The sequence below is a fragment of the Desulforhabdus sp. TSK genome, from assembly GCF_022836495.1.
In the GTDB taxonomy this organism is placed as follows: Bacteria; Desulfobacterota; Syntrophobacteria; order Syntrophobacterales; family Syntrophobacteraceae; genus Desulforhabdus.
In genome coordinates this window covers 57,672-113,746 of record NZ_BQXM01000013.1, presented here as the reverse complement: position 1 = coordinate 113,746, position 56,075 = coordinate 57,672, and the positions used below count along the sequence as shown (strand labels likewise).

The 56,075-nt window shown below is 58.3% G+C and carries 55 protein-coding genes, 1 pseudogene and 1 riboswitch (2 of these 57 cut by a window edge); of the genes and pseudogenes, 23 read left to right on the top strand and 33 right to left on the bottom strand.

What is annotated here, in order from left to right; all coding sequences use genetic code 11:
* The 3 genes from MWC30_RS09935 to MWC30_RS09925 form a co-directional block, all read right to left on the bottom strand.
* On the bottom strand, positions 1-91 hold the 5' end (the start) of the coding sequence (locus tag MWC30_RS09935; RefSeq protein ID WP_244084017.1) for a cobyric acid synthase. The gene continues 1,460 nt to the left of window position 1, outside the view; only the first 91 of its 1,551 coding nucleotides appear in the window; the start codon lies at positions 89-91; the stop codon falls past the left edge of the window.
* A gap of 81 nt (positions 92-172) precedes the next feature.
* Positions 173-1,687 (bottom strand): cobyrinate a,c-diamide synthase, encoded by a 1,515-nt coding sequence (locus MWC30_RS09930; protein ID WP_244084016.1) that lies wholly within the window; start codon positions 1,685-1,687, stop codon positions 173-175.
* Positions 1,688-1,716: 29 nt separating this feature from the next.
* Positions 1,717-5,358, bottom strand: a complete 3,642-nt coding sequence (locus MWC30_RS09925; RefSeq protein ID WP_244084015.1) for an exodeoxyribonuclease V subunit beta — start codon at positions 5,356-5,358, stop codon at positions 1,717-1,719.
* Between the two features lie 293 nt (positions 5,359-5,651).
* On the opposite strand from MWC30_RS09925, the gene MWC30_RS09920 reads away from it, so the two are divergent.
* Both MWC30_RS09920 and MWC30_RS09915 read left to right on the top strand, forming a co-directional pair.
* The gene (locus MWC30_RS09920; RefSeq protein ID WP_244084014.1) at positions 5,652-6,110 is read left to right on the top strand and encodes an Hsp20/alpha crystallin family protein; all 459 of its coding nucleotides are present in this window, start codon (positions 5,652-5,654) and stop codon (positions 6,108-6,110) included.
* Between the two features lie 70 nt (positions 6,111-6,180).
* Positions 6,181-6,582 (top strand): Hsp20/alpha crystallin family protein, encoded by a 402-nt coding sequence (locus MWC30_RS09915; protein ID WP_244084013.1) that lies wholly within the window; start codon positions 6,181-6,183, stop codon positions 6,580-6,582.
* A gap of 153 nt (positions 6,583-6,735) precedes the next feature.
* Here the strand turns inward: MWC30_RS09915 and MWC30_RS09910 are convergent, their stop codons facing one another.
* Positions 6,736-7,059 (bottom strand): recombinase family protein, encoded by a 324-nt coding sequence (locus MWC30_RS09910; RefSeq protein ID WP_244084012.1) that lies wholly within the window; start codon positions 7,057-7,059, stop codon positions 6,736-6,738.
* A gap of 217 nt (positions 7,060-7,276) precedes the next feature.
* Here MWC30_RS09910 and MWC30_RS09905 point away from each other — a divergent pair, with 217 nt between their 5' ends.
* On the top strand, positions 7,277-8,416 hold the full coding sequence (locus MWC30_RS09905; RefSeq protein WP_244084011.1) for a radical SAM protein: 1,140 nt from the start codon (positions 7,277-7,279) through the stop codon (positions 8,414-8,416).
* 110 nt (positions 8,417-8,526) lie between these two features.
* Here the strand turns inward: MWC30_RS09905 and MWC30_RS09900 are convergent, their stop codons facing one another.
* The 3 genes from MWC30_RS09900 to MWC30_RS09890 form a co-directional block, all read right to left on the bottom strand.
* Positions 8,527-9,093, bottom strand: coding sequence for a Uma2 family endonuclease (locus MWC30_RS09900; protein WP_244084010.1), 567 nt, complete (start codon positions 9,091-9,093; stop codon positions 8,527-8,529).
* Between the two features lie 33 nt (positions 9,094-9,126).
* Positions 9,127-10,461, bottom strand: a complete 1,335-nt coding sequence (locus MWC30_RS09895; RefSeq protein ID WP_244084009.1) for a CaiB/BaiF CoA-transferase family protein — start codon at positions 10,459-10,461, stop codon at positions 9,127-9,129.
* 118 nt (positions 10,462-10,579) lie between these two features.
* On the bottom strand, positions 10,580-10,819 hold the full coding sequence (locus tag MWC30_RS09890; protein ID WP_244084008.1) for a hypothetical protein: 240 nt from the start codon (positions 10,817-10,819) through the stop codon (positions 10,580-10,582).
* Positions 10,820-11,543: 724 nt separating this feature from the next.
* Between MWC30_RS09890 and MWC30_RS09885 the strand changes: the two genes are divergently transcribed.
* The 3 genes from MWC30_RS09885 to meaB all read left to right on the top strand — a co-directional run bounded on the left by MWC30_RS09885 (position 11,544) and on the right by meaB (position 15,183).
* Entirely contained in the window at positions 11,544-13,241 is a 1,698-nt protein-coding gene (locus MWC30_RS09885) for a methylmalonyl-CoA mutase (RefSeq protein ID WP_244084007.1), read from the top strand.
* Between the two features lie 288 nt (positions 13,242-13,529).
* The gene (locus tag MWC30_RS09880; protein WP_244084006.1) at positions 13,530-13,949 is read left to right on the top strand and encodes a cobalamin B12-binding domain-containing protein; all 420 of its coding nucleotides are present in this window, start codon (positions 13,530-13,532) and stop codon (positions 13,947-13,949) included.
* A gap of 277 nt (positions 13,950-14,226) precedes the next feature.
* Entirely contained in the window at positions 14,227-15,183 is a 957-nt protein-coding gene (gene meaB / locus MWC30_RS09875) for a methylmalonyl Co-A mutase-associated GTPase MeaB (protein ID WP_244084005.1), read from the top strand.
* Positions 15,184-15,259: 76 nt separating this feature from the next.
* On the opposite strand, the gene MWC30_RS09870 is transcribed toward meaB, so the two are convergent.
* Complete coding sequence (locus MWC30_RS09870) at positions 15,260-16,270, bottom strand: J domain-containing protein (protein WP_244084004.1); 1,011 nt, start codon at positions 16,268-16,270, stop codon at positions 15,260-15,262.
* A gap of 470 nt (positions 16,271-16,740) precedes the next feature.
* Positions 16,741-18,144, bottom strand: a complete 1,404-nt coding sequence (locus tag MWC30_RS09865) for a hypothetical protein (RefSeq protein ID WP_244084003.1) — start codon at positions 18,142-18,144, stop codon at positions 16,741-16,743.
* A 342-nt stretch (positions 18,145-18,486) separates the two neighbouring features.
* On the opposite strand from MWC30_RS09865, the gene MWC30_RS09860 reads away from it, so the two are divergent.
* Entirely contained in the window at positions 18,487-20,223 is a 1,737-nt protein-coding gene (locus MWC30_RS09860) for an FG-GAP-like repeat-containing protein (RefSeq protein WP_244084002.1), read from the top strand.
* Positions 20,224-20,381: 158 nt separating this feature from the next.
* Here MWC30_RS09860 and MWC30_RS09855 read toward each other — a convergent pair whose 3' ends face one another.
* Positions 20,382-20,792 (bottom strand): hypothetical protein, encoded by a 411-nt coding sequence (locus tag MWC30_RS09855; RefSeq protein ID WP_244084001.1) that lies wholly within the window; start codon positions 20,790-20,792, stop codon positions 20,382-20,384.
* 292 nt (positions 20,793-21,084) lie between these two features.
* Here MWC30_RS09855 and MWC30_RS09850 point away from each other — a divergent pair, with 292 nt between their 5' ends.
* From MWC30_RS09850 to MWC30_RS09840, 3 genes are read left to right on the top strand one after another with little or no spacing between them, the layout of a single operon-like run.
* A complete protein-coding gene (locus MWC30_RS09850) occupies positions 21,085-21,633 on the top strand; it encodes a biotin transporter BioY (RefSeq protein ID WP_244084000.1) in 549 nt (182 codons plus the stop codon).
* Entirely contained in the window at positions 21,630-22,376 is a 747-nt protein-coding gene (locus MWC30_RS09845) for an energy-coupling factor ABC transporter ATP-binding protein (RefSeq protein ID WP_244083999.1), read from the top strand. Before MWC30_RS09850 ends, MWC30_RS09845 begins: the two co-directional genes overlap by 4 nt.
* Complete coding sequence (locus MWC30_RS09840; protein WP_244083998.1) at positions 22,361-23,152, top strand: energy-coupling factor transporter transmembrane protein EcfT; 792 nt, start codon at positions 22,361-22,363, stop codon at positions 23,150-23,152. The genes MWC30_RS09845 and MWC30_RS09840 overlap by 16 nt, the downstream gene beginning before the upstream one ends.
* Here MWC30_RS09840 and thiE read toward each other — a convergent pair.
* From thiE to MWC30_RS09765, 15 genes and pseudogenes are all read right to left on the bottom strand, one after another.
* On the bottom strand, positions 23,149-23,805 hold the full coding sequence (gene thiE / locus MWC30_RS09835) for a thiamine phosphate synthase (RefSeq protein ID WP_244083997.1): 657 nt from the start codon (positions 23,803-23,805) through the stop codon (positions 23,149-23,151). The genes MWC30_RS09840 and thiE overlap by 4 nt on opposite strands.
* Positions 23,806-24,009, bottom strand: a complete 204-nt coding sequence (gene thiS / locus MWC30_RS09830) for a sulfur carrier protein ThiS (RefSeq protein ID WP_244083996.1) — start codon at positions 24,007-24,009, stop codon at positions 23,806-23,808. It abuts the gene before it with no gap.
* A 29-nt stretch (positions 24,010-24,038) separates the two neighbouring features.
* Positions 24,039-25,193: a 2-iminoacetate synthase ThiH gene (thiH, locus tag MWC30_RS09825; RefSeq protein WP_244083995.1), complete on the bottom strand. Its 1,155-nt coding sequence runs from the start codon at positions 25,191-25,193 to the stop codon at positions 24,039-24,041.
* 7 nt (positions 25,194-25,200) lie between these two features.
* Positions 25,201-25,971, bottom strand: a complete 771-nt coding sequence (locus MWC30_RS09820) for a thiazole synthase (protein ID WP_244084025.1) — start codon at positions 25,969-25,971, stop codon at positions 25,201-25,203.
* A 174-nt stretch (positions 25,972-26,145) separates the two neighbouring features.
* A riboswitch (TPP riboswitch) is annotated at positions 26,146-26,240 on the bottom strand.
* 74 nt (positions 26,241-26,314) lie between these two features.
* The gene (locus MWC30_RS09815; protein WP_244083994.1) at positions 26,315-27,691 is read right to left on the bottom strand and encodes a DUF4340 domain-containing protein; all 1,377 of its coding nucleotides are present in this window, start codon (positions 27,689-27,691) and stop codon (positions 26,315-26,317) included.
* Complete coding sequence (locus MWC30_RS09810) at positions 27,688-29,142, bottom strand: GldG family protein (protein WP_244083993.1); 1,455 nt, start codon at positions 29,140-29,142, stop codon at positions 27,688-27,690. Before MWC30_RS09810 ends, MWC30_RS09815 begins: the two co-directional genes overlap by 4 nt.
* Positions 29,143-29,164: 22 nt before the next feature.
* Positions 29,165-29,935, bottom strand: coding sequence for an ABC transporter permease subunit (locus tag MWC30_RS09805; protein ID WP_244083992.1), 771 nt, complete (start codon positions 29,933-29,935; stop codon positions 29,165-29,167).
* Positions 29,932-30,882, bottom strand: a complete 951-nt coding sequence (locus tag MWC30_RS09800; protein WP_244083991.1) for an ABC transporter ATP-binding protein — start codon at positions 30,880-30,882, stop codon at positions 29,932-29,934. Before MWC30_RS09800 ends, MWC30_RS09805 begins: the two co-directional genes overlap by 4 nt.
* A gap of 63 nt (positions 30,883-30,945) precedes the next feature.
* The gene (locus tag MWC30_RS09795) at positions 30,946-31,158 is read right to left on the bottom strand and encodes a hypothetical protein (protein WP_244083990.1); all 213 of its coding nucleotides are present in this window, start codon (positions 31,156-31,158) and stop codon (positions 30,946-30,948) included.
* A gap of 49 nt (positions 31,159-31,207) precedes the next feature.
* Positions 31,208-32,368 (bottom strand): molecular chaperone DnaJ, encoded by a 1,161-nt coding sequence (gene dnaJ, locus MWC30_RS09790; RefSeq protein ID WP_244083989.1) that lies wholly within the window; start codon positions 32,366-32,368, stop codon positions 31,208-31,210.
* Positions 32,369-32,559: 191 nt separating this feature from the next.
* Positions 32,560-32,919, bottom strand: a complete 360-nt coding sequence (locus MWC30_RS09785) for a hypothetical protein (protein WP_244083988.1) — start codon at positions 32,917-32,919, stop codon at positions 32,560-32,562.
* Between the two features lie 245 nt (positions 32,920-33,164).
* Positions 33,165-33,341: pseudogene (rpoZ, locus tag MWC30_RS22930) on the bottom strand (DNA-directed RNA polymerase subunit omega); the annotation flags it as partial.
* Positions 33,342-33,528: 187 nt separating this feature from the next.
* Positions 33,529-34,047, bottom strand: a complete 519-nt coding sequence (locus MWC30_RS09775; protein WP_244083986.1) for a cob(I)yrinic acid a,c-diamide adenosyltransferase — start codon at positions 34,045-34,047, stop codon at positions 33,529-33,531.
* Between the two features lie 63 nt (positions 34,048-34,110).
* Positions 34,111-34,407: a hypothetical protein gene (locus tag MWC30_RS09770; RefSeq protein ID WP_244083985.1), complete on the bottom strand. Its 297-nt coding sequence runs from the start codon at positions 34,405-34,407 to the stop codon at positions 34,111-34,113.
* Between the two features lie 23 nt (positions 34,408-34,430).
* Complete coding sequence (locus tag MWC30_RS09765) at positions 34,431-35,096, bottom strand: zinc-ribbon domain-containing protein (protein WP_256461237.1); 666 nt, start codon at positions 35,094-35,096, stop codon at positions 34,431-34,433.
* A 178-nt stretch (positions 35,097-35,274) separates the two neighbouring features.
* On the opposite strand from MWC30_RS09765, the gene MWC30_RS09760 reads away from it, so the two are divergent.
* Complete coding sequence (locus MWC30_RS09760) at positions 35,275-36,258, top strand: aldo/keto reductase (RefSeq protein WP_244083983.1); 984 nt, start codon at positions 35,275-35,277, stop codon at positions 36,256-36,258.
* A 124-nt stretch (positions 36,259-36,382) separates the two neighbouring features.
* Here MWC30_RS09760 and MWC30_RS09755 read toward each other — a convergent pair whose 3' ends face one another.
* A complete protein-coding gene (locus MWC30_RS09755) occupies positions 36,383-37,618 on the bottom strand; it encodes a class I SAM-dependent RNA methyltransferase (RefSeq protein ID WP_244083982.1) in 1,236 nt (411 codons plus the stop codon).
* 318 nt (positions 37,619-37,936) lie between these two features.
* Between MWC30_RS09755 and MWC30_RS09750 the strand changes: the two genes are divergently transcribed.
* The 3 genes from MWC30_RS09750 (at position 37,937) to MWC30_RS09740 (ending at position 40,617) form a co-directional block, all read left to right on the top strand.
* On the top strand, positions 37,937-38,791 hold the full coding sequence (locus tag MWC30_RS09750) for a polysaccharide deacetylase family protein (protein WP_244083981.1): 855 nt from the start codon (positions 37,937-37,939) through the stop codon (positions 38,789-38,791).
* A complete protein-coding gene (locus tag MWC30_RS09745; protein WP_244083980.1) occupies positions 38,781-40,067 on the top strand; it encodes a radical SAM protein in 1,287 nt (428 codons plus the stop codon). Before MWC30_RS09750 ends, MWC30_RS09745 begins: the two co-directional genes overlap by 11 nt.
* Before the next feature lie 127 nt (positions 40,068-40,194).
* Positions 40,195-40,617: a hypothetical protein gene (locus MWC30_RS09740; protein WP_244083979.1), complete on the top strand. Its 423-nt coding sequence runs from the start codon at positions 40,195-40,197 to the stop codon at positions 40,615-40,617.
* 3 nt (positions 40,618-40,620) lie between these two features.
* Here MWC30_RS09740 and MWC30_RS09735 read toward each other — a convergent pair whose 3' ends face one another.
* Both MWC30_RS09735 and MWC30_RS09730 read right to left on the bottom strand, forming a co-directional pair.
* Complete coding sequence (locus tag MWC30_RS09735) at positions 40,621-41,718, bottom strand: M42 family metallopeptidase (protein WP_244083978.1); 1,098 nt, start codon at positions 41,716-41,718, stop codon at positions 40,621-40,623.
* A 110-nt stretch (positions 41,719-41,828) separates the two neighbouring features.
* Positions 41,829-42,794, bottom strand: a complete 966-nt coding sequence (locus tag MWC30_RS09730; RefSeq protein WP_244083977.1) for a nucleoside recognition domain-containing protein — start codon at positions 42,792-42,794, stop codon at positions 41,829-41,831.
* Positions 42,795-43,076: 282 nt separating this feature from the next.
* Here MWC30_RS09730 and MWC30_RS09725 point away from each other — a divergent pair, with 282 nt between their 5' ends.
* Positions 43,077-43,601 carry a thioredoxin family protein gene (locus MWC30_RS09725; RefSeq protein WP_244083976.1) on the top strand — a complete coding sequence of 175 codons (525 nt, stop codon included), beginning with the start codon at positions 43,077-43,079 and terminating at the stop codon, positions 43,599-43,601.
* A gap of 95 nt (positions 43,602-43,696) precedes the next feature.
* On the opposite strand, the gene wrbA is transcribed toward MWC30_RS09725, so the two are convergent.
* Positions 43,697-44,308: an NAD(P)H:quinone oxidoreductase gene (gene wrbA / locus MWC30_RS09720; RefSeq protein ID WP_244083975.1), complete on the bottom strand. Its 612-nt coding sequence runs from the start codon at positions 44,306-44,308 to the stop codon at positions 43,697-43,699.
* A 130-nt stretch (positions 44,309-44,438) separates the two neighbouring features.
* On the opposite strand from wrbA, the gene MWC30_RS09715 reads away from it, so the two are divergent.
* Positions 44,439-45,341: a carbohydrate kinase family protein gene (locus MWC30_RS09715; protein WP_244083974.1), complete on the top strand. Its 903-nt coding sequence runs from the start codon at positions 44,439-44,441 to the stop codon at positions 45,339-45,341.
* Between the two features lie 27 nt (positions 45,342-45,368).
* Positions 45,369-47,012 (top strand): SagB/ThcOx family dehydrogenase, encoded by a 1,644-nt coding sequence (locus tag MWC30_RS09710; RefSeq protein WP_244083973.1) that lies wholly within the window; start codon positions 45,369-45,371, stop codon positions 47,010-47,012.
* Positions 47,013-47,022: 10 nt separating this feature from the next.
* Here the strand turns inward: MWC30_RS09710 and MWC30_RS09705 are convergent, their stop codons facing one another.
* Entirely contained in the window at positions 47,023-47,472 is a 450-nt protein-coding gene (locus MWC30_RS09705) for a MarR family winged helix-turn-helix transcriptional regulator (protein ID WP_244083972.1), read from the bottom strand.
* 198 nt (positions 47,473-47,670) lie between these two features.
* On the opposite strand from MWC30_RS09705, the gene MWC30_RS09700 reads away from it, so the two are divergent.
* The 3 genes from MWC30_RS09700 (at position 47,671) to MWC30_RS09690 (ending at position 50,301) form a co-directional block, all read left to right on the top strand.
* A complete protein-coding gene (locus MWC30_RS09700) occupies positions 47,671-48,513 on the top strand; it encodes an ankyrin repeat domain-containing protein (RefSeq protein ID WP_244083971.1) in 843 nt (280 codons plus the stop codon).
* Between the two features lie 30 nt (positions 48,514-48,543).
* Positions 48,544-49,212 (top strand): HAD family hydrolase, encoded by a 669-nt coding sequence (locus MWC30_RS09695; RefSeq protein ID WP_244083970.1) that lies wholly within the window; start codon positions 48,544-48,546, stop codon positions 49,210-49,212.
* Positions 49,213-49,290: 78 nt separating this feature from the next.
* Entirely contained in the window at positions 49,291-50,301 is a 1,011-nt protein-coding gene (locus tag MWC30_RS09690; protein WP_244083969.1) for an RluA family pseudouridine synthase, read from the top strand.
* 7 nt (positions 50,302-50,308) lie between these two features.
* Here the strand turns inward: MWC30_RS09690 and MWC30_RS09685 are convergent, their stop codons facing one another.
* From MWC30_RS09685 to MWC30_RS09675, 3 genes are read right to left on the bottom strand one after another with little or no spacing between them, the layout of a single operon-like run.
* Positions 50,309-51,352: an efflux RND transporter permease subunit gene (locus MWC30_RS09685; RefSeq protein ID WP_244084024.1), complete on the bottom strand. Its 1,044-nt coding sequence runs from the start codon at positions 51,350-51,352 to the stop codon at positions 50,309-50,311.
* Positions 51,300-52,289: an efflux RND transporter permease subunit gene (locus MWC30_RS09680; RefSeq protein WP_244083968.1), complete on the bottom strand. Its 990-nt coding sequence runs from the start codon at positions 52,287-52,289 to the stop codon at positions 51,300-51,302. The genes MWC30_RS09685 and MWC30_RS09680 overlap by 53 nt, the downstream gene beginning before the upstream one ends.
* Complete coding sequence (locus MWC30_RS09675; protein WP_244083967.1) at positions 52,231-52,665, bottom strand: TolC family protein; 435 nt, start codon at positions 52,663-52,665, stop codon at positions 52,231-52,233. Before MWC30_RS09675 ends, MWC30_RS09680 begins: the two co-directional genes overlap by 59 nt.
* Positions 52,666-52,879: 214 nt before the next feature.
* Here MWC30_RS09675 and MWC30_RS09670 point away from each other — a divergent pair, with 214 nt between their 5' ends.
* From MWC30_RS09670 to MWC30_RS09660, 3 genes are all read left to right on the top strand, one after another.
* Positions 52,880-54,403, top strand: a complete 1,524-nt coding sequence (locus MWC30_RS09670) for an SDR family oxidoreductase (protein ID WP_244083966.1) — start codon at positions 52,880-52,882, stop codon at positions 54,401-54,403.
* A gap of 212 nt (positions 54,404-54,615) precedes the next feature.
* On the top strand, positions 54,616-55,002 hold the full coding sequence (locus MWC30_RS09665; RefSeq protein WP_244083965.1) for a pyridoxamine 5'-phosphate oxidase family protein: 387 nt from the start codon (positions 54,616-54,618) through the stop codon (positions 55,000-55,002).
* A 76-nt stretch (positions 55,003-55,078) separates the two neighbouring features.
* Positions 55,079-56,075 carry the 5' portion of a diphosphate--fructose-6-phosphate 1-phosphotransferase gene (locus MWC30_RS09660; protein ID WP_244083964.1) on the top strand. The gene runs 827 nt beyond the window's last position, so the window shows 997 of its 1,824 coding nt (coding positions 1-997); it begins with the start codon at positions 55,079-55,081; the stop codon falls past the right edge of the window.

The following is a 56,075-nucleotide window of genomic DNA, read 5'->3' as shown; positions in this document are numbered from 1 at the left end:
TGAAGATGCGGCAGAAAGCGGCCGCCAGGACACTCTTGCCCACATCGGAGCCGGTTCCCAGGAACATGAGGGACTTGGCTTTATTTTTCATGAAGAAGCATTCCTTCAAAAAGGGCTGGGACGCTGAAGAACGCTGGCTGAAGCGCGCTGACTTTCGCTGACAGGGGCTTAATCAGCGGGTGTCGGCCCTGTGTCGCTCACGGCCTTTGGCATACTCTCGGCAATGCATGACGAAGGACCTGGCTGCTTCCGGGGCACTGCCCCAGTGGAGGTGGATGTAGCTGGCCAACACTGAGCCCACCTGGTAACCCTCCGGTCGGGCTTCGGAGTATTTTCGGCGGCGCAGCTCGTAAACGCACGGCACCGCAGCATTCTCCTCTTCCACGATTTCCGAATAATGGAACTCGTGCCCCCGGACCGTCAGCCCCGGCTCGCCCAGGAGACAGGGCTCGCCCAGGACCACTTCCGTGTAGCCCAGGGCCTTCCTGCGGCTCAGCATGCGCGTCCCGAAGGGGAAAATACCCGCCATGGCGAACTGTTTGCCTTCGAGGGTTTTGATGAATCGACCCAAAACCATCAGCCCTCCACATTCGGCGTAAATGGGCATTCCCCCAACGGCCGCCCCTCGTATGGATTCCAGGAAATCCGTCCTTTCCGAGAGGTCTTGGGCAAAGAGCTCGGGATATCCACCCCCCAGGTAGAGGCCGTCCGCCTCCCGGGGAACCGTCTCCCCCGCCAGGGGAGAGAAAAACTGAAGCTGCGCTCCGGCCTCTCCCAGCAGTTCGAAATTGTCCACGTAATAAAAACAGAAAGCGGCATCGCGGGCAACCGCAATGACGGGACGAGCAGCCTGCCGTGAAAACTCGTGGAGATTGCCTCCCGAGGAGATGGGCTGCTGGGTGGCCATGGATGGGGGCGAGACACCCCGGAGATCAAGAGCGGCTTCCAGGAGCCGACCTCCGGCCCCTGTCTCCCGCGGCGTCACCCCCGGCGGGTAGACCGAGCGCTCCAGGAGAAGATCCAGGTCCACGTAACGCTCCATCAGTTCCACGAGCTTTTCTTTTCGCTCAGGGTGAAGGGGCGTTTCATCGGCGGTAACAAGTCCCAGGTGCCTTTCGGGAATGCCGATGAGGTCCTCCCGTGGAATTCCTCCCAGCACGGGAATTTCCGGAAGGTTCGCAGCCATGGCTTCCTTTAGATATTCCAGGTGTCCCGGCCCTCCCAGGCGGTTGAAGAGGACCCCCGCCACTCTGAGCCCAGGATCGAAACGACTGAAGCCGTACACGAGAGCTGCGGCGCTGCGGGCCATGCTCCGGGCGTCCACCACCAGCACGACGGGAAGCCCCAGCCATTTGGCCATTTCCGCCGTGCTCCCCGATTCGCTGGTACCGTCGTACCCATCGAATAGCCCCATCACCCCTTCCACGACCCCCAGGTCTGCACGGGCCAGGCGGCTCTGGAAAAGCCCCTGGTTATACTCCCGGGAGAGCATCCAGCCGTCCAGGTTCCGCGAGGACAGCCCCGCCATCTGAGCGTGGAGGCCTGGGTCGATGAAATCCGGCCCGACCTTGAAGGGCTGAACCGTCAGGCCGCGCGCCCTGTAGGCCGCCAGAATCGCCAGCGTCAGGGTTGTCTTTCCGCACCCACTCTGGGTACCGCCAACAATGAAAGCATGCTTACCATCCATGGACCGTTTCTCCGAGAATCGAACCGCGCTCATTCCACATCATCCCAACGCCGCCGCGCGGTCCAATAAAGGATGGGCCGAACCGAGGCGGGCTCCACCCCTTTGCACCCGCACCACATCTCGCGATAGGCCAGGAGTTGATGCCTGTATTTTTCAATCTCCTCTGCGTAAAAGGCGTTGGAGGCTTCCTCCCCTCCATCCTTCAGAAGAGGCCTGGATGTCTTGAAATCCACCAGCCACCAGGCCCCGTCCAACCGCACCGCAAGATCCACGACTCCCACATAGAGTGTTCGAGCGTCGTGAACGCCTTCCAGTGCGTATTCCACCCATCGCTCCTCGGCGGGCAGATCGTAAAACCGCCCAAGCCAGGGGTCCCGAAGACATTCCCGCACCTCTTCCAGCACCGCTTCTCCCATACGGCAGGCGGCTTCTTCCGGGATCCCTTCCCTCCTCAGATGGCTGCAAATGCCCTCCAGAGGCGGCAAGGTCTTTTCCCTGCCGTACCGTTCCAACAGGCGGTGCGTCACGATTCCCCAGAGACGCGGGTGGTAGAATGACGCCGGCTCCTGCCCGGGGAGAGGAAGTGATCCTAGGGGGTCCTTTTCATCCTCTCCCTCCACGAGGGCAGAAGGATTGACCACCCTGAAAAGCGGTCTCTCCCGTTCGAAGGGAGCCGGACGAACCTCCACGGGCTCGGTGCTGACAGACCGCGCGGCCACGGCTGCGGGAACCCGCGGCTCCAACACCATGAGGAAATCTCCCGACGGGCTCTCCTTCCGGATCTCCTCGGGGACAGAATCCCCAGGGGGAGCAGCGACGGCGCCCTCGGAGGGGGCCGTGTCGCAGCCGGATGCAGGGAACAGGTCACTCAGTCCGTAATGCTCGTTCAGCCAGTGCAAGGGGGTCTTGGTGGGAAAGGTGACCGCACCGCTCCCGCTTTTGCAGGAAACGACGCCGCTCATGAGCAGCCGGCTCCGCGCGCGCGTCACGGCCACATAGAAAAGCCGTTTCGCCTCTCCCCAGCGCCTTCCCAGGTGAGTGTCCAGGAGCACTTGATAGAGCGGATCGGGCGCGCTACGCCTCCGATCGGGCCGCACCGCCACCAGGTGGCGATCGCTCCGCCCCGGTACACGCTCGAGCAGGTACGGCGGTTGATGACTCTGTTCCCTCAGGATGGGGTTCCAGTCCAGGAAGGGAAGGTACACTGTGTCGAATTCAAGCCCCTTGGCTTTATGCACCGTCATGACGGAGACACGCGAACGGGCCGTTTCAGGGTCCACCGGCTCGTAGGCGTTTTCCAGAAGCCGTTCCGCCCCCTCGAGGGTCTGGACGGGCTCATGGACTTCGGCCTGCCTCAGCATATCCAGGTACCTGCGGCAGGAGGCGATCCCCCGGCTGCCCCAGCGATGTGCCACCGCCTCAACGCCTCCCAGGGCAATCCAGGCCGATTCCAGCACTTCCGCCAGCGGGTCGTGTCCCAGGTGCTGTCGCGCGCCACGCAGCCGCTCCCAGAATTCGGCAACCCATGGGTCCCTGGCGGCGTAAGCCCGGATTTTTTCCACCCAGGGTTCCGGCTCTTCCCCAAAGACGGCGTAAATTTCATCGTAGGTCAGGGAGAGCCAGGGGCTGTAAAGCTGGGAAGCCCAGGCCAGATGGTCCTGAGGCAGCACCAGGGCCCGGCAGAGCTGATGAAGGTACCCCACCTCCGGCCGTTCCAGGAGCTTGAGCCCCTCCGCCACCTGGACGGCAACCCCCTGCTGGTGCAGGGCCTCAAGGTAAACGGGCAGATGCGTGCGGGCAAACAACAATATCCCCATCGTGCCGTCGCCGCCCTCAAATTCCAGCTCCTCCGCGACACGATGGGCCAGCCACGCAGCCTCTCGCCTGCGGGCGGCCGAAGGATCCAGGGATGCAACGAAAAGGGCCAATTCCGGAGGATCGGGAACGACAAGGGGGGGGGCAGCGGCTGCGTCTTCAACGGGAGGCGCAGGAGCAGCCCCATCCTCCCCAGGTGGCTCTCCGCACCCCCTTTCCCTCCGGAGGGTCTCGGGAGAGGGCGCAGCGGCGGTGAATGCCACTTCATCCTTTTCCACGAGAGGGTTCCGCATGACCGTTCGACTGAAGAGATCGTTGCACCAGGCGATGAGGTGAGAACGGGACCGAAAATTGGTGTGCAGCACCAGGGGAACCATGGGAAGCGCCTGGTGGGAATCTGTCGGTACACCCTTTTTGGCCTCTTGAAAAAGGCGGACTTCGGCCTTGCGAAACCCGTAAATGGACTGTTTGGGGTCCCCCACGACAAAGAGAGTCCGCCCGTCGCCCGGTGTCCACCCCGCACAGAGCCGCCTCAGGAGATTCCACTGCTGGTAGTTGGTGTCCTGGAATTCGTCGATGAGCACATGACGGATCTGCTGATCCAGAAGGAGCTGCAGGTCCGAAGGGACCGCCGTGTCGAAGAGCCGAAGGGCCGCCGTTTCCAGGGCCGAAAAGTCCAGGAGGCGCTGCCGGCGACAGCGTGCATCGTAGGCGCGCACCAGTTCATGCAGAATCAGCATGAGGTCCAGGAGGGTTTCCGTGTCGGGAGGCGAGGAATCGGGTAAGGGAAGCCGGCGCACCTCGTGCAGTCTTTCCGCCAGAGCGCTGCTCATATTTTGAATGCGGTCGGCCCACTCTGTCTTGGCGAATCCCGAATAGTAGCCCGTGGCGGGGCCGAACCGCTTCCTGGGCTGTCCATTCTGAGTGAGGAGGCCGGCCGAAATGGTTTGCCAGCCGCTGAGAGCTTCCCATGCCGACCCCGGAACGTCCGGAGGCAACTGAAAACCCGCCTCCGCCCCGCGGCCCATGAGGTCCCCCACCAATCCCGACCAGGATCGTCCCAGCTCCGACGCTTCAAATTGCCCACGGAGGGCGGCAAGCTCGTCTTCGGCCAGGTGCCGCATCCCGTCGAGAATATATGCGCTCGCCTGATCACGGCTCAAAACGCCGATGAGGTCCCCAAGGGTTTCCCGCCGTTGCATGAGCTCTTCCAGTTCCCGGGCCAAAAGCGGCCAGGAATTGTTGAGATAGAGCAGCCGGTTTTCCACGGCACACCGCGCCGGGTCTTGGGCGGGACGTTCCAGAAGCTCCTGCAGGGTCTCATCGATGACTTCCCGCAGAAAAAAAACCTGGTCCGGTTCCACGAGCAGTTCAGCCCCGGGCACCACCCCGGCTTCCAAAGGCGCCTGGCTGACAAGGGAATAGCAGAAGGAATGGAAGGTCTGGATGCGGAGAATCTCGCCTCCCAGCAGGAGGTCCACCTGGCGGGCATGCCGCCGGAGGGCTTTCCCGGCCATCTCCAGGAGCTCGGCATCCAGGGCGTTGGAAGGCGCATCCCCATGCATCGCACGGACGAGATACCTGCCCACCCGCTCCAGCATTTCCCCCGCCGCCTTGTTGGTGAAGGTCACCGCCAGGATGTGCCGGGGGTGATCCACAAGGCTCAAGAGGCACAAAAATCGGGCTGTCAGAAGGAAGGTTTTGCCGGAGCCCGCGGGAGCCTCCAGGTGAAAGCTGGCAGAGGGGTCGAGGGCCCGGCGCCGCTGCTCCTCATCCGCCAGGAGAGGACGACACTCGTTTGAATCCTGCGGGAAACCCTCCCGGGCACGCGGGCGGGAAGCGTGAAGATCATTCATAAGCTCAAAATTGCCGTTCCGTAATGGACATTTCAAGGCAGCCGTTCACAGGCTTCATCCCCGTCCCCGTAGAGAGAAGGCGCTCGGTTTCCATCCCCTTCATCCTGCATGGAGACGCCCGTCCATCTTTAGACGCCCCCCCGGCAAAAGTCAATCGGGCAGAAGCGCCATCGAGAAAGGCGCCACCACGTCGTGCCTCACCTGCTTGACAGCCTCGGGGAATGTGCTTAATTTCCTGCTCGTGTAAATGGCAAAATAAATCAATCAAAACAACTAGAAAGGAGAAAAGGCTCATGGCGCTCATTCGTTGGTACGAACATCCCGAAGTGGCGCGTCCAGGCTGGGAGCTGGACCGATTGCAGAAGGAAATGAACCGGTTGTTTTCCGATTTCTGGGGCAGGGGAATGTCCCCGTTTCGAGTGGGTGTTTATCCTGCCGTAAACGTGAGTGAAGACACGAAGAACATTTATGTACGGGCTGAGCTGCCCGGAATGAAGCCCGACGACCTTGAAATCTCGGTGGAGGGTGACACCTTGACCCTGCGCGGTGAAAGAAAGCTGGCCCAGGCGGGTGAAACCGTGAATTATCATCGGCGCGAACGTGAAGGCGGTCGCTTCCGTCGCGTGTTGACACTTCCCACGAAAATCGACCCCGGCGCTGTGGATGCCTTCTTCAAGGACGGTGTTTTGAAGATCGTACTTCCGAAGGCTCCCGAGGTTATGCCTAAGCAGATCCAGGTAAAGACCTCCTGACGCTGAAGGCGTGCCGGAGGTATAGTTCTTGAATTGGATATGACACTAAGCGAAGAGGAGGGTTGTTGAAATGGCCGAAAAAGAAATGCAGGCGCGTGAAAAAATGGAAATGAAATCCCCCGCCGAGGGTACGCGGGACGTTCCCATGTATATTCCCGCAGTCGACATTTACGAATCGGAAGATGCTCTCGTGCTGGTAGCCGATATGCCCGGCGTTGGATCGGACAATGTCTCCATCGAAATTCGAGACAACCAGCTGACCCTGCGAGGCACCATTCAGCTGGAACCGGGGGACAAAGAGCGTTTACTGCTCCAGGAATACGGAGTCGGTGATTACTTCCGAGAATTCGCCCTGGGGAGGACCATCGACCAGGCTAAAATTGAAGCCAGCATGAAAGACGGTGTTCTGACACTCACAATGCCCAAGGCAGATATCGTCAAGCCTCGGAAAATAACGGTGAAGGAAGGCTGATCCGTCATCATTTCAGCACAGGTCCATAGACCGGGCGGTCCTCTGCCGGTTGATCGGTTCAACCGGCAGAGGACCGCCCGCCCACATTGTCCGCAGCAGCATTCCCTCACCGCAATGACACCGGCATTAGACCTGCCCGCACACGGTGGAATTTTAAGGAACCACGGTCAGAAGCTCAACCTTGCGCAATTCCAGTTCATAGAGAATGCCGTCGACCTCATCCTTCCCGGTTCCCAGTCGGTCCCGGCTGTAGACCAGCAGACGGTTGACCTTCTCCCGCTCGATGTCGGTGAGAAGCTCTCGTCGTTTCGTATACATCTGCACCTCGCCCTCGATCTCGCCTCCGTCCCTCTCCTTGAGATAGCTCAAGCAGGCTTCCTTTTGTTCCGCCAGAGGCCGTTCGTAGCTCCCCCCATCTTCGGGCTTCAGTTCCTCCAGGCGCACCATCAGATAAACCGCCGTCTTTTTACTTGCCATGAGCCTTTCACTCCTGATTCATTTTCCGTGACCATGCAGCAGACCCTGTCGAATTCCCCTCATATACCGGAGACGCACCCTAAAAACAAATGGCTTGATTCTTGACCGCAAAGCTCCTTATTGGTTACATGTCACCTGTAAACGTTCAAGTCAAAAGGATCGAAGGAGAACTATGGACTGCGGAAAAGATGGAAAAGCAAAAGGAAACGGACAGCCGATGGTGTTTGAACAAGGCCCCATCCGTCCTCCCAGCGAGGCGAGCAGTCTTCTGCTGCGCTTCACGCGAAACTGCCCATGGAACCAATGTACCTTCTGCGGGGTTTACAAAAAGCGACCGTTCAGCCGGAGGTCCCTGGAAGAGATCTGCAGGGACATCGATGCGGTGCACGCCATTCTCGAAGAACTGAAAACCCTTTCCCATTCCATGGGGCAGGGAGGAGCTTTGACCCGCCCGGTCCTGAACGCAGTCTTCACCAGCGGAAGCTATTCCGATCTTTTTCGACACGTGGCCGTATGGGCTTACACAGGAAACGGAACGGTCTTCATCCAGGACGCCAACAGCCTGGTCCTTTCAGCGGATGTCTTTGCCCGGGCATTGCGGTACCTCAAGGAGCGGGTGCCCGGAATCCGGCGCATCACCAGCTATGGCCGAAGCAGCACCATCGCGAGAAAGAGCCTCGATGAATTGAAGGAAATCCGTGCGGCGGGGCTGGACCAGATTCACATCGGGCTCGAAAGCGGATCGGACGAGGTCTTGAAACGGATCAAGAAGGGCACGACCGGTGCGGAGCACATCGAGGCGGGACGCAAGGTCGTCGAAGCCGGCATGAGCCTTTCGGAATACGTCATGCCCGGCCTGGGTGGCCAGGAGCTTTCCCGGGAGCACGCATTGGAAACGGCGAGGGTGCTCAACGCCATCGACCCGCATTTCATCCGGCTCCGCAGCCTGCGGGTCCCGCCGCGCACGCCCCTTTACCAGGAAAAGGTTGCCGGAAAATTCACACTCCTTTCCGACGACGATACTGTCCGGGAGATCCGTCTTTTCATTGCATCCCTGGATGGAATCCGCAGCACGGTGGCTTCAGACCATTTCATGAATCTGCTGCCGCAAGTGGACGGGAAGCTCCCCCAGGACAAAGAGGCAATGCTGGCCGTCATCGACCGGTACCTGGACCTCCCTCCGGAGGAGAGGCAACTGTACCGCCTCGGCCGGCGGGGTGGGGCCATCCAGGGCATGGACGATCTCCGGAACCCCTCCCTGCGGGCCCGCCTGGAACAGGCGCGCCGTGATTTGCAGGCTCAGACGGGCTCCAGCCTGGAAGAGGTCATCACCCAACTGGGGGACCAATACGTTTGACGGGTTTTGGGTGGCATGGGAAGTGGTGGACCGGCGCCGCAGGTAACGGGAAGCTCTTCTCATCCAGTGGGGCTATCAGGAGTGAAAAACGGCGAAATACAATCGCCCTTCTATGGTCTCAACCAAAGATCGCTCAGGGCGATCTCGATTTCTCCAAAGGGTTCCGCCTGCATGCGATCGTTTTCCGCAAAGACCCCCAGCAGCAGCCATCTACCGGATTCCAGTCTAAAAACCTCGACCATCTCGGCCACGGGGTCGAGCAACCAGATATGACCGACCCCATGCTGAGCATAGACGGCCATTTTTTTGGTTCGATCCAGGCGAAAGGTATTCGGGGAGAGCACCTCGCAGACCCAGTCCGGGGGAACCGAAATCCAGTTGGTTTCCTCTGAATAGGGGAACCGCTCCTTTTTCCAGCCGGCGAGGTCGGGAACAAAGATATCGCCTCTCAAGGAAATTTCCGGCTCGACAATAATGATCCACCCTCCGGGACCGCCACCACGTCCCATTTGATAGGGTGGACCGATTTCCTTGTCGAGAGCCGAGCATGTAAAGGTGTGCTGTCGTGAGGGCCTTGGAGTCACAACGAGCTCGCCGTCGACGATCTCCCCTCTCGCATTCTCGGGAATGGAGTACAGGTCTTCGTAATCCGCCCTTTTCTTCGCCGCGTCGCTCATGGGTGGTGTATCCTCCGGATCTGGAAAGCCGCTTCAGACCACACCTTTGCGTTTCATCTCCTCCAGTTGATGCGGGCCCCAGCCGAGCTTCAGATTGTAAATGTACTCATTGTCGGCTCCTACGGGACGGCAGATCCATTTGACGCGGGGCGGGGTTTCAGTCATTTTCCACGGCTGGTTGGCAAGGGTCACGCGTTGGTAATGCGGGTCTTCCAACTTTTCGAAAACCCTTCGCACCCAGAAATTCTCCATGTCCATGGCTTCCATGGCGGATGAAATCCTCCCGGGAGCCACAATCCCTTCCCCGATGTTTCTGTTGTAATCCATGACCGCACTGTAAATCTGATCGTAGGTGCGCGTCTCCGTCCATTTCTCGATCTCCCGGTACATGATCGTCATGTTGTCGATATTCAAGCGATCGGAGATGGTCGGGAACTGCTTCTGGAGGTCCGGGCGTTCCAGGATCGTACAGAGTGCCTTCCAATTGACGTCGGAAAAACCCGAAAGGAAGACATATCCGTCCAGGCATTTGAAATAGGTGTACGGGAAGACCCCGACGTCATAATTGCCCACACGGGGAATGGTTTCCTGAAAGGCGTGGTAGTAGGTAAGATTATAATTGATGCAGCGGCCCAGGGCTTCGGCCGGGGAAACGTCGATGAACTGTCCCTTCCCTGCAAATTTGCGAAAATGCAGGGCAGCCATGACAGCAACGGCGGCCCAAGCCCCGCCGGCATACCATGCCATCCAGTTCCCCTGCCGGGTGGGTATCTCCCAGGGTGCGGGATGCTCGGGATCGCCCGCCGGCTCTCCCGTCACACTCGTGACACCCGAGTAGGCCTGATCCACGAGATCCAGGTCGGCCTTGCCGCAGCCGGCTTTGGGACCGAACTGACCGTACGTGTGGAGCGCACAGTAAATGAGGCCGGGATGGTCCTGGCTCAGCTGACGGTATCCCAGCCCCCACGCATCCATGACGCCCGGCTGGAAGGTTTCCACCACGATATCTGCCTGCCGGGCCAGCTTGCGGAATATCTCCCGTCCTTCCTCGGTCTCGAAGTTCAACGAAATGTGGAATTTGTTGCGGCCTTCGTTCAGATACCCCAGCCCCGTCCCCATGTGCTGGTATCCATGAGGAGAAAAGCTGCGGGCAGGATCGCCTCCGGGCGGCTCCACCTGGATGACTTCCGCGCCCAGTTCCCCGAGGATGGACGTGCAAAAGCAGCCCGAAAGATTGGCATGGCTGCAGTCCAGAACCTTCAGGTGCTCCAGCGCCTCGGGCTTGCCTGCGACCCGTGCCGGATCGTTGGCTTCACGGATCCACTCGCCCCAGCTCTTCTCCCGTTCTCCGTCGTCACCACCCACCATGAACCTCCGTTGACTCCTCGTCATTATCCGCAGATTCCGCAGATTCCGCAGTTTTTCGCAGGCTTGAAAAACAGCGGATTTTGCTCCCTCTGCGTCGGTCAGCGCCCCTCAGCGTTTTTCAGCGTCCTTCCCCCGCAGCTCCATCGCCGCCGTCACATGCTCGCCGTCCAGCCAGGATGCGCCCGCGTTCTCCATCCCAGTCGGGAGGGGGAGTCCTGCCGGGAGGGCCTTCCACCCATTTGCCGATGGCCTTGCATCGGGTCAGGGTCCGAATCTCCTCAGCAGGCGCGCTCCATGCGTGTAGAGAAATGATACCGGTCAGGGGTTGCCCCCAGCGTGCTCGAAGTTCACCCGCCATAAGATCCTCCTCTTCTCTTGAATTTCAGCCACAATTTCGAACCAATGCGCCGGCCACAATGTTCCGCGTATGAATCACTGAAAATCTGCACCTCCTTTCCACTTTCCAAAGCCGTCTGTATGGATGCACGCAACCATTTTTTCCACAAGCCCCACATTTGAAGCCTGCTGGAAGGACGAATGGATAGCCGGAATAGATACCTATTTCTTGCCTGACGCCTCGAAACCGCGCAGACTACCGCTTTTCAGTTTCCTAAAAAGTATTACCAGCCAAACAGGGCTTAAGGAGGGGTTGGATCGGCATGCAAGTCGACCGACACGGCAGAGAACGGAAAAAGTCACTCTATGCGAGCATAAGTCAGTCTGTTCTTTTCCCTTTCCACAAAGCAAGTGCTCAGTCAGTTTCCTAGTACCGCATGAGCCATGATGCGGTCAATAAAAATTTGTTTGACAATATATAACCCTCTGCTTTAAGAAATAGCTTCGCTTCATGGACACTTACATATTCCCACCCGGATGGGCAGGATTTCTGTCGGACAAGGTTTTCTTTCTCGCTTTTCTGCAAATCCTGCCATGAATGATCGTCTTTGTTTTACAGAGACGAGTCGGCCTGAACCTGAGTTTCCATTTCTTTCAATCCTCCCTTCGGGAGGACCTCACAGTGGACGCGTTTTGATCTCCATGAACGCACGGTCTTGAGCGAAAAGTTGAGGAGGTTCCACACGATGGCACACAAGATGACTGAAGCTGAACTGGATCGCACGGAAAAAGAATTCAAGGAATGGCAGGCAGAATACGACAAGGCGCTGAAAAAAATGCCTCAACGCCTGGAACGATTCTCCACCATTTCCGACCTCGAGGTCAAGCCCCTCTATACCCCTCTCGACATCAAAGACAACGATTACTTCGAAGACATCGGCCTGCCGGGGATGTACCCTTACACCCGTGGGGTGCAGAGCACCATGTACCGCGCCCGCCTCTGGACCATGCGCATGTTTGCCGGGCTTGGAACGGCGGAGGATACCAACAAGCGGTTTCACTATCTCATCAATCACGGTGAAACGGGACTCAGCACCGCCTTCGATTTCCCCACCCTCATGGGCTACGATACGGATTCCCCACTGGCTCGGGGGGAATGCGGCAAGTGCGGAGTAGCCATCGATACCATCGAGGATATGCAGAGGCTTTTCGCCAACATCAACCTGGAGGAAGTGACTACCTCCATGACCATCAATCCTCCCGCATCCATCATCTGGGCCATGTACATTGCCAATGCGGAGAATGAAGGGTACAGCCGCAAAAAGCTTGGGGGCACCATCCAGAACGATTGCCTGAAAGAGTTTATCGCACAGAAGACCCTCATGCTCCCGCCCGAGCCCAGCCTCCGCCTTGTGACCGACACGATGGAGTTTGGCGCACGGGAGGTTCCCCGCTGGAACACCATCAGCATCAGCGGGTATCATATCCGGGAAGCCGGCTCCACAGCCGTTCAGGAACTGGCTTTTACCATCTACGACGGCATCACCTACGTGGAAGAAGGAATCAAGCGCGGCATGAACGTGGATGACTTTGCCGGGCGCCTTTCTTTCTTCTGGAATTCCCACATCGACTTTTTTGAAGAAATCGCCAAAATGCGCGCCTCCCGCCGCATTTGGGCACGCCTCATGAAAGAGCGTTTCCATGCCAAGAACCCTCGGTCCATGCTGCTGCGCTTCCACACCCAGACGGCCGGATGCTCACTCACCTCTCAGGAACCTTACAACAACATCATCCGGACGACTACGGAAGCCCTGGCGGGCATCCTCGGCGGGACACAGTCTCTCCACACCAACTCGCTGGACGAAGTGTACATGATCCCCAGCGAACAAGCCGTCCTCATCGCTCTCAGAACCCAGCAGATCCTTGCCGAAGAAGTGGGCGTGGCCAATGTCATCGATCCTCTTGCCGGCTCTTATTTTGTGGAAGCGCTGACGGACAAGATGGAAGAAGAGGCCAATGCCTATATCCGCAAGCTGGATGAGATGGGCGGTATGGTGGCCGCTATCGAGCGAGACTATCCCCAGATGGAAATTTCCGACGCATCTTACCATTTCCAGCAACAGGTGGAGCGTGGTGAAAAAGTCATTATCGGCGTGAACAAGTATCCCTCGGATCGGCCCGAGCTGGAATTTGTTCTGAAGATCGACGATGAACTGGAAAAGGGACAGATCGACCGGCTCCATCAGTTCAAGGAAAGACGCGACAAGGTGAAGTTCCAAAAGGCCATGGACGAGCTTCGCCGCCGCTGTGAAGGCCCCCCCTGCTGGGAAAACAACGTCATGCCCGCTCTCATCGATGCCGTTCGGGCCGGGGCCACCGAGCAGGAATGCTGTGATCTGTACCGGGATGTCTTCGGGACCTACAGCGACCCGGGGTCATTCTAAGTACAACTCAACACATCAGAGTGTCCGCCACTCGATTCGTCATTCCGGCAATCCTTTAGCCGGAATCCACTGAAGACACTGGATGCCGGCTAAAAAACTGCCGGCATGACGAGGGGCGAAATGGACACCTTATTCTGTGCACGTGTACTAAGTTCACGCAGCAGTAACGCGCAGCCCCACGACGAGCAGGCTTGCAGGCTTACATCCCTTTGCAGGGCGAATGTGGGGCGGACCAGTTGCTTGCGATTAAAAATACTTTATTTACATAAACTTAGGAGGAATGTTTCCATGAGCGAAGAGAGGAAACTGCGTATATTGATTGCCAAACCTGGCTTGGACGGACATGATCGAGGCGCGCGAGTCATCGCCCGCGCCTTTCGCGATGCAGGCTTCGAAGTCGTTTACACCGGCTGCCACCAGACTCCCGAACAGATCGTGCACACCGCACTGCAGGAGGACGTGGACATCATCGGACTCAGCATTCTTTCCGGGGCACATACGTATTCATTTCCCCGCGTCATGGAGTTGCTCAAGGAAAACAAGGCCGAGGACATCACCGTTATCGGCGGAGGGATTTTCCCGCTGGAGGATATTCCGAAACTGAAGGCCGTGGGAATCAAGGAAATCTTCGAACCTGGAGCCAAGCTGGAGGAAATCATCAACTGGGTGAGAACCTCCGTCAAGCCGAGACAGGCATTGCAGGCCTGATCGATTCCTTTCAGGTCGTGGAGAATCGGGCTTCTCGCAGTGGGAAGCCCAATCTTCAGTATATCCCCTCCAGCAGATTGAGGGTTGAAAACTTCTTTTCTGTAGGAGCGGCATCCTGCCGCGACCGACGTACTGTCGCGGCAGGATGCCGCTCCTACAAAAAACAGGGAGCCATCGAATCGAAAGTTTTATACTTCATCGAGTGTATATTGGGTTCGAAACACCTCACGCGGGCAAAACAAGAGCAGCTCTGAGATATTGCTCAAAAAGGTAAGCCATGAGCATCATAGATCAAATTATAGCAGGAGATGTGCGGGCCACGGCCCGTTTGCTGAGAGACATCGACGACCAGGTACCGTCGATATACCCTCTTCTCAAAGAGCTCTACCCGCATACGGGCAAGGCTTATGTCATCGGCCTTACCGGTTCTCCAGGTGTCGGTAAGAGTACCCTCGTCGACCAGCTGGCCACCCGCTTCCGCCAGGAAGGCCTTACGGTGGGCATTCTCGCTGTGGACCCCACCAGTCCTTTCAGCGGGGGCGCCATTCTCGGGGACCGCATCCGTATGCAGCGTCATTTCCTGGACCCTGGAGTGTTCATTCGGAGTCTGGCCACGCGCGGACACTTCGGCGGACTCACGCGATCCACCAACGACATGATCAATGTCATGGACGCCATGGGGAAGGACATCATTCTTGTCGAAACCGTCGGCGTGGGCCAGGACGAGGTGGAAGTGGCCAACAGTGCCCACACAACTCTCCTCGTGACCATTCCGGGCATGGGAGACGAAGTCCAGGCCATCAAGGCCGGTATCATGGAGATCGGAAGCATTTTTGTCGTGAACAAGGCCGATCGCGAGGGTTCCCGCAAGACGGTCCGTGAGCTCCGCAACCTCATCGAGCTGGGACTCCGGAGGAAGGAAGACACCACCTGGGAGCCCCTCATCGTGCAGACTGAGGCCCTCAAGGGCGTCGGCATTGAAGACCTTTACCAGGCCATCATGAAGCACCGGGCCTATCTCTTCGACAATGAGAACGGTCAGCTGGACAGCATCCTGATGAAGCGCGCCCGCAGCCAGCTCATTGAAATTCTGAGGGACGAAGCCCTCAAGGCCATCCTGGGGCGGATGGAAGCCCAGGGAATGTCTCTTGAAGACCTCAGCCGGCGCATCAGGAACAAGGAATCCGATCCCTACACCATCGTACACGAGGTGCTCGAAAGAGAATTGAAATAATCCCTTTCCCTGGAAAGAGCGCCCGCGTGGCGAATAATGCATCCTTTTTTCCAAGGTGGATTGGGGGGGGTGTGCATCACTTTTTCGCCAGGAGACACTCATAGGCGTCCGACATCCGGACAAAGGCATCGTGGTCCCCGCCCTTGTCCGGATGCGCCTTTTTGGCGCATTGCCTGTAATGGCGGATCAATTCCCGGCGCGTCATGGCTTTGAATTCATCGTCCGTAATCCCCAGGATCTTGCAGGCTTCCACGGTGGACTGCGGTTCCGTGCTGCTGCGAGGCCGGAAAAACTGGCGTCTCCGAATGAATTCCTTCAGATAGTTGTCCAGAGAGCCCCCGAAGAATTCGTGATCGAAATACATGACGGCATACCGGACCAGGTAGGGATGGAGGACTCCGTCTTCAATCCTGTCGATCCCCATGAAATAATGACGATCCCTGTTCAGTCGGCACAGTTCGTCGAGAAAGTAGGAGTCTACCGTTTCCTGATCCAGCCCTATGGGATGATTTTTAAGGAGGTGCGCCGGGAAAAATGACTGCACGTGCATCGCAGTGTAAAGGTAAAGCTTCGTTTCATGGGGTCGAAGGATTTTTTCCATCTCCTCGATGGTGTGCTCGATTTCATCCCGGCTTTTATCCAGGAGCACGTTGAGAAATTTCCAGGGCCTGCCCTCCAGTTCTCCCATATCCACGCGGCCCATGCGGAGGAAATGCATCCGGCGCCGATCGAAAGAATGCAGTACCTCTTGATGCCTCAGCAGTTCTTCGGGGGAGCAATCCGTCCATTTGGAGCGTATCGCCTGATGATGGCTGAATTTTTCCAGGACCTGACGCACATGGCGATCGATGAACGGAAGAAAGGCGTTTTCGAGATCCATCGGAGTGTATTCCACCCCACATTCCTCCAGGGTTTCCTCTATCACGGGGTCGAAGTAGAATCCGCTGCCACCTGGATACTCGATGAAACGGGCGGGATCGTCCCCCAGGTCCATCAGGTCCCTGTGCCGCAGGCAGCCGTTGTCCCTGTAGCTTTCGCGGAGCACGTAGTGATAGCTTTCCTTCTTGCGCACCCGTCTTAAATACAAGGCCCTTCTCCTCTAAATATCGGTAGCTCAAAGACTTTTTCCAGGACAATTCGTTTCGGTTTGCCCTCGCCTTGCCAGGAAATCCTTCAGATGGTGGAAGATATTTTTGTGCAATGATAACCCATTGTAAGGAACAGGCTACCCTTTATTTTATTGCCAGAGGCGATTTAAAGGGAAAGGGGGATGAGGAAGGTACTGCAGGAATGTCGGGAGAATTCGACATTCAAGCCAACAGATTTGGGGGTATGCTCACACGGCATGCAATCTTCGTTCGCTAGGAGCGGCTTCCAGCCGCGACTGCATGCTTCGCGGCTGGAAGCCGCTCCTACAAATCTCGAGCATGAGAGCATGCTCCCCTGCAAACGCAAGGATCTAACCATCATGCACCGGCATCTTGGAACGAAAAGAAAAAAAAGCCCGGGCGGCTTATGGCCACCCAGGCTCAGGTTCAGCCTCTAATCAGGGTATGATTAGAAATTCCACTGCAGGCGTGCGCCGACTTCATAGACATCGTCAACGCTCTCAGCTGCGGTGTAAGCATCGTCGGCGAACAGGTAAGCGCCGACCAGATCCAGGGTCAGACCGTCTACGATACCCTGGGTCAAGTAGAGGTCGATTTCATGACCGATGGAGTTGTCCGTGCCATCGAAGCTTTCGACGTCTTCCGCAGTCCCAAAGTACCAGTAGGAGGCGGAAAGCTTCGTCTTTTCCAGAGCCTGCCAGGAAGCGCCGGCCGTGACGGTCCAGAGGTTCGAGGGCTGACCGTAGCCGGTCCACTGGAGGTCATTCTTGCCGTTCACATCGGTATGACTGATTGAAAACTTGTCCAGAATACCGCCACCGATGATTTCAGAGAAGTACTTGGTGGTGGAGAGGGGATAGGCGAAACCGTCGATATCGTTGCTGTCGTCATCCAGCTCCTGACCGGAGGTGTAGAAGCCGCCCAAGTTGAAGGTGAAAGGACCGCAGAAAAAGTTGGCGCCCGCATCCACCATCCAGCCTTTGTAATCCGCGGAACCGCCGTCGATGAAATCAACGGAGCCGAGGTTCTTCACGAAACTCACATAAGCGGCCATCCAGTCCATCTTGTAGCCCAGATTGACACCAATATCGAAGAGGTCATTGGAATCGACTTCAGGTGCTCCAATCGGATAAAAGGGACTACCCACCGGAAAAAGGAAATTCCCAGCCTGGGTAGCCGGGTTGTTCACGGTATAATAACCGCTTGCAGGATCGGTGCTGACGATGGTGTTGTTGCCGTTCTGATAGTAGCCGATCAAGGTACCGGTCAGCTTACCGGGGCCCACGTCGCCGGCATAGTCAATGCTCAGGTAGTAGGAGTCGATGTTGTCATTCGTATCGGTAACGTCCGTGTTCTGAGCCGCGATGTAGCCCGCCTGCACCCTGATGGAGTCGAACTTGGCCTTCAAAACCGCCGCGGAAAAATCGTCGTCGATGATCCAGGAATCCATAAGGTTAATGCCCTGGATACCCACGGAAGCCGTCAGAGGCGTCTCGGGAATATTGAACTCGACATAGGCGTTCTTGGTTTCGATGTTCACAGAGTCCGCACCCACATTGCCGCCGGTGCCCGGTCCGGTCCTTAACTTGTCATCGCCCCAAATCGTGTCGCCGATTTCAAACTTGGTCACCAAACGCAGGTTCTCGCTGGCCACAAAGTTAAAATACAGTCTCAAGCGCTGATCGATGAAGTTCTTGTTGTCATCGGCATCATCGGTTCCGTCCTGGTTGTCCTGGGTGTGCCAACGCGCGCGGAACTGTCCACCGTATTTGAGCTCTACAGCCGCAAAAACGGGCATGGCGAAGCTCAAAGCCACCAGCAAGGCAACCAACATCATCAGATGTTTTTTCATCTCTTCTTCTCCTCAAAAAGCTAACATCACTCTTTCCATGAAATGACAAAAATCAGCCCCAAAATACTCGAATTGTCTAGTGTTGCTCTGCCCTCCTTTCTCGTGAAGTGCTCTTCAGGTAGGTAATGTGCAGACCTAGCCCCTTTACAGTTTGAGACAACGTGTACCGTAAATAGCAATAAAATGTCAAGATAAAAAGAAAGGAATATTGCCGTTTTCAAAGGTGAAGGAATCGAGTATGCTGCCCACGTCCCGATACGGGCAAAAACATTTTGTTTCGGACCCTCCATGTATCTCTTGCCGCAGGATCCGACAGAAGACAAGCTCAAAGGAGAAATTCAAATGTCATTCAAGGTTTTCTTTCGTACATTTTGCATCCTGGCTTTGCTGGTATCCGTTCCATCCGCCCTGTGGGCGGCTGAAGGCGCTGAGGCCCCTGTCAAAGTGGCCGTCCTTCCTTTCACCATGCATGCCCCCGGTGACATGGCGTATCTTCAGGACGGCATCCGAGACATGCTGACCTCGCGGATCGCCTGGCAGGGTAAAGTCCAGGTGGTGGACCGCGCCGCTACAACTCAGGCTTTCCAAGGCTCCAAGGGTGATCTCTCCCAGGCTGAAGCCGTCAGAATCGGCAGCAACCTCAAGGCCGACTATGTGCTTTTCGGCAGCGTCACGGCCATGGGGCAATCCGTCAGCATCGACGCCAAGATGGTCCCTGTCACGGGAACGGGCGAGCCTCTGCCCCTCTACGCTCAAACGAAGAGCCACGACGAGGTGATTCCCCAGGTCAACATGTTCGCGCAGCAGATCAATCAGAAAATCTTCAAAAGAGCGACGGACATGCCTCAGACTGCCGCAGCCGACAACGAAGGCCTGGGCAATCAGAATCCCGAGATCCTCGTCCCCGATGCCATGCAGAGTGGGGACAGGATTTCGTACCTGAACCCCAACTTCATCGAGGTGACTTCAGAAAGCTCCCTCCGACAGTCCGGCGTCTGGAGAAGCCAGACCTTCAGCGGGGGCATCGTGGGAATGGATGTGGGAGACCTGGACGGAGACGGGCAGGTGGAGGCCGTTACCGTCACCAGGGATGAGGTGACCGTTTACCGCAGACAGGCCCAGGGCATGAAGACCATCGCCAAGTTCACCGGAGAGAAGGTGGACCGGTTCCTCTCGGTCTCCCTCGTGGATACGGATCGCGACGGCAGAGCTGAAATTTACGTCACCAACCTCCGGAGGCTCAACAAAGTCAACCCGGCTGGATCAGAAAACATTTACGGAGCCGGCTACACTGATGAACTGGCTTCCATGGGTTTTCAGTTTGTCGGCGGCAAACTCCAGCAAATCTTTAAAAACGCCCCCTACTTCCTGAACGGCGTGGATCTTCCCAAGCGGGGGAAGGTGCTCCTCGGACAGGCGAAAGGCAGCATAAAGGATGGAGCCTTCAAGGGAGACATCTATGAGATGCAGCTGCGAGGAGGCAGCCTCTCGCCATCCGTGCCCGCCAACCTCCCCAGCCGCTGCAATGTCTATAATTTTGCCCGGGCTGACATCAACGGGGATCATGCGGAGGAAACCATTCTCATCGACTCCTCCAATGAAATGCTCATTCTGAGCGCCACGGGCGACCAGATCTGGAAGGGGGACAGACTTTTCGCCGCCACCACCAACACCTTCGAAGCGAAGGTGGAAGACCGGCGCTACAATTCGGTGGACGTTTACGCAATACCCTCTCCCATCGTCATCACGGACCTCAACAACGACGGGATCCCGGAAATCGTCGTGAACCGCAGCGCTGATTCGGTGGCCAGATTTTTACCCAATTCTCTAAAGTATTTCGACAAGAGCGAAATCGTCTCCCTCTCGTGGGACCAGTTGGGCCTCGTGGAAAACTGGAAAACCCGGGACATCAGCGGCATGGTGACCGCCATACGGCTGGGCGACCTGGACAACAACGGAAGTACGGAACTGGTGGGCAGCCTTGTACTGGCCAAGGACTTTTTGAAATTGTGGGATTCCAAGAGCACGATTTTCAGCTATGACCTGAATGTCTCCAAACAGGCTCCGGCCAGACAGTAAGTAGCGAGGGCCTGCATCACCTTTAGGGACTTGCGAAGTTACCAGGATACCATTTTTCGTCATTCCGGCATGTTTTAAGCCGGAATGACGAGCGCAATCCTTCCCCTTCCAACGGAGGTGAAGGTGGGCAAACGGTATTTCAGCAACGACGGAGTCCCTTACAGCTTGTAATCGCCTTCCAGCTCCATGATGTACTCGCGCTCTTTGTCGCCCGCCCTCACCGTAAACGTGCCGTTGCCCGTAATGGTCGACAGTTTTCCCATGCCTTTGTAAACTTCCCAGGTTCCCCGGGTGAGGCCGGTCGCAGCATCCCGCCGCCCCAGGAACGAACTGCAGATGGCTCCCTCCTGAAACTGGGTGATGGCGTACCCACGCATTTCCCCTGTGCCGCGGATTCGGTCGTGGAAGGTCACGCTGCGCCTGGAAACAAATTCGCCCGCTATCCCCACCTGATATTCAATGGGCTCACCCTCCATTTCCACCAGCATCAAGGTGTGATCGAATTCATCGTGAACATAGAGCATCTCTCTGCGGGTGACCATCAGCCGATATGTGGCTTTGCGCTTCATACCCCTCTTCTCCTTTTCTCTTTAGGCTCAAAATCGTTCCGTTTCAACGATGGAGACAACCCCTCCGGGCCGTCGATCAATCGGATATGCCCTCAAGATATCTTCTTCTCCCCCCGAATTCCAGAGAATCATGTGAAAGAAAGCCCATTTTATGCACCCATGCGTGCTGCATCATCTCTCGGTTCTTGACACGGTCACCCCATTTCGTTAACCTCCATCACGCCTGAAGGTTGACAATGAGCACGGCACAACCAGTGCGACCCTGTATCGTTCCCTTTCACAAGGATGCGTAATGCCCATCAAGCAGCTGCAATACATCGTTTACGCTTCACTCCTGGCCGCACTCACCGCAGTGGGGGCTTTCATTCCCATCCCTATCGGCCCGGTCCCCATCATTCTCCAGAATCTCTTTGTGCTCCTGGCGGGTCTTCTCCTGGGGAGCCGCTGGGGCTTCACCAGCATGGCCGTCTACCTCCTGGTGGGTGCCGTGGGAATGCCCGTCTTCACAGGGGGCAAGGGAGGAATCGCTCATTTCATGGGACCCACGGGCGGGTACCTCATCGGCTTCGCCGTGTGCGCCTTCGTGACGGGCTGGATCGCTGAACGGTCGTCGGGACGGACCGGTTGGGACATTGCGGCAGTCATCGCGGGATCCCTGCTCGTTTATGCCTGCGGAGTCCCCTGGCTCAAGGCCGTCACGGCCATGACCTGGACAAAGGCGGTCATGGTGGGGATGCTTCCATTTCTCATGGGAGACGCGATCAAGGCCGTCATGGCCGTCATGCTGGCCCGTGCCGTACGCCCCATGCTGCAGCGGCAGTTGCAGACCGTTTCCGCATGATTTGTATCCGCGACCTCCGGTACCGCTACCCCGATGGAACCGAGGCCCTGAAAGGAATCAGCCTGACGGTTCCCGACGGCGAGTTTCTGCTGATCTGCGGTCCCAACGGCAGCGGCAAGACGACTCTCATCCGCCACCTGAACGGACTCCTGAAGCCCTCGTCGGGAAGCGTTGAAGTGGACGGTTTTGGAACGGTGGACTCTCCTCGGGACGTACTGCAGCGGGTGGGAATGGTCTTTCAGGATGCCGACAGCCAGATTGTGGGAGAAACGGTGCGGGAGGACGTGGCTTTCGGGCCTGAAAACATGGGATTGTCCGCCGCCGAGGTTGAAAACCGGGTGGAGGAAGCCCTGGAGCTGGTGGGCATGACGGCCCTGGCCGAAAAGCCGTGCCACCTCCTCTCCGGAGGAGAAAAGAGACGGGTGGCCATCGCGGGAGTCCTCGCCATGCGCTCCCGCATCCTGGTTTTCGATGAACCCTTCGTGAACCTGGATTACAGGGGGGTTCAGCAGGTGCTTCGCCAGATCGTGCAGCTCCACCGGGAGGGGCACACCATCCTCCTCACGACCCACGACGTGGAAAAGGTCATCGCCCATGTGGACCGCATTGCCATCGTGTACAAGGGCGAGCTGAAGGCCTCCGGGAACCCTGATGCCATCATTCCCGAGCTTGAACAGTACCAGGTCCGCCCCCCCTGCACCAGCTTACCAGCACAGCGAGCCCTTTCGTGGCTGCCCGACTAGCATTCCACTACTTTCCCGGGAATTCCCCCCTGCACCGATGGGACGCCCGCTGCAAGTTCCCGGCGCTGCTCGCCCTGACGGTCGGGTTCCTCCATATGACCGGGCCGGCCCTGGCGCTCTTTTCCGCCCTTTTTCTCGTCCTGCTGGGGATAGGAAGGCTCCCGGGGCGGGCACTCCTGAGGGACCTCAGGGGCTGGGTTTTCTTTCTCGGTATCATTTTTCTCCTGCAGGCCCTGTCCTTTGAAGAGAACACCCCCCGTCTCCTGCCCTGGCTGCCCGTGACGCACGCCGGATTGTCTTTTGCCACTCTCACCTGCTGGAGGCTGCTCCTCATCCTCTGCTACGCCACGATTTTCACCTTCGTGACGCGCCCCCGCCAGCTCCAGGACGGCATTGTATGGCTCCTCAAGCCCTTCCCCTTTTTGCCCGCCCGCCGCATCGCCCTCATGATGACACTCACCCTGAAGTTTCTTCCCCTCATCCTGGACCAGGCGGACGAGGTGGGCATGGCCGGACGGTCTCGCCTGGCCCATCGGCGCAGGAATCCCTTCACGCGGGCAAAATATTTCGTGCTGCCCCTCTTCCGACGCTCTCTCATCCGCGCCCATGAGCTCGCCCTCGCCCTGGCCGCGCGCGGCTACCGCGAAGACCTTCCCCTCCGCCTCCCCGGGGTCCCCTCGGAGGATTGGATCGCGCTGATTCTCGTCGTTTTGGCTGTGTTGCTCTGCGGGCTGGGACTGGAGGACATTCTCACGGTCGTTCGCGCATGGCTTTAGACGGCAGACCAGCCTCGGATTTTTTTCCTAAGGGAGCCCACCGTTTCCGCGATGTCGGGAGCTGCGGTGATCTCCGTCACCATGGCGATGCGGCGGGCACCCTTTTGCAGGACCTGGTCCATGTTGCCCGCCTTGATTCCCCCCATCACCGTGAAGGGAAGGAGAACCCGGCTGCTGATCTCGGGGATGGCCTCGGGACCCAGAAACGAATGGATCCCTTCCTTGGTCCTGGTGGGAAAAATGGGCCCAATGTTGATGTAATCCGCCCCCTCATCCCAGGCCTGGAGCGCCTCGGCCACTGAGTGCGTCGAAGCTCCGATGAGGAGCTCGGGAGCAAGTTTTCGCGCGGCTTCCACGGGCAAGTCGTCCTGGCCCAGGTGGACCCCGTCGGCATCCACCGCCAGGGCGATATCCACGTGGTTGTTGATGATGAGGAGGACCCCGGCTTCCGCCGTCTTTTTTCGGAGCTCCAGGGCCAGGCGGTAGATCTCCCGCGCGGAAATTTCCTTCTCGCGCAGTTGGACGATGCGGGCACCTCCGCGTATGATCCCGTCCACGACTTCCAGGTCCGTTCTCCCTGCCGAAAGACGCTGGCACGTGACGGGATAAATGTCCACCTGCTCAAACAGGGCCTTCCGTTCCTGCCTGTCCATTCACCCTCCTCCCACCATCCGAATGATTTCAAGGGAATCCCCGTTTTCCACGGGCTCCTCGTCAAAGGCCTCACGGGGCACAATCTGGAGATTCCTTTCCACGGCTACCGCGCGCGGATGCATTCCCAGCTCCCGCAGGAGCCTGCCCACGGTGAGCGGTTCCTGACAGGTTTTCATTTGACCGTTCACACGAATTTGCACCATCGCCACCTCCCTCCCGCCTCCAGGTCCCGTCACCGGGAGCATGCCCCCGCGCAGGCAGCGCCTTCCTCGTCTCCGACCAGGAAAGCCGCATCCCAATCTTTCCACACAGGATCGTAACCCTTGCTGCGAATTACCTCGGCAACCTCAGACGGCGAACGCTCATCGGAGATCTGGAACTGAGCCTCCGCCGCATCGGCATGGGTATACCCGCCCGGGTCGGTCCGCGACCCGGCGCTCATGCTCGTGACCCCGAGAGAGATCAGGTGGTCCCGAAAAAAAGGCGACTCGCGGGTGGAAAGGACGAGACCCGCATCGGGCAGGAAGAGGCGCAGGGCCGTCAGCATCTGGACCATGTTCCTGTCCGAGACGGGAAAATCGGGCTGAAAGCCGCCTGCGGCAGGCCTCAGCCGGGGAAAGGAAATGCTGACATGGGATTTCCAGAAACGCCGCAGCAGGTGGCAGGCATGCAGCGCCAGGAAAAGGGTCTCGGTGCGCCAGTCGGCCAGGCCCAGGAGGGTTCCCAGGCCGATGCGCCGAAAACCGGCCTCCCCCCCACGCTCGGGCGTTTCCAGTCGCCAGCGGTAGTCCCGTTTGCGCCCCCCGCAATGCACCCTGCCGTACAGATCACGGCGGTAGGTTTCCTGAAAAACCACCAGTCCATCCACGCCGTTGTCGATGAGGGTCCGGTAATCCTCGACAGCCATGGGATAAATCTCCACGGAAATGGACGAAAAGAGGGGCCGCAGGCGGTGGGCGACCTCCGCAAAATATTCGACGGGCACAAGCTGCGGCGCCTCTCCCGAAACCAGGAGGACGTTGCGGAATCCAAGGCCGTGAATCGCACGGGCCTCCTCCTCCACCTGATCCAGCGTCAGGGTCAGGCGCTCGACGGCATTCCCCGCATTGAACCCGCAGTAGGCGCACCGATTCGTGCAGACATTGGATACATACAAGGGAGCAAACATGTTGATGGTTTTGCCGAACCTCTGCTCCGTCAGCCGGTGGGAGCGCTGGGCGATCTCCTCCAGAAACGGCTCCGCGGCCGGCGAGAGCAGGTTCATGAGGTCCTCTTCCCTCAAAATGTCAGCAGCGAGGGACCGTTCCACCTCTGCTTCGGTGCGGCTGTAGATCTCAGCACGAACCTCTTCCCAGGAGTAACCCTCAATGACATCGTAAAAGCTCATGGCTGTCTCACCTCAAAAACCCGGTCAATGGACTGGAAGCCTCGGCGCGCTTACGAACGCCCCCCAACCCGGCAAGGTAGGCTTCCCGGCCCGCTTCCACACCCTTTTTGAAGGCGCGCGCCATGCCCTCGGGATCGCCTGCCACGGCAATGGCCGTATTGACGAGCACCGCATCCGCCCCCATCTCCATGGCCTCCGCTGCATGGGAGGGGGCTCCCAGCCCCGCATCCACCACCACGGGAACGTTGGCCTTTTCAATGATGATCTCGATGGAATCCCGGGTGCGAATCCCGCGATTGGAACCGATGGGTGAGCCCAGGGGCATGACGGTGGCCGTACCGACGTCTTCCAGGCGTTTGGCCAGGACGGGATCCGCGTGGATATACGGCATGACGACGAACCCTTCCTTCACCAGGATTTCAGCTGCCTTGAGCGTTTCCACCGGATCGGGGAGCAGGTAATGGGGATCGGGAGTCACCTCCAGCTTGATCCAGGGCTCGCAGCCCGCCGCGCGAGCCAGCCGCGCCAACCGCACAGCCTCCTGAGCGTCCCGGGCTCCCGACGTGTTGGGAAGGAGCAGGTACCGCGCGGGGTCTACGGCACTCAAAATGCTGTCCCGGGGATTTTCCAGCTCCACCCGTCGCAGGGCAACGGTCACCACTTGGGTCCCCGAAGCCTCCATGGCCCTTTTCATCACTTCCGGCGAAGAAAATTTTCCTGTTCCCATCAGCAGTCGTGAGCCAAACCCACGTCCCGCAATGGTCAAAGGCTTGTCCATCATGGCCCCACCTTTCCCTTCCGTTTGAATGGCTTCATTCCGCCCATGGCCGGCGGGCGAAGCCGTATATTGAAAAAAATTTTTCGGATCCGCACAACGGCAGGCGCACCGAGGCATGAAAAAAGCCGTTTCCCCAGATGGGGAAACGGCTTAATGAGCGAGCTCAAGATAGATCTCTACCCACAACCATTTCCCTACGCTGGTATTATCCAGATCAGGTAGAAAGGGTTTTTCTCAGCCCGGAATTCCGAGCACCCCTAACGGTTGTTCAATTTATTGAGTCGAACTATGACATATGAGAGCAGAATTTTCAATCCGCTTTTGTGTTGAAGCGGCCTCGCCGTCATGGCACGCTCTGCGCCGACGCCACCGGAATGGCCTCCAGCTCGCGCTGCAGGGTCGCCATACGCCCAGCCTTCACACGGACGGCCATCATCGCTCCATCTTTTTCCAGCCAGACGCGAACCGGTACAGTATTCGCTTCATCGGGCTTTTCCCAGGTCAGCGTCGTCCGCCTCCTGTCCTTGTCCCAAAAGGCCGCCCTGCCGTAAGGGCTCTCGGGCAGGGAAGGCATGGGAGAAACCTTTTCCAGGTATTCCGAATCGTTGAGCTCCCACAGTACGGCCTGAACCCGCCAGGACTCCTTCAGATTTTCGCCTTCCGCGCCGTCACTTTTGAATTTCCATTGATCCTTTTCAGCGGCAGCCACATGTCCGCGACGCTCTCCGATGCTCCACTCCACCTGCCGCACTTCATCCCGCCGCATCCCCAGCAAGGAACGATCTTCCAGTGCGGCAAAATTTGCGGGAAGATCCTGGAGAATGGAAGACGGCAGCTCTACAATCCCACGCATCTGTGAACCGGCCGCCGCAACACGATCGGAATTTTTACCTTGAAGGTCGCTCAAGAGGAGCTCTACAACCTGGTCATTTTCCAGCTGGAGGCGGACCGTCACCCGGGGAGGCTGAAGGCCGTGGGAGGCGAGCCCGACGGTTTCGTTTTCCAGAAATGTATCCGCCCGCAGCCACTGGATTTGTTCCAGAACATTTCGGACCTTGCCCGCCTTGACCCTGACGTCCTCGTGCCCTTTGATTTTCCAGTCCTGGCTCCCCGCCGGCCGCTCCACCGTCACTGTTTCCCCGGTCCTCCAGGAGACCTCGAGCTTTCGAACTTCCTCGGGCTTGAAGGCAAACAGGCTCTTTTTCCTCAGATCGTCCAACCCCTTGTTCAGGCTGTCGCCGCTTCCCTCATTCACAAGAAAGATCTGGGGGCGCCCTTCGACCCTGGCGTAATAAGCATCCTGGAGAGGGTTCCGGTCCCCCAGCAAAAGGTCGGTCCAGCCGTCACCCGTTTTGAAGCGCACTCTCACGGAAGGCTCCAGCAGCCCGTAGGGCGCGAGATCCTCGGCCGTCTCCGCAATCGTTCTTTCCTTCGTCAAACCGACCAGGGTTTCAAGCACTCCTTCCAGCACGAGATCGTCCACGTCCGCCGGGATCGGCTCGGCGATCTTCCAGTGGGCTTCTTTGCTCAGCGTCACGGGCGGCCGGTTCCTGGCGTGAATCTCCATGGCCTGGATGGCGTCGCTTTTCAGCTGAAAGACCTTTTCGGCCTGTTGGACTGCGGCCTCTTTTTCCCGCTTCTTCAGAACTTCGAAATAGTAGAAGTACCCACCCGCCAGCAGCAGCACGACCAGGTAGACGATGGAATGACGCCACTTCATCGCTGGGACCTCCGCACGCGATAGACCAGGAGACCGCACAGGATCACCACCACCGGGACCATCCCCAGAACCCACATGAGAGAGAGGGACTGGCTCCGGGTCAACAACAGGGGGCGGCCTTCCTTCTCCCGGCGTTCAATGGTGATGAGGGTCTCATCCCCGGCCAGGAAGTTGACCATGTTCAGGAAAAAATCGGCATTGCCCGAAAGGCCGAAATAGGCATTGGAGACAAAATCAGAATCGCCGCCCACCAGGAGAATTCCCTGCCGACGGTCCGCGGCAGGGTCTTTCTTTTCGTTTCCTGAGCCCTTGGAAGCACCTCTCCCCTCAGAAGATTTTGCCGCAGGATCGTTGGCGGGCTTGGAGTTGTTGACCTCCACAAGCACCACCAGGGGAACCGGCCCGGCCAGGTCCTCCTTGAGGTCAAGCCCGGCCTTTTGCTCTTTCTCCAGCAACTTCAAGTTGGTTTCCGCCCACGACTTTTCACTGGTGGAAGCGAGCGCCTGGGCCTGGATACCCGGCGGCAGAGGGTTCATGATCTCGACCGATCGCGCTTCGGGATAGAATGTGACGAGCTGGAAATTCTCCGTGATCTTGTGCGCGCCGTACTCGGCCGCCAGCGGCATGAGGTAGTTGCCCCCGAAGATCCCGACGGATTCATCGATGATGATGTCGTCCCTCAGTTCGATGCCCCGGGCCTTCAAAAAATCCTTCAGTCCCCCATCCTGGAAGGGATCCAGCAGGACGATGAGCCTTCCCCCACCGTCCAGGTACTTGCCCAGCCGCTCCATTTCCTCCGGAAAGAGGGACTTTTCAGGCCCCCCCACGATGACCATGGCCGCATCGGCGGGGACCTCACCTTTCTGCATGAGGTTCAATTCCTCCAGCAGGTAGTTTTCTTTCTCCAACGCCGAACGCACGCTGGAGTATCCTGTCTTTTCCGTCGAAGCCGAGGAGCGCTCTCCGTGGCCCGTGAGAAAATAGACCTTCTTCTGTTCCCTGCTGATCAGTTTGAGGAGCCCGTTGGTGATGTTCTGCTCATCGACGAAGGAAACGGGCTGCTTCTTTCCATAGCCCTCCAGGACCAGCGTGCCGTAGTTGCGGATTTCATAGCGGCGGGCCACATCGGGCTGTCGATCAGGATCGATGAAGGTGTAGCTGAGCTTGGGGCTGTAGTAGCGGTAGGTATCCAGGAGATCTTTCGCTTTCAGCTCTTCGGCGGAGGACGTGGGGAAAAACCCTTTGATCTCCACGGGCTGCTCCAGAGATTTCAGGAGATTCCGCGTCTGCTCGGTCAGAGTGTACGTTCCCGATTCCGTGAAGTCCTGTCGCCACGGATGCTGCTGAGCGATCATGGCGATGATAATCAGAATTCCCACAAAAAACAGTGTCGAAACCACCGAACTGGAGCCATAGCTCCACATTCGACTTCGTTTGTTTTTATCCGGCATGGCTGAGGTCACCTCCGTCATCCTAGCCTCTCCAGCGATAGGACTCCATCTGTCTCAGAGTGAGAAACAAAAACAGGAGCACAAACAGCAGGTAATAGACAAGGTCCCGTGAATCCAGAACCCCCTTGGTAAAGCTGTCAAAATGATTGGTTACGGACAGGTAGTCCACGAAACCGGCCAGTCCCGGATCGATGAACGACTTGATCCAGCCGATGATCCAGAACATGAGCAGCGCCCCGAAGGAAAGCACCGCCGCAATGATTTGATTCTGGGTGAGGGAAGAGGTGAAGGTTCCCAGCGAGAGGAACGCTCCCCCCAGGAGGAGCATTCCCAGGTAGCAGCTGAAAACGGCTTTCCAGTTGAGAGAGGAAAAGTTCCCCAGCAGCACGATTCCCGGGAGGGTACCCGCCAGAATGGCCACGAACGCCGTCATCACGGCGGCGAACTTGGCAAGGACCATGGCGCGGTCGGTGATGGGATAAGTGAAGAGCAGATCCAGCGTGCCGATCTTGCGCTCTTCGGCATAGAGGCGCATGGTCAGCAGGGGGGAAATGAGCAGCAGCACAACGCTCACATTGAGAAAAAACGGCCTCAGGACCATCTCCGAAAGGTTCAGCTGCCTGGCCATGAGAGGGTCCTGGCTCGCCTGGAAGCTCACCAGGTTGTAATACCCGATATTGCTGTAGAAAAAGTAACCTGAAATGAGCAGAAACGTAAAGGCGACGACATAAAAGATGGGAGAGGCGAAAAGGCTGTAAAGCTCTTTGCGATAGACAGCGCCAAATCCATTCATGATGGGGCACCCTCCTGGGACGTTTCTTCCGTCACCAATTGCATGAAAATGTCTTCGAGACTCATATCCATCAGTTTGAGCTCCAGGAGATCCGCCCCCTGATCCACCACGACACGGGCAATCTCCGGGCGCAAGTCCCGGGAGCGGTCCGATTCCACCAGGAGGCGGCCGGGCCGGGCCGCATCGCCGGTCACCTTCTCGACACCGTCCAGGCCCTCCAGGTGAGGAATGACGGCAGACGGGTCTCCCTTCACCGTCAGGGAAACATGGGCGGACTTCTGCAATTGGCTGGTGAGGTTGGAAGGGGTGTCCGTCGCCACGATCTGCCCCTTGTTGATGATGAGCACGCGCTGGCAGATCTGCGCCACCTCCGGAAGGATATGGCTGCTCAAAAGAATGGTGTGCTCGTCCCTCAACGCCCCGATGAGGCGGCGAATTTCGATGATCTGTGTCGGGTCGAGCCCGATGCTCGGCTCATCGAGGATCAGGACCGAGGGGTTGTTCAACAGGGCCTGGGCCAGCCCGACCCTCTGACGGTACCCCTTGGAGAGATGCCCGATGATACGATGGGCGTTCTTTTCCAAACGGCAAATTCCCATGACACGCCTTATTTCTCCCTCGATCTTCCTGGCCTCAACGCCCTTGGCACTCGCCGCAAAACGCAGAAACCGCTTCACCGGCAGGTCCAGGTAGAGGGGAACATTCTCGGGAAGATATCCCACTTTCTGGCGCACAGCGAGGGACTGCTCCAGGCAATCCAGGCCGTCTATCCGCGCCACCCCGGCAGTGGGAGGCATGCAACAGGTCAGAATACGCATGGTGGTCGATTTCCCCGCCCCATTGGGCCCCAGAAATCCCACCACTTCGCCGACCTTCACTTGAAAGCTCACATCCCGTATGGCCGGTAGAGAGCCATAGAACTTGCTCAGTCCTTCCGCTTCAATCATACCGCTCGTCCTCGGAATTTATAAAAGTTGGATTTTAATACAGATGAAATTCTTCAGGTTATATCAAGGCATGTAGATCGTTCGCGGGCGGTTCTCGCGAACGGTCTTGGTCCCCAGTGAAGAGGCGCACCGCATACAGAGGTATTCGTGCAGCTCTCCATCGGGCAGAACCAGCAAGAGTCGACTCCGTACGGGCATGGCCCGCTTGCAGCGGGGGCAGTAGAGCTCCGATGCGTTGAAATCCTTGTACTGCCCGGATGGTCCCGTGCGCACCACGATTCAACCTCCTGCAGATGGGTTGGATGATTTCAATTGGAAAACGATCTCAGGAACGTGCCTCGCGGGAGGCTTCAGCCGCGCCATTCTTTTTGCGACCCTTACGCCCATGAAACAACCAGCTCTTCACCTTGCTTCCGGACTTATTCTTTTCAAGGGCGGTGAATTCTTTCAACAGCTCTTCCTGCCTCGGCGTAATACGCGTGGGAATTTTCACCTCCACCTCGATGAAAAGATCCCCGTTCCCGTATCCCCGCAGGCGACGCACCCCTTCACCCGGGAAGCGCAGAACTGTCCCCGGCTGGGTTCCGGGCTCGATCTTCACGCTCTTTTCCCCTCCCCCGAGCACCGGCACCATGATCTCATCCCCCACAATGGCCTGCACAAAGGAGACGGGAACCTTTGCAAAGAGATTGTCTCCGTCTCTTTCATAGAATTCATGGGGCTCCACTTCAAGGCGGACATAGAGATCCCCCGTCTGGCCACCCCGGTATCCGCTTTCGCCTTCGCCGCGGAGGCGCAGTCGCGTCCCGGAATCCACCCCGGCGGGAACCTTGACGTGCACGGTTTTCTCGCATTTCAGACGTCCCTGCCCCTGGCAGGCCTGACAGGGGGATACCAGAACCCGCCCGGTTCCCTGACATCGGGCACAGGCCGTGCTGATGCGGAAAAACCCCTGGCTCTGCACCACCTGTCCGCTCCCGTTGCACGCGGGACAGACGGTTTCCTTCGTGCCCGGTTCAGCGCCGCTGCCCAGGCAGGTCTCGCAGGCGGTCATGATATGGATGCGTATATCCTTCTCCGTGCCAAAAACGGCTTCTTCGAAAGAAAGCTTCAAATCGTAAAGGAGATCGTCGCCCGGTCGAGCGGATGTACGGGGCCGCGACTGCCCCCCGAAATTGAAGGAAAAGAAATCCTGGAAAACATCCCCGAAGCGGGAGAAGATGTCGTCGAATCCACCACTGAAGCCATTGAATCCAGACCCCCTGAGCCCTTCATGACCGTAGGTGTCATAGATCTGTCTTTTTTGAGCGTCCCGCAGCACCTCATAGGCTTCGGCGCATTCCTTGAACTGCTCTTCAGCCTCTTTGTCCCCGGGATTCCGGTCAGGATGGCACTTCAGAGCCAGCTTCCGATAGGCTTTCTTGAGCTCTTCGCCATCAGCCTGTCGAGATACACCCAAGACTTCGTAATAATCTTTTTTCCCCATTTCGTACCCATCCCTCTTGTAATCCCTTGACACACTTGCATGAAAACAGGTAGGCCCCCGCTCAGGCCACTTAATTCGTAAACACACACCCGGGCATTGTCAAGTCTCGAGGGATGACGGGGAGCCATCACCCCTGCCGGCTCGTTCCAGATCCGCCGGCACAGGAGATTCGACACTCCTCACCCAGGGTTTCATTTTCCCTTTGAATCACCAGGGGGATTGGCCTTGAGAAGAGCTTGAGCCGCAAAAGCTTGTTTTCCCGCCTCTCCCGCCTGCCTCGCCACCTCCATCCACTCCTGGGGCGTTGGATCGAGACCGAGTATGCGGCTCACTCGACCGAAGAGGAAAAAGTCTCCCTCCCTGAGGACATTTTCCCTCAACCGTTCCAGGGCGCTGGTCGCCTTGGCTTTTTCGTAAAAATCCACGGCGTCACTGAGAAGGCCGGCTTCTTCGTAGCGTTCTCCCCAGGTCCGCATGCTCTCCACGGAAACCGCGGACTGGTTCAGAAGATCGCGCTTCTCCATACAACCCATCAGCTTTTTATCCGCCATTGCTGCCTTCCCGGTCTACCCCACAGGTCAATGGAGCATCAATCCTCATCTTCAGCGGCTTCCGGTCCCAGTTCCTCATCGTCCAAACGCGCCGACTCTTCATATTCCAGAGAGGCATCGAACTGAGTCGCTGATTCCAGGATTTCCTTCAACTCGGTGCGCGCCGCATCGTCGATTTCAAGAGCCGGCGTCTGAGGCAGCGGTGCCATTTCCTTCACCTCGTCGAATTGACGGATGTTGTCCATCGAGATTTTTCCCCCTGCTATTTCTCTCAGGGCCACAACCACCTCTTTGTTCTTGGGAGCCTTCACCAGCGGAGCCGCGCCGCTGCGCAGCTGCAGGACTCTCCGTACCGCCAGGTGCACCAATTGAAAGCGACTCTCGACGTTTTCCAAACAATCTTCAACGGTCACTCGGGCCATATGGGCTCCTCCTCAGGGCATTTTCGACATTCCGCAAAAAAAACAGATGGGAACCCCATCTGTTTTTGGTCATCGAATCTCGTCCGGCATCGCTGCACGTTCGGGAACCGGACTGGGTTTTATAAACCGACTTCGGAACATAAGGCAACGGAAAAATAAGAGCCGCCCGGGGCCGTTCGTAGAACGTCTACCCTCTTTCTTCAGCATACCGCGCGAGAGTAAAGAGGAAATCCGCCAGGCGATTCAAATAGGCATGCACCTCAGGGCTGTCGAACAGGCCGGCTTCCCGCATTTCCACAGCCCGGCGCTCGGCACGGCGAATGATGGTGCGGGACAGATCCAGGGAAGCACTGGCGGCATTGGCTCCCGGAAAGACAAACCTGCGGGGCAGGGGCACCTCCTCCTGGAGCTTCCTGATCCAGCCTTCCAGCCGCACTGTCAGCTCCATTCCGATATTGAAATCCGTTTTGGTCGGATCGTCGTTGGAAAGCTGGGCTCCCAGGAGCAGCAGATCCTCCTGGACCGTGAGGATCATCGACCGGATCGACTCATTTTGCGTGAAAACCTTGGCCATCCCCATGGCAGAACTGGCTTCGTCCAAAGTCCCGTAAGTCTCAGGACGCAGACTCGCTTTGGACACTCTCGTCCCGGTCAGCAGGCTCGTTTCGCCCTGATCTCCCTTCTTGGAAAAAGTAAAAACATCCACTCTCAGACTCCTCTTGCCATTCTATCCACTCACTTATTCACTCACTTATCCACTCAAACAGACCTAATGTGTCGATCCCTCCCGGGGCCACAAGGACCATTCCTCACCCTGCGACATGCGAATTTCCGCCAACAACTGGTTGGTAGCCTCCTCGATACGATCGATGTCCCCCTCGTCCACGGACTCATCCGTCATGGTCTTGAGAGATTCCTTCAACCGCTCAAATTGCTTGATGATCTCAGGCCTGATCTTCCCTTCCCCCAGACGCTCGTTCAAATCCAGAATCGTGTCGACACAGTTCTCCACGCGCAGGCGCAGATGCCTGGATTTCTTTTTCTGACGGGAACGGCCGAACAGCATCTGGAAACTCTTTCTAAACAGAATCAGGCCCTTCTATTGAGCTCGTCCTTGTAGATCCTGTAGAGGACAAAGTGCTCTTTCATCGTCCGATTCAAAATGTTCCTGGTCTTTGAAAGATCCTTCAAATTCAACACCATGTCCACACCCATGCGAAAGGCTGCCAATTGATCCAACGTCTGCAAACCCTCGCTCAGCAGGCACACGAACAGCTGCCTTCGCATGTCCATGGGCAGGAGCTGAATATGTCCGAGAACGAGGTTTTGTGTGGGGGATCCCCCGTCGAAAGACTCATCCAGCACAACAAGGGAATACGCATTGTGGTGGATCTTGCTGACGGCGGAAGAGACATTTGCTCCGTGGAATACCCGGAAATCCATTTCCACCAGGATGCGCTCCAGAATCGCCCCTCTCGACGGATCCGAAACACAGAGCAGGGCGGCATGGACGCCTTCTTCGACCATGTCCAGGGGGTAAGCGTCTTCCCGGGGAGATTGCGGAGGCACAGACTCCTCGATCTGGGGGAGCTCAGGACCACCGGCTGGTGCCTCTTCCGCAGGGGAAAACGCCTTGTCGTTGATTTCAATGGGGGTCTTGCACTTCGGGCAGGGCACTCGCAAAGCCTTCCCAGCCGGAATTTTTTCGTCGGGCAACGAAAATCCTGCACTGCAGCCTGGACATTGGACTTTCACGTCTCACCTCAATTCACTCGGAAACAGGTCTCCTGGAACGTCACCCACATTTTTACCATACAGGTTCCGAAGGCTTCCTGACAATTCAAAATTTCGGCACTGCCTGCATCTTCGGTCATTTTGCCTTGTATGTTGAACTGAATCTTCATAACATATCGCCCGAGGAGGTTATCTATTTATGGAAAAAGTTCGTTTTGGTCAAACCGATCTTGAAGTCTCGGTCGTCGTTCTGGGCACCTGGGTCACAGGGGGGTGGCTGTGGGGAGGAGCAGACGACAGGGAATCCGTCAAAACCATCCTGAGAGCCCTGGAGCTTGGGATCAATTTCATCGATACGGCTCCCGTCTACGGCTTTGGCAAATCCGAATCCGTCATCGGCATGGCCCTCAAGGAATGGGGAAAACGCGACGGCATCGTCCTGGCCACCAAGTGCGGGCTGGAATGGGATGAAAGAGAAAACGTCCAGAGGAATTCCAGCCCCGAGCGGATCGAATACGAGGTGGACCAGAGCCTCAAACGCCTGGGCGTGGACTGCATCGATCTTCTGCAGATCCACTGGCCCGATTCCCGTACGCCCTTCGAGTCGTCCATCCGGGCCATGCAGAAGCTGCAGGAAGCCGGCAAGATCCGCTACTACGGACTCAGCAACTTCGGCAAGGACCAGGTGGCAGCGTGTTTGAAAGCCGGCCCCGTATACAGTCTGCAACCCCCGTACAATATCTTTGAAAGAGAAGTGGAGAAGGAACTGCTCCCGTTCTGCGTGGAGAACGGCATCGCTACCCTGGGCTACGGAGGTCTCTGCCGGGGTCTGCTGACAGGAAAATTCAAGGGGGATGAAGAATTTCCCAAAGGGGATCTGCGTCGCTTCGATCCCAAGTTCAAGCCCGACCGCTTCAAGCAGTACGTCAAGGCCGCGGAGGCACTCAAGAAACTGGCCGCCTCTTACGGGAAGACGGTCGCTCAATTCGCTCTGCGATGGGCTGTCCAGCAACCGGGTATGACGACCGCCATTGCCGGAGCGAGAACCGTGCAGCAAGTGGAGGACAATGCAGGAGTCTCCGGCTGGCAGATCCGCCCCGAAGACCTGGCAAAAGTGGACGAAATCCTTGCGAAGCACATCAAGACGCCCGTCGGTCCCGAATTCATGGCGCCCCGGCCGTGAGAAGCATAGGGAAGAGTTCGGGACGCTGAAAAACGCTGACAGGCGCTGACTCACGCTGATGAACGAAAGAATTAAGGTCCGCACAGGGGGCCTTTCAACGGGAAACCCCGCGTCCCCCCCTTCACTATATGCGGGCAAGGGCCACCATGATGGAAAGCCCTCCATGTCGAATGGTCCAAAAGCGCATGGAGGGAAGCCCGAGAATGACCGAAAGGGAGCGGTCCGGCACCAGTATGGCGACCTTCCACCCCGCAAAAGCACTGCGCAGGTGACTCGCCAGGGGATGAAACAGCTCCTTGCCTCCGCCCGGCAGCCGTCGGCCATAAGGGGGATTGAGGACCAGCAATCCGGGCTTCAGCCCAAGTTTGGCGGGGTTGAATTTTAAAAAGTCTTCATGGAGCCACTCGATGTCGGAGCCGACACCCGCCTGGTCCCCATTTTCCCGGGACACAGCCACCGCTTCGGCATCGCGGTCCATGCCGATTATGGGAACGGCTGCGCGGGGCAGGGCGTTCTCCATGGCCTTATGGCGCAGATAATCCCATGTTTTTGCTTGAAATGCCGGCCACCGCTCGAAGAGGAACGGCCGAGCCCCCCCGGGCGGCAGGTGCCGGGCGAGGAGCGCGGCCTCAATGGGCAATGTCCCGGAACCGCACATTCCATCCACCAGGGGAATGTCCCCCTGCCAGCCGGCGCGCAGAAGGATGGCGGCCGCCAGGGTCTCGCGCAGGGGAGCCCCCATGTGCCGCCGACGGTAGCCCCTTTGATGCAGGTGGGCCCCCGTCGTGTCCAGGCTGATGCGGCACCGGTTGTTTTTCACATGAACCAGGATTCTCTGTTTGTCGGGCTCAAGGGAAGCGGAAGCCTCCACGCCGTTTCCTTCCGGCTTCCACTCTACGGGAGGCTCCGTATTCTGCAGGGAAAACCGTTTGCGCACCCCGGCCAACACGGTATCCACCACCGCCCCTTCGTGCTCCAGGCGGGAATGTTCCACGAAAGCCGTGAGATGAAGAGGCAACCTTGAATTGAGCCATAATTCCCAGGGAATCCGAAGGACGCGGCGGAACAGCTCCTCGGCAGCCCCCGCTCGAAACTCGGGCAGACGGCAAAGCACCCGGCTGGCGGTTCGCAGCCACAAATTGCTCCAATAACACTGCGGCAGCTCCCCCGAAAACTCGATCCCGGCCTCTGTGCTTTCCAGGTCGCCCAGTCCCAGAGCAGCCATTTCCTCACGGCACAGGGAGGAAAGCTCCGGAGGTGTGATGGCAAGAAACCGATGCACCCGAGCCTGGACCTGCTGTTTCACATGGCGCTGAAAGGCCTTGCTCCCCTCACGCACGTTTTCACCGACTCTGACCATACTGACTCTCTTCCCCTGCTACTGCATCGCTTTTAAACCGCGTTTCCAAGTTGTTTTTTCGGGCACGCCCTTCACAGAGCGCCATCCTACGGTTCGAGGGACCAAAAGGCAAATCCAATCGACACCGTGAAGGGGCTGCGAAGGCGCAGATCGCTTCGCGACGGTCCGTCGGCCATGGAGCTATCGGAAGACGGTATCGACCCGGAGGACACAAAATTGGACTCACTTGACGGAAAGGGATCGATCTTATAGTCTGCCGCCTCGTATCGCACCTCATAACGTGGCCCCCAAAGCCGGCAACCCAAGGAGTATTCCATTTTGAACCCTGGCCTCCCCTACGATCTTCCAAATTTTGGCCTGTCCGAAAACTACCACCCGCGCCGTTTTGCCGCCCTCTGGCAACACCCCATCCCCCAATGGCGTCATCGGCTGGCGGAAGCCATCGAGAAAGGACTGGGAAATCAAGCTCCCAGGATCTTTTTTCGTGCGGACGATATCGGGGCGGGAGGCCGTCCTTTCGAAGCGCTCTGCCGACTCTTCCGGTCTTTTGAGATTCCCCTGGCCATGGCCGTCGTCCCCGCATGGATCACCGGCATCCGCGTGAAACAGCTCTTCAAGCTGGCGCCCCTGGAAGAGCCCTTCTGGGGATGGCATCAGCATGGGTGGTGCCATGTCAACTGGCAGCGCTCGGGCAAAAGCTCGGAATTCGGGGAAGAGCGCCCCTTTGAAAAACAGTTCAGCGACATTTCCCAGGGGCGCCGGAAATTGCAGGACATCTTCGGGGAGCACCTGGTGGACGTTTTCACGCCTCCCTGGAACCGCCTTTCTCTGACGACGATGAAAATTCTGGAGGAGCTCAATTTTAAGGCGGTTTCCATGGCGGCCGGGTTTCCCCGGGGGTACAAAAACCCCGATGGAATAAAGAACCTGCGCATTCAGCTCGACCTGCACACGCGAAAATCCAGGGACGGGATCTCGGATTTTGGAGTGCTGCTCGACGACCTGGCTGCTCTTCTCGGCAGGCGGGAGCCCATCGGCATCATGATACACCACCAGCGCATGACCTATTTCGCCTTCGAATTCCTTCAAGAACTGCTCACCCGGCTCCAGACGCAGGCCGAAGCCCGTTTCTCAACCTTCAGGGAGCTCATAGACGGAGACAATGAAGAATAGGCCGAAGCTACTCTATGCCGATGAGGCGGGAAACATTCTGGACTTCCCTGAGCTGGAAATGGCGGGAAGCAGTGGAGGCCAGTGGCGCCGCATGCAGCCCGGCGACTGGATTCCCCTCCCGCAGGGCAGCGAACTGTTCCTCCTCCCCTCCCGTCTTCCCGTGGGCTATGATTCGCGGGCGAAAAACTTCCAGGTCCTCTCGGAGGACCCCGACCACAGGGGCCGAAAGGTGCAGGCCGTAGCGGCTTTCATGGCCCCTGCGCATACACAGATCTATTCCGCAGCCTATCAGACCCTTCCCGACGCTCCCCTGCTCCCTCTGTTCTCCTATTCCGCCGTGGGGTGGCTCAACGACCGTTTCGTCGTGGCCGGAGTGCGGGTCGATGCCGACGAGCGCCAGGACCTCCGCCATTTCAACCCCAAAATCATCGAACGGAATGCCCGCCGCAGGATGCAGAAAGAGGGCCGGAACCGCCTCGTTCAGCACCTGGGCAAGTGTGCCGTCACCTACGGGTGCCCCGCAGCCAGGAATCTTTTCATGAAGCGCTGGGAAGCACCGCTCCCCACGTCTCCCGTCTGCAACGCCGGGTGTCTCGGCTGCATCAGCCTCCAGGACCGTGAAGATCTCTGCGCCACCCAGGACCGCATCACTTTTGTGCCCAGTCCCGAGGAAGTCTGCGGAGTGGCGGTGCCCCACCTGAGGGAGGCTCCCCGCGCCGTCGTGAGCTTCGGCCAGGGCTGTGAAGGCGAACCGCTGCTCCAGGCGGAAACCCTCGCGCGATCCATTCGCATGATGCGCGAATGCACCCCTCGGGGCACCATCAACCTCAACACCAACGGCAGTCTGCCCCTCCGGGTGAAGGAGCTTTGCGACGCAGGGCTGAACAGCATCCGCGTCAGCATGAACAGCGCTCAACAGAACTTTTACCAGGCCTATTTCAATCCCCGCGGCTACACCTTCGAAGACATCAAGCTCTCCCTGAAAACCGTCAAAAACTTCGGGCGGTTCGCCTCCATCAACTATTTCGTGCTACCCGGCTTCACGGACAGTCCCCCTGAATTCGAAGCGCTCTGCGGCTTCATCCAGGAAACGCAGCTCGATCTCATCCAGATGCGCAATCTCAACATCGACCCCGAGTGGTACAGAGCTCATCTGAGAATTCCTCCTCCCGAAAAAACCATTGGGATTCGGCAACTCATGCGCCGCTTGAACGAGCGTTTTCCGGAGTTGAAATTCGGGTATTTCAATCCCTGCCTGGATGAAACCTTGGTATAAACGAATGAGCTATTAGAATTTAGGCATTAACTTTTAGCTGTGGACATGGTTAGAAGAATTATTGCTAAAATGAATGGCTGATTGCTAAAAGCTAACGGCTAACAGCTCATAACAAGGAGTGCCGAAGGTGAGATCCAGCTTCTTGAAAAAATGCACCCCTTCCGTTTCACGCCACTGGCTTTTGATGACGGCCGGTCTTTTCTGGGCCGTCGTGGGGGCGGCGCTCTGCGTCACGGCGTGCAGCTGGCTGTCCACAATGGAATGGCCCACCAACGCTCTGGGAGTTGTCCTGGGCTTCGGCGGCGGGGTGGTGGTATATCGCTACGGCTTCAGCCGCATCGCCAGGAAAAACATCCGCCGCATTGCCGCCAAGCCCGAAAATGTATGCCTCTTTGCCTTCCAGGCGTGGCGCAGCTACCTGCTCGTCCTCGTCATGATGAGCCTGGGGTATTTCCTGCGCCATTCGCATACCCCCCGCCTCATTCTCACGGTCGTCTACGCCGCCGTTGGAACGGGACTGACCCTCAGCAGCACCCTCTACCTGGAATAGAGCTCAATCCTCGTAGGCGGTAAAGCCGCTCACCGTGGAGGAGTCGAGGCTCCGCAGGAGCTGCACCACCAGTTCCAGGGCGCTCAGGTAGTCGCTCATGTGGATGATGCTGTTGTGGGTGTGGATATAGCGGGCCGGCACCCCCAGCACCACGGTGGGAACCCCCGTGCGGCTGAGATGGATGGCACGCGCGTCGGTTCCGCCGCTCTTACGCACCGCCAGTTGATAGGGAATGTTGTGCGCTTCCGCCACCTTTATCGCATACTGGACCAGCCTGCGGTTCATGATGGCCGAAGGATCCAGGATGCGGATCTGCACCCCTTTTCCCAAGGCTCCCTGCTGCTCCTCTTCGGAAAAACCCGGCAGGTCGTCCGCAGGCGTTCCTTCCAGGACAACGGCAGCGTCGGGCTTGACGCCGTAAGCCGCCGCCTGTGCTCCCCGAACGCCCACCTCCTCCTGCACCGTTCCGACCCCCACGATGGTGTTGGGATGGGAGATCCCCTCCATTTCCAGGAGAGCATGGAGGGTCAGGGCCATTCCCGCCCGATTGTCGAAGGCTTTGCAGAGGAGAAAATCCGGGTTGAAGAGAGGAGTAAACGTGCTGTCGGGAACGACACTGTCCCCGAGACGAATGCCGAAGCGGGTGCGAACATCGTCGGCGCTCGATGCGCCCACATCGATGAACATATCCTCGAGCTTCATGACCTTTTCTTTTTCGCTCTCGCTGAGGAAGTGAGGTGGTTTGGCGCCGATTACTCCCAGCACCTCGGTTCCCTGCTGCGTGCGAACACACACCCGCTGCGCCAGCAGCGTGTGCCCCCACCACCCCCCCAGGGGAACAAACTTGAGAAGCCCCGTCCGGGTGACGCTCTGAACGGCAAAGCCGACTTCGTCCATGTGCGCCGTCACCATGACGCGCGGGCCGGCTGCAAGGCCTTCCTTTTCCCGAATGATGTTGCCCATGGGGTCTGTTCGGACCGGTCCGCTCACCGTATCTCGAAAGATGCGTCGCAACGCCTGTTCGCAGCCCGGGGCGCCATGCGCTTCCGCCAGTTGCCTCAGGAGCTGAAGTCCCGTCGCTTTCCTTTTTTCAACGTCCATTCTTCTTTTCTCCTCCAATAAATAGTTGGTTTCTATCAGCGTTCCTCAGCGCCTGTCAGCGTTCTCAGCGTCCCAAATCTTTCTTCTTTCGGCTCTCTGCACCCACGAAGTCATGAAGAACGGCTCAGAAAAAGGTAGCGGTCGAAAGCTTCCTGTGAAATGCGCGATACACTTCTGACCAGCAGGAAGATGCACACCAGGGAGAAGAGAATCCTGCCCCAGAAAATTCCGGAGATATGACCGCCCAGAAAGGCCGCCAGCAGCGTATCCTCGATGAGGGAATGGGAGAGCCCCATCAATGCAAGAGAAAAGAGTATGTCCCTGTTTTTCAGCCGCCCCGAAGTGGCCTCCCGGATGATGAGTCCCCCTCCATAGGCCAGCCCGAGAGTCATGCCGATGATGGTCACGGTGGAGGCATCCTTTCCAATGCCAAGAAGCCTCAAGACAGGGTTCAACGCTCTTGTCAAAAAGTCCGTAACCTTCAAACGCTTCAGAAGCCTCATGAGGACGAGCAGCCCCAGGATGACGACATAGATGATGGCCAGGCCCTTGAGCTGTCCGAGGAGCCAGGCGGCGAGGGAGGGGTCGGCGGCCGGGGGGATCCACGTCATCGCATTCACCTCCTGCAGCCAATTTCCCCGCGAATAGATCTGGTTCAGAATGGCTCCGAAGAGGAAGGCCCCTCCCACACGGAGCGTTCCCATGACGTAGAGCCGCACCCCCGCAACCTGTGCAATCCTCAACTCCACAGGCAGGCCGTGGGCAACGAGCATCATGGAAGTCAATACGGTGGCCTGGGCCACCGTGAGGGGATAATCCGCGCTGAGAGATGCAAACACCAGGAGTCCACCATAGAGGCTCGTCAGCATGGTTGTCGCCCAGACCAGCCCCATGCTCCCGGGCAGTCCCACCAGCTGCATGACAGGGGAAAGCATCCGTCCCAGCAGCACGACGGCTCCCAGTTCCTGCAAAATTTTCACGACGACGAGCACGGGAATCATGATCTTGAAGAGGCGAATGCTGATGTCACGGCCTTCGGAGAGGACATCCCGGATCCACTGTGTAGCGGCATGCATGATGAGCGGCTTCTTTCTGCATCAAAGTTTGAATCAAAGAGTTTTTCACGGTCTACATACCACAGGGATCCTCTGGTCAGGAATGCCCAATTCGTATAAAAAAGAAAAGAAATACCGGATGCCCTCGAGGAAAAGCAGCCTGCCTCAGGCTAAAAGCGCATCTCGGAGGATTGGCCTTTTCAGTCTTTCGAAGCCACCGACGCCGCTCTGACTCGAAGGCTTTGACTGGCCCATTCCCCTGGAATGAAATTTTCAACAGATGACAATGAGGAGAGAGCCAAAGTGGCAGAGACGGATATCACACAGATCAGGGTGGGAAAAGACTCCGTGGGGCTGATCGGATTGAAAGGACTCATGGAGGAAATGGCGCCGGACTATGGAGACACAAGCGACGAGGAAATCCAGTCGTACATGCTCCAGCAATTGTCCAAAAAGAATTACATCTCCCCTACGGCGAGAGAAGATTACAAGAGGGCGTTTGTCCGGGAATTCCGGAAGTTCATGGGGCAACCCTATGTGGAGGCAGCACCGCTAGAAGTCGACATCAAGGTGCTCGGCCCCGGTTGTTCCCAGTGCGACAGCATGGAGGAGATGATCATGAGTATCCTGGCGGAGATCCAGCTGCCTGCGAGCGTGGATCACATCCGGGACATGAAGGAGATCGCCCGTTACGGAGTCATGGGGGTGCCTGCTCTTCTCATCAATGGAAAGGTCGTGTGCACCGGGTCCGTTCCCCCTAGAAACAAACTCAAAACTTGGCTTTTGGATGCAAAGTTCAGAATTGCAGGGAGCCCGGACAAAAAATGATTGGGGTGGCCGAGGCACCCCACTTTTCATGCATCCTCCCGGCATTGATTAAAATGCAGCTGTTGGTGAATCAAGAGACCTTTGAAAACAATCCGTCATCGACTCAATTTGGCTGCAATGGACGCCACGTGCTTTCCCTGGAAACGGGCTGCCGCCAGTTCGTTGGGGCTGGGCATGCGCTCGCCGGAATTCCCCGCGATGGTGGAGGCGCCATAGGGGGAGCCTCCCGTGATTTCAGTCACGCCCATCTGTCCCTGAAAGGTGTAGGGCAGACCGACGACCACCATACCCTGGTGGAGGAGTGTGATATGAAAACTGAGGATTGTGGATTCCTGGCCTCCGTGCTGAGTGTTGGAGCTTGCAAAAACACTTCCCACCTTGCCCACGAGAGCCCTCTGTGCCCAGAGTTGCCCCGTCGCATCGAGGAACTGGCGCATTTGGCCGCACATGTTTCCAAAGCGCGTGGGGGTACCGAAAATGATGGCGTCGGCAGCTGCGAGGTCCTCCACCTGGCAGACGGGGATATGGGCCATGGCCTTCTGGCTCTCCACTGCCCCCATTTTCTCCAGGACTTCGGGAGGCAGCGTTTCGGGAACGCGGCACACTTTCACCTCCGCACCTTCGACTTCTCTCGCCCCTTCAGCGACTGCCTCGGCCATGCGATGAATATGTCCGTACAGGGAATAGTAAGGCACCAGAATTTTCATGGATGTTCTCCTTTCGAGTCGTTGAGCATTCTGAAACGATTGAAAGCTGGATCACCGCGATTCATAGATATCAAACAATTTAGCGTTAAACTAATCGTTCATTGTCTTCTGTCAAGCAGGACGCAAAACCATGATTCTTCCCCATCCGGCCCTGGACGTGCTCTGCGTGGGCCACGCTTCGTACGACCTGATCCTGACCGTGGACCACCACCCGGGTGAAGATGAAAAGTGCTCCGCATCGCATTTCGCCGCGTGCGGAGGCGGGCCGGCAGCCAATGCAGCCGTCACCGTGGCACGGCTGGGAGGCAAAGCTGCCTTTGCCGGACAACTCGGCCGCGATCCAGAGGGAGACGCTCATGCCCGGGAACTGGAAGGCGAGGGGGTGCTCACGGACTGGATCGTGCGGAGGCCGCATCCCACTCCCCTCTCCGTTATCCTGGTCAAGCCCGACGGCAAGCGGACCGTCGTGAACCACCAGGCCCAAACGCCTCCCCTGCCGGCAGGCGCGGTGGATTTTTCCTGCTGCAGGCCGAAAGCCATCCTCTTTGACGGGCACGAGCCCCTGATTTCTCCCCCTCTCGCCCGATGGGCCAGGGAGCAGGGAATCCCCACGATCCTGGACGCCGGCTCCGTGCGGGAAGGAACCCTGGAGCTCGCTCCCCGGGTAGATTACCTGGCAGCATCGTGGAAATTTGCGCGCGACCTGACGGGGGAAGAAGCTCCGGACGACGCCGTGGCGGTGTTGAGCCGCATCGCCCCCTGCGCTGTCATCACCCTGGGAGAGGAGGGCCTGGTTTGGCAGCGGGGGACGGAAAGGGGAAGACTCCCGGCTTTTTCCATAGAGGCAACGGACACCACGGGGGCGGGGGATGTTTTCCACGGAGCCTTTGCTCTGGGGATCACCCGTGGACAGGATTTCCGTTCGCTCTTAACCTATGCCAGTGCCGCGGGAGCGTTGTGCTGCAGGCGGTTGGGCGCCCGCCCTTCCATTCCCACGGGGGATGAGGTGGCGGCCTTTCTGAAAAACCTCTGAATCACACCTCCAGGAAAGGAAAAGCTTATGCCGGACCGCATGGGGCAAGTCACAGAGTATCATGAGGTCACGAAGCATCATTTTGACCGCTATGCCCGGGGCCCGGGCTACCTGGACTGGGCGACTCAGCCCGATCCCTTTCGACGCTACGAGGGAGCGCCCGTCATCACCCTGGAAAAAATTCCCCCGGACGATCGTCAGGATTACGATGCCGCTTTCACGGCGGGACGCATAACCCCTGCCGCCCTTTCGTTTTCCGCGCTGTCCCGGCTATTTTACGACAGCCTGGCCCTGTCGGCATGGAAGAGTAGCGGGGGCGCCACCTGGGCTCTCCGCGTCAACCCTTCCAGCGGCAATCTCCATCCCACGGAGGGTTACCTCCTCTGCGGCCCTCTCCCCGGCCTCGGAACATCCCCTGCCGTATACCATTACGCGCCGCTGGACCACGCCCTGGAGCTGCGCGCCACCCTTCCTCAGGCCCTGTGGGAAAAGCTCACGGAATCCTGGCCCCAGGGAACTCTCTTTGTGGGATTGACCTCCATACACTGGAGGGAAGCCTGGAAATACGGCGAGCGAGCCTTCCGGTATTGCCGGCTCGACGTGGGCCACGCCCTGGGGGCGGTCACTCTGGCGGCGTCAGGCCTCGGGTGGCGCACGGCACTGCTGGACGGCCTCAGCCATGATCAGCTGGCGTGCCTTCTGGGAACATCGGGTGCTCAAGCCTCTGAAGCGGAAAGGGAAGAGCCCGATTGCCTCGTGGCTGTGGGCCCTCATGGGCTGGCGTTCTCGGCTCTTCGTTCCCTGGACATGGAGGCCACCGAAGGGTTCGCGGCACTTTCCTGGCAGGGAAGACCCAATCGCCTGAGCCGATCCCATGTGGACTGGAGCGCCATCGACGCGGTTTCACGAGCGTCGCGGAAGCCCCTCACGGATATCCCCTGCAGTACGCCGGGCTCCACGGAGTATGATATAGATGAAATCCCCCAGCGGGGGCTGTCCCTGCGCCGCATCCTCCATCAGCGCCGGAGTGCCGTATCCATGGACGGAACGAGCACCATGAGCCGCTCGGACTTCTACCGACTGCTCATGAAGACGCTTCCCGGACCGGATCGCCTTCCCTTCGCCGGGCTCCCCTGGGATGCGCAGGTGCACCTGGTCCTGTTCGTCCATCGGATCCAGGGCCTGCATCCCGGCCTCTACCTGCTTGTGCGCAACCGGGAGCAGGAGACGGCTTTGCAGGCGGGCATGAAACACAGCTTTCTCTGGCAAAAACCCGAAGAGTGTCCCCAAAATCTCCATCTCTACTGCCTCGCCGAGGGAGATGTTCGAAAAATCGCCATGCAGCTGTCCTGTTTCCAGGATATCGCCGCTGACGGTTGCTTCAGCGCGGGAATGATCGCTCGATTTCAGGAAAATCTGGAATCGAAGGGAGCCTGGTTTTATCCGAGGCTCTACTGGGAGTGCGGCATGATCGGCCAGGTGCTCTACCTGGAAGCGGAAGCACTGAATTTGCGGGGAACGGGGATCGGCTGTTTCTTCGACAATCCCAGCCATGAGATGCTGGGGCTTCAGGACTTCCAGTTCCAGGATCTTTATCATTTTACCGTCGGAGGCCCCGTGGAAGACCGCAGGATCAGCACCCTCCCGCCGTATCCCGAGAATACCCCCTGAGGGTGACGCTTCATTTCCCCTGGAGACCCAGTTTTCGGCAGAGGCGTGCCAGCTCGATCTGTTCGTCCCGAGTCAGGGCCTCCATTTCCTGGACGATGGCCGCCACATGGCGTGGGAAGATACGCTGAATGAGGGCATGCCCCTCCTCCGTGAGGGACACGATGACGTGCCTGCGGTCCGGAGCATTCCTTTCGCGCCGTACCAGTCCGCGCTTTTGGAGATTATCGAGGACGAGCGTGACATTGCCTCCGCTCTTGAGGAGCTTTTGCCCGATGCTCCCCTGGGAGAGCGGTCCCAGGTGGAAAAGCATTTCCAGGACTCCGAACTGGCTCTGAGTCAGGTCCTCATCCGCCAAGTGCCCATGAATTCGGGTTGTGGCCGCAGCCGTGGCGCGCATGAGCTTGGTGTACGCATCCAGCGCGACCGTTTCTTCATGAGTGCCTTTGTAAGCAGTTGCCATGGCTCCACCTCTTCGGCTGCTGTCCCAAACGTCCATTCCTGCACACAAAACCATTTAACATCAAAATAATATTGATCGTCAAGTTTTTCAAGGAAATCTCCGACCTGCTTTTGGACTGGCACTTTGCGCATTGCCTGTCATATACTCCCTGGCAAGATGCGCAAAAACAGAAGCGAGCACGGGACGAGGAGCACACAGATGGGGCAGGCAAGGAAAACATTCGGCTTGTGGGTGGCATTTTGTGTTGTTTTTGCGTGGAGCTTCACGGGCATGGGACAGGCGCAGGAAGCCCCCAGGAAAAAGGACTCCGTCAAGCGGGAGCAGCTCAATGCGCAGCTTCTGCTGGCAGCATCGCTGGGGGACACGGCCACCGTGCGCGCCATGCTTTCCAAGAAGGCGGATATCAATGCGAGGGACGGGGAAGCCATGACCCCCCTCATGCTGGCCGCCCTCAACGGACATGGAGACACCGTCGATTACCTCATTGAGAGCGGGGCGGATGTCAATCTCGCGGACATCTACGGAGTGACCGCACTCATGCAGGCTTCCTGGGCCGGACACACGCCCATTGTCGACACGCTCCTGTCCTACGGTGCGGACGCCAACAAGAAGAGCACGGACGAATTTTCCAAGCTGAAGAAAAAAGGCATTACAGCCCTCATGGCCGCCGCCATGACGGGAGACTACGAGACGGCAAGCCTCCTTATCACCCGGGGGGCCCAGGTGGATCTGCAGGATGAAGAAGGCCAGACGGCTCTCATCTACGCATCCAAAGGGGGATACCTGAAAATTGCAAGGCTCCTCATCAGCAATGGAGCGGATGTCGAGATCAAAGACCAGTACGGACGCCCGGCCCTCACCATCGCCACCATCCACGATCACCCGGAGGTCGTGAAGGCTCTCCTGGGCTGTGGAGCCAATCCGAATGTCAAAGACATGAATAGCTACACCCCCAAAGTCTATGCTTCGGCATTGAGACGCGATACCATCTATCGCATTTTGGAATACAACCGGTCCAGCCGCCCAGCGTGGCATTATTGAGCTGACGCACTGTAGAAATGAGGCAAACTTTTGCGATACAAAGCGGTCATCTTCGATTTGGACGGAACACTGCTGAATACCCTTGAAGACCTTGCTCACTCCATGAACAGCGTGCTCCACCGTTTCGGTTTTTCCTCCCATCCCCTGCATGCCTACAGGCATTTCGTGGGGGACGGCATGGAAACGCTCGTGCGGCGCACCCTCCCCCCCGATCGAAGGGAGGAGGAGACCACTGTCGCAACCTGCCTGGCCGCCATGCGGCGGGAATACGGTCTGCGGTGGAAAGAACTGACCGAGCCCTACCCCGGTATTCCACAGCTCCTCGATGCCCTGACGGAGCGCCAATTGCCCAGGGCTGTCCTCTCCAACAAACCCGACGACTTCACCCGGCAGATGGTGGAGGCATTGCTCTCCCGGTGGACCTTTCATCCCGTTTTCGGAGAAAGACCCGGTGTCGCGAAAAAGCCGGATCCGGCAGGCACCCTGGAAATTGCCCGCCTGCTGGGTTTTCCGCCGGCGGAGTTTCTCTACCTGGGCGACACCAACACCGATATGCAGACGGCCAGGGCGGCGGGCATGCACGCCGTGGGAGTCCTCTGGGGATTTCGCGGCCGTGAGGAGCTCGTGGCTTCCGGTGCGGAAACCCTGCTGGAAAACCCCATGGATCTCCTGAAGCTGCTGGATTCCATGGCGGGGTAAAGTCCTTGGGCAGCTCACAAATAATAGAGTACCAGAACTGTAGGAGCGGCTTCCAGCCGCGACATCGGAGAAGCCGCCATGCGCTTGGTCGCGGCTGGAAGCCGCTCCTACAAAGCAAGCCACCCTTTGGTAGGTTATTTCTTTGGAGTTGCCTTGGCTCTCAACGGAGGATTTGAATATCGCGAGCAGATCGGCCCCCGCAGCGCCGGATCGACGGTGTTGGAACATCTCGCAGGGCATTACCGCCATTCCAGCCGGGACACATGGCTGGACCGCATCAGCGCCGGGCAGGTCCTCCTGGACGGCCGCATCGCCTTCCCCCAATCCCTCCTGAAGTCCGGCCAGTGGCTCGTCTGGAAGCGGCCTCCCTGGGACGAACCGGAAGTCCCTCTTTCTTTCGCGGTCCTTTACCAGGATGAGGAGCTCCTGGCGGTGGCCAAACCCAACGGACTGCCGACTGTCCCCGCAGGAGGGTTCATGGACCACACCCTCCTGACCCGGGTGCAGCGCTACTGCAGGGAAGCCACTCCCATCCATCGCCTGGGACGCGGGACCTCGGGAGTCGTGCTTTTTTCTCGTACTCCCCACGCACGTTCCGTCTTGGCCGGGGCATGGAGGAACAGGGAGGTGTCCAAAATCTACCGGACCCTCGTGCGGGGAGCCCCCTCCAGCACCTCGTTCTCCATCGATATTCCCATCGGCCCCGTCCCGCATCCCCGCCTGGGAACGCTCCACGCCGCCAGCGCTCGGGGAGGAAGCGCTCTCAGCCGGGTCAGGGTGCTGGAGGTTCGAAAGCCTCAGGGGGAAGAAGCATGCTCCCTCCTGGAAGTGAGCATTGAAACGGGAAGGCCGCACCAGATCCGCATCCACCTGGCCGCTGCGGGACACCCCCTCGTGGGGGACCCCCTTTATGAGAGCGGAGGGACTTTCAAGGATCCCCAGAACGCCCTTCCCGGGGATACGGGGTATTTTCTCCATGCCCTGCACCTCGGGTTCCGGCATCCAGCCACCGGCGTTCCCGTGGAAATCGAGTGTCCCCCTCCCCCGGAGCTGCGTCTGTCAGGAAGCCCCGGCACATTCACCCCATGAACTTCCTTCAGTCCCCACTTCCTGCGGCGCAGCTTCTCCCCCCATAGGCCATGTAGTAGACGACGGGCACGACGATCAGGGTAAAGAACGTGGAAACCGCAATGCCGTAAATCAAGGCCCAGGCCAGGCCCGAAAAAATGGGATCCAGCGTGATGGGCCAGGCGGCAAGCATGGCGGCCAGGGACGTGAGGAGAATGGGACGGGTCCTGAGGGCTCCCGCCTCGATGAGGGAAACAATCAGGGGTTTGCCTTCTGCTTTTTGGGCCTCGACGAACTCGATGAGGAGAATGGAGTTGCGCGTGGCGATGCCGGCGAGGGCGATCATGCCGATCATGGCCGTCGCCGTGAAATAGACGGGGTTTTCCCAGCCTCCCACCGTGTGTCCCGTCAGCAGGTTGAGGATCCAGAAGCCGGGCAGAATGCCGATGACGGAAAGGGGCAATGCAATGAGCTGTATGGCCGGCAGCAGATAGCTCTGGGTCTGGTACATGAGCAGGATGTAAATCCCCAGCACGGCCACTCCAAAGGCAATCCCCAGGTCCCGAAAGACGCGGAGGGTGATGTCCCATTCCCCTTCTCCCGACCAGACCATGCGGAACCCATCCAGAGTCGGCTCGTCACCCACTTTGTCCTCGAGAGCCAGCACAGCCTCGGGAGGCGGCAGGCCCGCCGTTTCGCCAAAAACATAAACAACCGGCGTTAGATTCTTGTGATAGACCGGCTGATCGATGACCGTATCCTGGAAGCGTCCAAGCTCCGAGAGGAATACCCCTTCCCCATTCTGTCCACGCATCATGATCTGCAGGAGATCTTCCTGCCGCGCTCGGTCCACACGCGGCAGGCGGAGCATGATGTGGACCGGATTCACTTCCGTATCCAGCCGCAGGGCGCCGACCCGGGACCCGTCAACCGTTCCCTGCAGCGCCCCGGCGATCTGCAGCTCACTGATCCCATGCAGAGCGGCCTTCTCCCTATCGACACGGAAGACCGCTTTACTTTCAGGGGCCACCAGGACGTCGTCCACGTCCACGACTCCCGGCGTCTCTTCCATGAGCCGACGGACCCTTCCCGCCGCCTGGGCCAGTTCCGCGTAGGGTTGCCCGATGCGTCCATAGACTTCCGCCACCAGTGTCGAGATCACGGGGGGGCCCGGGGGGGCTCTCCACAATTTTGATATTGGCGCCGTAGCGCTCCGCAATGGCTTTGAGGTCGTTGCGCAGTCGAAGTCCAATGGCATGGCTCTGCTGGGAACGGTATTTCTTTCCGATGAAGTTGAAGCGGATGTCCGCCACGTTGGCACCCTGGCGGAGATAATAGTGGCGCACGAGGCCGTTGAAATCCATGGGACTGCTCGTACCCGTCCAGGTCGTCCCCATCATGCCGGTGATGAAGAACATGGGGAGGAAGGAAACGATGACCGCCAGGGTGGCGAGTATGATGGGTGGGCGCACTTCGTTCACCGCCTCCACCACGGCCCGGTGCGGCGGTGCTTTGCGCTGAGTGAAATGGCGGTGGATGTTTTCCACGTCCACAATGGGATCGTCCACCACCAGGCCCAGCGAAAGGATGAGAGCGAACAGGGTCACCCGGTTGATGGTATAGCCGAGAAAGAGGTTGATGAGGAGCGTGAAGCTGAAGGTCACCGGAACGGCCAGGGCGATGAGGATCCCTTCCCTCCACCCCAGGGTGTAGGCCAGGAGCAGCACGACCACCGCAATAGCCACCAGCAGGGCATCCACCAGCTCGTTCACTTTATGGTCGGCCGTCTGCCCGTAGTCTCGAGTGACGCGCAGGTGGACGTCGGCAGGCAAAACTTCCCGCGCGAAGCGCTCAGCTCGGCAAGGCCGGCCTGTAATTCCGGCGCGGTGCAACACTTTCGATTTGATGGCTCCCTGTTCTTTGTAGGAGCGGCATCCTGCCGCGACAGGCTCACCATCGCGGCAGGATGCCGCTCCTACAAAATTCGGAATCCCACTGGTAATTGGCATTGGCCCCGATTTTCGGCAGGAAGCCCCCGCGGGCGGACTGCACCCGGTCGCGGGAGGCCTGGACGAGGGAACGAGCCGCCGCCATTTCCGGCCGCTTTTCCCATGCCTGTTTCACGAGGGAATCGGTGTCCCGCGACAGGTCTTCGGGCGTGACGACGGGCAGCGTGGTCGCCTCGCCGGGAATCTCCTCTGCCTGATCCAGCGTCAGTTGCTTGTTGATCGGCTCGACCCCCGGTGTGGGAGTAGAGGGTAGAGCGATTCCGCCGGGCGGAGCCTCCGAAAGTGCGGGGGAAAACTCCTGAAAGGCCGATGTGCGCCCTGCAGAAGGCGATTCCTCCGGAGCGTGCGCACAGCCCCAGCTAAACGCTGCAGCCAACAGCAGGCAGAGCCAGAAAGTCTTGACTCTCTCTGCTTGAGGGAAATGACGGAAGACGTTGCATGACAGAGAAATTTCCTTTTTTCCTGAGCTTCAGTGCTTCATCAAAGATATGAGTAATCAGGTAGATAGTTTTATCTCTTCAATCTTGAATCTTGCCTTTATACTGAGGTGGTCTTAGGTTTGCAAGTATCCCAAAAAAGGGGGGGACTTGATGAAATCAGAACCGGTGTTGGTCCTTGGAGCTACAGGATATATCGGTGGGAGGCTTGTGCCGAGGCTTCTGGATGCCGGCTACAGGGTCCGCGTCATGGCGCGATCCATCGCCAAATTGGGATGCCGCCCCTGGGCGCGGCATTCGAACCTGGAAATGGTCGAGGGAGACGCCCTGGATCTCGATTCCCTCCGGAAGGCCTGCCAGGGATGCGGAGCTGCATTTTACCTCATCCATTCCATGATCTCGGCTACCGGCAAGTACGCTCATGCCGACCGGGAGTCAGCCCTGAACATGGTCACGGCAGCATCCGAAGCAGGACTGAAGCGGGTCATTTACCTGGGAGCCCTGGGAAGACCCGATGATCCGAGCCTGAGCAAGCACATACGGTCCCGGCACGAGGTGGGCGGCATCCTTCAATCGGGCCCGGTGTCCGCCACAGTGCTTCGTGCCGCCATGATCCTCGGTTCGGGCAGTGCCTCTTTCGAAATGCTGCGCTACCTCGTGGATCGTCTTCCCGTCATGATCACTCCCTCGTGGGTGCGCACTCCCGTTCAGCCCATAGACATCGGAAACGTGCTGGGTTACCTGCAGGGGTGCCTGGAGCACGAGGAAACCTCCGGTCAGACCTTCGACATCGGGGGGCCAGAAACACTGACCTACCAGAAACTCATCCACATCTATGCCGAGGAGGCCGGTCTTCCCCGCCGCAGGATCATTCCCGTGCCTTTCCTGACCCCTCGTTTGAGCGCACTCTGGATACACCTCGTCACACCGGTGCCGGCTTCCATCGCTCAGCCCCTGGCGCAGGGACTCAGCAACGAGGTCGTCTGCCAGGACAATCGTATCCGCTCCATCATCCCCCTGGAGCTTCGGGACTGCAGGCAAACCATTCGCCTGGCCCTGGAAAAAATCCAGCAGCAGCGGGTAGAAACCTGCTGGACGGATGCAGGAGCCCTCCTGCCCCCGGAATGGACCTATTGCGGCGATGCCCGGTACGCGGGGGGCACGATCCTGGAATGCGGACACCGCATTCGCATTCAAGCATCCGTCGAGGAAATCTGGGAGCATATCGTTCGCATTGGCGGTGAAAACGGCTGGTATTTCGGAGACATCCTCTGGAAAATGCGGGGCGCCATGGACCGCATGGTGGGCGGGGCGGGATTGCGGCGCGGCCGCCGCCATCCCAGCGAGCTCTACGTAGGGGACGCTCTCGATTTCTGGCGTGTCCTGGAGGTGGACTCTCCTCATCGGCTGCTGCTCGTGGCGGAAATGAAGACCCCCGGAGAAGCCGTCCTGGAATTCAAGCTCTCCCCCATGGGAACGAATCAGACGGAATTACAACAGCTTTCACGCTTTCTCCCCAGGGGGCTCGCAGGAATTCTCTATTGGTATGTGCTTTATCCTTTTCACGTGTGGCTGTTCGGCGGTATGCTACGAAATATTTCCAAGGCCCTCGGAAAACCCATTTTGAAGGGACCGGAACGTTTCACCCCCAAATTGCAGAACACGTGCAAACTTTGAGCGCAACAACCTTCAGGGTTTATGGATTCAGGCTGACAACCTGCAACAAGAGGTATACGCATTAGGGATTGAAAACTTCATTCTTGTAGGAGCGGCATCCTGCCGCGACTGGGTCGACGTCGCGGCAGGATGCCGCTCCTACAAAACGCAGGGAGCCATAACATCGAACATTTTGCACCTTATTGAGCATAAAAGAGAAAAGGAGAGATCAGATGGACTTCAAGGAATATTTCAAGAGCGTCAAGGGAAGAGGCGTCCTGGCCACGGCCAATGCGGCGGGCAATGTGGACGGTGCCATTTATGCAACTCCTCATATCATGGACGATGGAACGGTGGCCTTCATCATGCGCGACCGCCTCACGCACACCAACATTCAGTCCAACCCCCACGCGGCTTACATTTTCATGGAAGACGGTCCGGGATACAAAGGGAAGAGACTGTTTCTCACCAAGGTTCGTGAAGAGCAGGACACGGAGCTTCTGTTTTCCCTCCGCCGACGCGACTATGGAGACAGCGAGGGGGCTCGGGGTCCTCTTTTCCTCGTTTTCTTCACGGTGGACAAGGTTTTTCCCCTCGTAGGCGCAGGGGAAGAGGATTAGGGAAAGAGCTCGTGCAACCACTGCTTTTGCGCTGGTATGGATAGTGCCATTCGATTCATTCAGAAGGGGCGTAGTAATGGAAACGCAAGACCCGGCAGGGACCGACCTGGCCACACTCGTGAAACAGACGGAGGGGGGGCATTCGCTTTTCGAGGATGCAGCCAGGGAACAGCCCATTCCCGTCTGTTCCGTTTTCCTCGATAAGGACGGCACTATTCGGCCGGCTTCTTTCAGGGAGACGCAAACGGTTTTTACGTGCCAGGAGCACAACAGCATCCTGGAAGTTTTCCCCAAAACCATCGCCAAGAGCAGGAACATCATCCTGGAGGCGCATCCCTCCGAAGCGCATCCAGCGGTGGCGGGCAAGCGGGTTGCCGTTCTTTTTTCCGGCGGACCGGCAGCAGGCGGCCACAATGTCCTGGCCGGCTTGAAGCTGGTCCTGGGCGACGACAACACCCTCCTCGGCATCCGAAAGGGTCCCAAAGGGCTGCTCAGCGGTGACGTTTTCGAAATCACCAAGTCCGATGTTGACCGCATCATCAACACGGGCGGGTTCAATTTCCTCGGGACGGACCGAACGAAGATCAAGACGCCCGAACAGTTCGAGAAGGTGAAAAACACAGTCCTCGAGAATCGCCTGGATGGTCTCATCATCGTGGGAGGGGACGATTCCAACACCAATGCCGCGTTCATCGCCGAGTACCTGGAGACGGAAGGGATCCCCTGCAGTGTCATCGGCATCCCCAAGACCATCGACGGAGATATGGCGGCCGGAAAATACCTGCCCATTTCCTTCGGCTACGACACGGCGACAAAGGTTTATGCGGAACTGACGGGCAATCTGGCCCAGGATGCAGCCTCCGCCGTGAAATATTATCACTTTGTCAAGCTGATGGGACGCACCGCCAGCAAGATTACCCTGGAAGTCGCGCTGCAGACGAAGCCGGCCATCGCCCTCATTTCCGAGGAAATCGCCGCCGAAAATATGTCCCTGGGGGATATCGTCGATGAAATTGTCAGGATCATCGTCCTGCGCAGGCTCAAAGGCATCAATCACGGCGTCGTCCTGGTGC

Bases quoted from the DNA above. Each gene is read 5' to 3' on its own strand.
- MWC30_RS09930 (WP_244084016.1), bottom strand. From the start codon at position 1,687: ATGGATGGTAAGCATGCTTTCATTGTTGGCGGTACCCAGAGTGGGTGC.
- MWC30_RS09925 (WP_244084015.1), bottom strand. From the start codon at position 5,358: ATGAATGATCTTCACGCTTCCCGCCCGCGTGCCCGGGAGGGTTTCCCG.
- MWC30_RS09920 (WP_244084014.1), top strand. From the start codon at position 5,652: ATGGCGCTCATTCGTTGGTACGAACATCCCGAAGTGGCGCGTCCAGGC.
- MWC30_RS09915 (WP_244084013.1), top strand. From the start codon at position 6,181: ATGGCCGAAAAAGAAATGCAGGCGCGTGAAAAAATGGAAATGAAATCC.
- MWC30_RS09910 (WP_244084012.1), bottom strand. From the start codon at position 7,059: ATGGCAAGTAAAAAGACGGCGGTTTATCTGATGGTGCGCCTGGAGGAA.
- MWC30_RS09905 (WP_244084011.1), top strand. From the start codon at position 7,277: ATGGTGTTTGAACAAGGCCCCATCCGTCCTCCCAGCGAGGCGAGCAGT.
- MWC30_RS09900 (WP_244084010.1), bottom strand. From the start codon at position 9,093: ATGAGCGACGCGGCGAAGAAAAGGGCGGATTACGAAGACCTGTACTCC.
- MWC30_RS09895 (WP_244084009.1), bottom strand. From the start codon at position 10,461: ATGGTGGGTGGTGACGACGGAGAACGGGAGAAGAGCTGGGGCGAGTGG.
- MWC30_RS09890 (WP_244084008.1), bottom strand. From the start codon at position 10,819: ATGGCGGGTGAACTTCGAGCACGCTGGGGGCAACCCCTGACCGGTATC.
- MWC30_RS09885 (WP_244084007.1), top strand. From the start codon at position 11,544: ATGGCACACAAGATGACTGAAGCTGAACTGGATCGCACGGAAAAAGAA.
- MWC30_RS09880 (WP_244084006.1), top strand. From the start codon at position 13,530: ATGAGCGAAGAGAGGAAACTGCGTATATTGATTGCCAAACCTGGCTTG.
- meaB (WP_244084005.1), top strand. From the start codon at position 14,227: ATGAGCATCATAGATCAAATTATAGCAGGAGATGTGCGGGCCACGGCC.
- MWC30_RS09865 (WP_244084003.1), bottom strand. From the start codon at position 18,144: ATGAAAAAACATCTGATGATGTTGGTTGCCTTGCTGGTGGCTTTGAGC.
- MWC30_RS09860 (WP_244084002.1), top strand. From the start codon at position 18,487: ATGTCATTCAAGGTTTTCTTTCGTACATTTTGCATCCTGGCTTTGCTG.
- MWC30_RS09855 (WP_244084001.1), bottom strand. From the start codon at position 20,792: ATGAAGCGCAAAGCCACATATCGGCTGATGGTCACCCGCAGAGAGATG.
- MWC30_RS09850 (WP_244084000.1), top strand. From the start codon at position 21,085: ATGCCCATCAAGCAGCTGCAATACATCGTTTACGCTTCACTCCTGGCC.
- MWC30_RS09845 (WP_244083999.1), top strand. From the start codon at position 21,630: ATGATTTGTATCCGCGACCTCCGGTACCGCTACCCCGATGGAACCGAG.
- thiE (WP_244083997.1), bottom strand. From the start codon at position 23,805: ATGGACAGGCAGGAACGGAAGGCCCTGTTTGAGCAGGTGGACATTTAT.
- thiS (WP_244083996.1), bottom strand. From the start codon at position 24,009: ATGGTGCAAATTCGTGTGAACGGTCAAATGAAAACCTGTCAGGAACCG.
- thiH (WP_244083995.1), bottom strand. From the start codon at position 25,193: ATGAGCTTTTACGATGTCATTGAGGGTTACTCCTGGGAAGAGGTTCGT.
- MWC30_RS09820 (WP_244084025.1), bottom strand. From the start codon at position 25,971: ATGGACAAGCCTTTGACCATTGCGGGACGTGGGTTTGGCTCACGACTG.
- MWC30_RS09815 (WP_244083994.1), bottom strand. From the start codon at position 27,691: ATGAAGTGGCGTCATTCCATCGTCTACCTGGTCGTGCTGCTGCTGGCG.
- MWC30_RS09810 (WP_244083993.1), bottom strand. From the start codon at position 29,142: ATGCCGGATAAAAACAAACGAAGTCGAATGTGGAGCTATGGCTCCAGT.
- MWC30_RS09805 (WP_244083992.1), bottom strand. From the start codon at position 29,935: ATGAATGGATTTGGCGCTGTCTATCGCAAAGAGCTTTACAGCCTTTTC.
- MWC30_RS09800 (WP_244083991.1), bottom strand. From the start codon at position 30,882: ATGATTGAAGCGGAAGGACTGAGCAAGTTCTATGGCTCTCTACCGGCC.
- dnaJ (WP_244083989.1), bottom strand. From the start codon at position 32,368: ATGGGGAAAAAAGATTATTACGAAGTCTTGGGTGTATCTCGACAGGCT.
- MWC30_RS09785 (WP_244083988.1), bottom strand. From the start codon at position 32,919: ATGGCGGATAAAAAGCTGATGGGTTGTATGGAGAAGCGCGATCTTCTG.
- MWC30_RS09770 (WP_244083985.1), bottom strand. From the start codon at position 34,407: ATGCTGTTCGGCCGTTCCCGTCAGAAAAAGAAATCCAGGCATCTGCGC.
- MWC30_RS09760 (WP_244083983.1), top strand. From the start codon at position 35,275: ATGGAAAAAGTTCGTTTTGGTCAAACCGATCTTGAAGTCTCGGTCGTC.
- MWC30_RS09755 (WP_244083982.1), bottom strand. From the start codon at position 37,618: ATGGTCAGAGTCGGTGAAAACGTGCGTGAGGGGAGCAAGGCCTTTCAG.
- MWC30_RS09745 (WP_244083980.1), top strand. From the start codon at position 38,781: ATGAAGAATAGGCCGAAGCTACTCTATGCCGATGAGGCGGGAAACATT.
- MWC30_RS09735 (WP_244083978.1), bottom strand. From the start codon at position 41,718: ATGGACGTTGAAAAAAGGAAAGCGACGGGACTTCAGCTCCTGAGGCAA.
- MWC30_RS09730 (WP_244083977.1), bottom strand. From the start codon at position 42,794: ATGCATGCCGCTACACAGTGGATCCGGGATGTCCTCTCCGAAGGCCGT.
- wrbA (WP_244083975.1), bottom strand. From the start codon at position 44,308: ATGAAAATTCTGGTGCCTTACTATTCCCTGTACGGACATATTCATCGC.
- MWC30_RS09715 (WP_244083974.1), top strand. From the start codon at position 44,439: ATGATTCTTCCCCATCCGGCCCTGGACGTGCTCTGCGTGGGCCACGCT.
- MWC30_RS09710 (WP_244083973.1), top strand. From the start codon at position 45,369: ATGCCGGACCGCATGGGGCAAGTCACAGAGTATCATGAGGTCACGAAG.
- MWC30_RS09705 (WP_244083972.1), bottom strand. From the start codon at position 47,472: ATGGCAACTGCTTACAAAGGCACTCATGAAGAAACGGTCGCGCTGGAT.
- MWC30_RS09700 (WP_244083971.1), top strand. From the start codon at position 47,671: ATGGGGCAGGCAAGGAAAACATTCGGCTTGTGGGTGGCATTTTGTGTT.
- MWC30_RS09690 (WP_244083969.1), top strand. From the start codon at position 49,291: ATGCGCTTGGTCGCGGCTGGAAGCCGCTCCTACAAAGCAAGCCACCCT.
- MWC30_RS09685 (WP_244084024.1), bottom strand. From the start codon at position 51,352: ATGGAAGAGACGCCGGGAGTCGTGGACGTGGACGACGTCCTGGTGGCC.
- MWC30_RS09680 (WP_244083968.1), bottom strand. From the start codon at position 52,289: ATGCCAATTACCAGTGGGATTCCGAATTTTGTAGGAGCGGCATCCTGC.
- MWC30_RS09670 (WP_244083966.1), top strand. From the start codon at position 52,880: ATGAAATCAGAACCGGTGTTGGTCCTTGGAGCTACAGGATATATCGGT.
- MWC30_RS09665 (WP_244083965.1), top strand. From the start codon at position 54,616: ATGGACTTCAAGGAATATTTCAAGAGCGTCAAGGGAAGAGGCGTCCTG.